This window comes from Novosphingobium sp. TCA1, assembly GCF_009811895.1.
GTDB lineage: Bacteria > Pseudomonadota > Alphaproteobacteria > Sphingomonadales > Sphingomonadaceae > Novosphingobium > Novosphingobium panipatense_A.
The window spans coordinates 173015-230685 of record NZ_BLJH01000004.1 but is presented as its reverse complement, the minus strand read 5'-3'; the positions used below and the strand labels follow the sequence as shown (position 1 = coordinate 230685).

Annotated in this window: 47 protein-coding genes (2 of these 47 running past the window's edge); 27 read left to right on the top strand and 20 right to left on the bottom strand. The window is 64.8% G+C overall.

The window, feature by feature from the left end:
- The 4 genes from NTCA1_RS07565 to NTCA1_RS07550 all read left to right on the top strand — a co-directional run.
- On the top strand, positions 1–743 hold the 3' end of the coding sequence (locus NTCA1_RS07565) for a TonB-dependent receptor (protein ID WP_159829772.1). Its footprint begins 2374 nt before the window's first position; 743 of the gene's 3117 nt are visible here — the last part of the coding sequence; its start codon lies off the left edge, out of view; its stop codon occupies positions 741–743.
- Positions 744–841: 98 nt separating this feature from the next.
- Positions 842–2386, top strand: a complete 1545-nt coding sequence (locus NTCA1_RS07560) for a tryptophan halogenase family protein (RefSeq protein ID WP_133084037.1) — start codon at positions 842–844, stop codon at positions 2384–2386.
- A gap of 7 nt (positions 2387–2393) precedes the next feature.
- A complete protein-coding gene (locus NTCA1_RS07555; protein ID WP_159829770.1) occupies positions 2394–4832 on the top strand; it encodes a glycoside hydrolase family 3 protein in 2439 nt (812 codons plus the stop codon).
- A 23-nt stretch (positions 4833–4855) separates the two neighbouring features.
- The gene (locus tag NTCA1_RS07550; protein WP_133084039.1) at positions 4856–6082 is read left to right on the top strand and encodes a glycoside hydrolase family 27 protein; all 1227 of its coding nucleotides are present in this window, start codon (positions 4856–4858) and stop codon (positions 6080–6082) included.
- 10 nt (positions 6083–6092) lie between these two features.
- Here the strand turns inward: NTCA1_RS07550 and NTCA1_RS07545 are convergent, their stop codons facing one another.
- On the bottom strand, positions 6093–7694 hold the full coding sequence (locus NTCA1_RS07545) for a DUF1570 domain-containing protein (RefSeq protein WP_236549160.1): 1602 nt from the start codon (positions 7692–7694) through the stop codon (positions 6093–6095).
- An 85-nt stretch (positions 7695–7779) separates the two neighbouring features.
- Positions 7780–9465, bottom strand: coding sequence for a diguanylate cyclase (locus NTCA1_RS07540; protein ID WP_236549159.1), 1686 nt, complete (start codon positions 9463–9465; stop codon positions 7780–7782).
- A 313-nt stretch (positions 9466–9778) separates the two neighbouring features.
- On the opposite strand from NTCA1_RS07540, the gene NTCA1_RS07535 reads away from it, so the two are divergent.
- Complete coding sequence (locus NTCA1_RS07535) at positions 9779–11563, top strand: SLC13 family permease (protein ID WP_159829766.1); 1785 nt, start codon at positions 9779–9781, stop codon at positions 11561–11563.
- On the opposite strand, the gene NTCA1_RS07530 is transcribed toward NTCA1_RS07535, so the two are convergent.
- Together NTCA1_RS07530 and NTCA1_RS07525 are read right to left on the bottom strand one after the other, a co-directional pair.
- Complete coding sequence (locus NTCA1_RS07530) at positions 11560–12744, bottom strand: Xaa-Pro peptidase family protein (RefSeq protein WP_159829764.1); 1185 nt, start codon at positions 12742–12744, stop codon at positions 11560–11562. The genes NTCA1_RS07535 and NTCA1_RS07530 overlap by 4 nt on opposite strands.
- 12 nt (positions 12745–12756) lie before the next feature.
- The gene (locus tag NTCA1_RS07525; protein WP_159829762.1) at positions 12757–13977 is read right to left on the bottom strand and encodes an FAD-binding oxidoreductase; all 1221 of its coding nucleotides are present in this window, start codon (positions 13975–13977) and stop codon (positions 12757–12759) included.
- A gap of 263 nt (positions 13978–14240) precedes the next feature.
- Here NTCA1_RS07525 and NTCA1_RS07520 point away from each other — a divergent pair, with 263 nt between their 5' ends.
- The 12 genes from NTCA1_RS07520 (at position 14241) to NTCA1_RS07465 (ending at position 29305) form a co-directional block, all read left to right on the top strand.
- Positions 14241–14897 (top strand): GntR family transcriptional regulator, encoded by a 657-nt coding sequence (locus NTCA1_RS07520; RefSeq protein ID WP_086491097.1) that lies wholly within the window; start codon positions 14241–14243, stop codon positions 14895–14897.
- Between the two features lie 20 nt (positions 14898–14917).
- Positions 14918–16336 carry an amino acid permease gene (locus NTCA1_RS07515; protein ID WP_133084044.1) on the top strand — a complete coding sequence of 473 codons (1419 nt, stop codon included), beginning with the start codon at positions 14918–14920 and terminating at the stop codon, positions 16334–16336.
- 47 nt (positions 16337–16383) lie between these two features.
- Positions 16384–17898 (top strand): glycoside hydrolase family 27 protein, encoded by a 1515-nt coding sequence (locus tag NTCA1_RS07510; RefSeq protein ID WP_159829760.1) that lies wholly within the window; start codon positions 16384–16386, stop codon positions 17896–17898.
- Positions 17899–18214: 316 nt separating this feature from the next.
- Positions 18215–18889, top strand: a complete 675-nt coding sequence (locus NTCA1_RS07505; RefSeq protein WP_159829861.1) for a PepSY-associated TM helix domain-containing protein — start codon at positions 18215–18217, stop codon at positions 18887–18889.
- A gap of 15 nt (positions 18890–18904) precedes the next feature.
- Positions 18905–19408: a DUF2271 domain-containing protein gene (locus NTCA1_RS07500; protein WP_133084046.1), complete on the top strand. Its 504-nt coding sequence runs from the start codon at positions 18905–18907 to the stop codon at positions 19406–19408.
- A 58-nt stretch (positions 19409–19466) separates the two neighbouring features.
- The gene (locus NTCA1_RS07495) at positions 19467–20333 is read left to right on the top strand and encodes a DUF4198 domain-containing protein (protein ID WP_159829758.1); all 867 of its coding nucleotides are present in this window, start codon (positions 19467–19469) and stop codon (positions 20331–20333) included.
- Between the two features lie 119 nt (positions 20334–20452).
- Positions 20453–21331 (top strand): FAD:protein FMN transferase, encoded by an 879-nt coding sequence (locus NTCA1_RS07490; RefSeq protein ID WP_159829756.1) that lies wholly within the window; start codon positions 20453–20455, stop codon positions 21329–21331.
- Positions 21332–21491: 160 nt separating this feature from the next.
- Positions 21492–23906 (top strand): TonB-dependent siderophore receptor, encoded by a 2415-nt coding sequence (locus NTCA1_RS07485; protein WP_159829754.1) that lies wholly within the window; start codon positions 21492–21494, stop codon positions 23904–23906.
- Between the two features lie 111 nt (positions 23907–24017).
- A complete protein-coding gene (locus NTCA1_RS07480; protein WP_159829752.1) occupies positions 24018–24698 on the top strand; it encodes a Fe2+-dependent dioxygenase in 681 nt (226 codons plus the stop codon).
- Positions 24695–25816 carry an alpha-hydroxy acid oxidase gene (locus NTCA1_RS07475; RefSeq protein WP_236549158.1) on the top strand — a complete coding sequence of 374 codons (1122 nt, stop codon included), beginning with the start codon at positions 24695–24697 and terminating at the stop codon, positions 25814–25816. The genes NTCA1_RS07480 and NTCA1_RS07475 overlap by 4 nt, the downstream gene beginning before the upstream one ends.
- A gap of 184 nt (positions 25817–26000) precedes the next feature.
- Positions 26001–28769, top strand: a complete 2769-nt coding sequence (locus NTCA1_RS07470) for a TonB-dependent receptor (protein WP_159829748.1) — start codon at positions 26001–26003, stop codon at positions 28767–28769.
- 128 nt (positions 28770–28897) lie between these two features.
- On the top strand, positions 28898–29305 hold the full coding sequence (locus NTCA1_RS07465; RefSeq protein WP_159829746.1) for a hypothetical protein: 408 nt from the start codon (positions 28898–28900) through the stop codon (positions 29303–29305).
- A gap of 3 nt (positions 29306–29308) precedes the next feature.
- On the opposite strand, the gene NTCA1_RS07460 is transcribed toward NTCA1_RS07465, so the two are convergent.
- From NTCA1_RS07460 to NTCA1_RS07440, 5 genes are all read right to left on the bottom strand, one after another.
- A complete protein-coding gene (locus NTCA1_RS07460; protein WP_236549157.1) occupies positions 29309–30082 on the bottom strand; it encodes a ParA family protein in 774 nt (257 codons plus the stop codon).
- Positions 30083–30341: 259 nt separating this feature from the next.
- On the bottom strand, positions 30342–30686 hold the full coding sequence (gene rpoZ / locus NTCA1_RS07455) for a DNA-directed RNA polymerase subunit omega (protein ID WP_021234075.1): 345 nt from the start codon (positions 30684–30686) through the stop codon (positions 30342–30344).
- A gap of 78 nt (positions 30687–30764) precedes the next feature.
- Entirely contained in the window at positions 30765–31325 is a 561-nt protein-coding gene (locus NTCA1_RS07450; RefSeq protein ID WP_133084054.1) for a DNA-3-methyladenine glycosylase I, read from the bottom strand.
- Positions 31325–31966 carry a DNA oxidative demethylase AlkB gene (gene alkB, locus NTCA1_RS07445; RefSeq protein ID WP_159829744.1) on the bottom strand — a complete coding sequence of 214 codons (642 nt, stop codon included), beginning with the start codon at positions 31964–31966 and terminating at the stop codon, positions 31325–31327. The genes NTCA1_RS07450 and alkB overlap by 1 nt, the downstream gene beginning before the upstream one ends.
- Entirely contained in the window at positions 31956–32657 is a 702-nt protein-coding gene (locus NTCA1_RS07440; protein ID WP_159829742.1) for a 2OG-Fe(II) oxygenase, read from the bottom strand. The genes alkB and NTCA1_RS07440 overlap by 11 nt, the downstream gene beginning before the upstream one ends.
- A 177-nt stretch (positions 32658–32834) precedes the next feature.
- Here NTCA1_RS07440 and NTCA1_RS07435 point away from each other — a divergent pair, with 177 nt between their 5' ends.
- Entirely contained in the window at positions 32835–33638 is an 804-nt protein-coding gene (locus NTCA1_RS07435; protein ID WP_159829718.1) for a DUF4198 domain-containing protein, read from the top strand.
- An 11-nt stretch (positions 33639–33649) separates the two neighbouring features.
- The gene (locus tag NTCA1_RS07430) at positions 33650–34111 is read left to right on the top strand and encodes an EF-hand domain-containing protein (protein ID WP_159829716.1); all 462 of its coding nucleotides are present in this window, start codon (positions 33650–33652) and stop codon (positions 34109–34111) included.
- A gap of 207 nt (positions 34112–34318) precedes the next feature.
- On the opposite strand, the gene NTCA1_RS07425 is transcribed toward NTCA1_RS07430, so the two are convergent.
- Complete coding sequence (locus tag NTCA1_RS07425) at positions 34319–36616, bottom strand: DPP IV N-terminal domain-containing protein (protein ID WP_159829714.1); 2298 nt, start codon at positions 36614–36616, stop codon at positions 34319–34321.
- A gap of 262 nt (positions 36617–36878) precedes the next feature.
- Between NTCA1_RS07425 and fumC the strand changes: the two genes are divergently transcribed.
- Positions 36879–38258: a class II fumarate hydratase gene (gene fumC / locus NTCA1_RS07420; protein ID WP_086491112.1), complete on the top strand. Its 1380-nt coding sequence runs from the start codon at positions 36879–36881 to the stop codon at positions 38256–38258.
- A 92-nt stretch (positions 38259–38350) separates the two neighbouring features.
- Positions 38351–38488: a hypothetical protein gene (locus NTCA1_RS28460; protein ID WP_201282430.1), complete on the top strand. Its 138-nt coding sequence runs from the start codon at positions 38351–38353 to the stop codon at positions 38486–38488.
- A gap of 97 nt (positions 38489–38585) precedes the next feature.
- Here NTCA1_RS28460 and NTCA1_RS07415 read toward each other — a convergent pair whose 3' ends face one another.
- Entirely contained in the window at positions 38586–39920 is a 1335-nt protein-coding gene (locus NTCA1_RS07415) for an HWE histidine kinase domain-containing protein (RefSeq protein ID WP_236549156.1), read from the bottom strand.
- A 132-nt stretch (positions 39921–40052) separates the two neighbouring features.
- Positions 40053–40565, bottom strand: a complete 513-nt coding sequence (locus NTCA1_RS07410; RefSeq protein WP_159829858.1) for a TlpA family protein disulfide reductase — start codon at positions 40563–40565, stop codon at positions 40053–40055.
- 228 nt (positions 40566–40793) lie between these two features.
- Here NTCA1_RS07410 and NTCA1_RS07405 point away from each other — a divergent pair, with 228 nt between their 5' ends.
- From NTCA1_RS07405 to NTCA1_RS07395, 3 genes are read left to right on the top strand one after another with little or no spacing between them, the layout of a single operon-like run.
- The gene (locus tag NTCA1_RS07405; RefSeq protein ID WP_159829712.1) at positions 40794–43307 is read left to right on the top strand and encodes a TonB-dependent receptor; all 2514 of its coding nucleotides are present in this window, start codon (positions 40794–40796) and stop codon (positions 43305–43307) included.
- Positions 43307–44491 (top strand): YdcF family protein, encoded by a 1185-nt coding sequence (locus tag NTCA1_RS07400; protein ID WP_159829710.1) that lies wholly within the window; start codon positions 43307–43309, stop codon positions 44489–44491. The genes NTCA1_RS07405 and NTCA1_RS07400 overlap by 1 nt, the downstream gene beginning before the upstream one ends.
- A 30-nt stretch (positions 44492–44521) precedes the next feature.
- Positions 44522–45514, top strand: coding sequence for a nuclease (locus tag NTCA1_RS07395; protein WP_159829708.1), 993 nt, complete (start codon positions 44522–44524; stop codon positions 45512–45514).
- A 9-nt stretch (positions 45515–45523) separates the two neighbouring features.
- Here the strand turns inward: NTCA1_RS07395 and NTCA1_RS07390 are convergent, their stop codons facing one another.
- Positions 45524–47320, bottom strand: coding sequence for an ABC transporter ATP-binding protein (locus NTCA1_RS07390; protein ID WP_159829706.1), 1797 nt, complete (start codon positions 47318–47320; stop codon positions 45524–45526).
- A 294-nt stretch (positions 47321–47614) separates the two neighbouring features.
- On the opposite strand from NTCA1_RS07390, the gene NTCA1_RS07385 reads away from it, so the two are divergent.
- The 3 genes from NTCA1_RS07385 to NTCA1_RS07375 all read left to right on the top strand — a co-directional run bounded on the left by NTCA1_RS07385 (position 47615) and on the right by NTCA1_RS07375 (position 52099).
- Positions 47615–48814, top strand: coding sequence for a CynX/NimT family MFS transporter (locus NTCA1_RS07385; RefSeq protein WP_159829704.1), 1200 nt, complete (start codon positions 47615–47617; stop codon positions 48812–48814).
- A gap of 291 nt (positions 48815–49105) precedes the next feature.
- A complete protein-coding gene (locus tag NTCA1_RS07380; RefSeq protein ID WP_086491119.1) occupies positions 49106–50413 on the top strand; it encodes an MFS transporter in 1308 nt (435 codons plus the stop codon).
- 171 nt (positions 50414–50584) lie between these two features.
- Complete coding sequence (locus NTCA1_RS07375) at positions 50585–52099, top strand: alginate export family protein (RefSeq protein ID WP_159829702.1); 1515 nt, start codon at positions 50585–50587, stop codon at positions 52097–52099.
- Between the two features lie 42 nt (positions 52100–52141).
- Here the strand turns inward: NTCA1_RS07375 and NTCA1_RS07370 are convergent, their stop codons facing one another.
- The 7 genes from NTCA1_RS07370 to NTCA1_RS07340 all read right to left on the bottom strand — a co-directional run.
- Positions 52142–52807, bottom strand: a complete 666-nt coding sequence (locus NTCA1_RS07370; RefSeq protein ID WP_159829700.1) for a M24 family metallopeptidase — start codon at positions 52805–52807, stop codon at positions 52142–52144.
- Positions 52808–52842: 35 nt separating this feature from the next.
- Positions 52843–53739, bottom strand: coding sequence for a bestrophin family protein (locus NTCA1_RS07365; RefSeq protein WP_159829698.1), 897 nt, complete (start codon positions 53737–53739; stop codon positions 52843–52845).
- Positions 53736–54077 (bottom strand): gamma-glutamylcyclotransferase family protein, encoded by a 342-nt coding sequence (locus NTCA1_RS07360; RefSeq protein WP_159829696.1) that lies wholly within the window; start codon positions 54075–54077, stop codon positions 53736–53738. The genes NTCA1_RS07365 and NTCA1_RS07360 overlap by 4 nt, the downstream gene beginning before the upstream one ends.
- Before the next feature lie 81 nt (positions 54078–54158).
- Positions 54159–55562 carry an aldehyde dehydrogenase family protein gene (locus NTCA1_RS07355; RefSeq protein ID WP_159829694.1) on the bottom strand — a complete coding sequence of 468 codons (1404 nt, stop codon included), beginning with the start codon at positions 55560–55562 and terminating at the stop codon, positions 54159–54161.
- 96 nt (positions 55563–55658) lie between these two features.
- Positions 55659–56240 carry an outer membrane protein gene (locus tag NTCA1_RS07350; RefSeq protein ID WP_159829692.1) on the bottom strand — a complete coding sequence of 194 codons (582 nt, stop codon included), beginning with the start codon at positions 56238–56240 and terminating at the stop codon, positions 55659–55661.
- Positions 56241–56618: 378 nt separating this feature from the next.
- The gene (locus tag NTCA1_RS07345) at positions 56619–57317 is read right to left on the bottom strand and encodes a glutathione S-transferase (RefSeq protein WP_159829690.1); all 699 of its coding nucleotides are present in this window, start codon (positions 57315–57317) and stop codon (positions 56619–56621) included.
- A gap of 83 nt (positions 57318–57400) precedes the next feature.
- Positions 57401–57671, bottom strand: partial view of a transglycosylase domain-containing protein gene (locus tag NTCA1_RS07340; protein ID WP_133084073.1) — the end only. The gene runs 1823 nt beyond the window's last position; 271 of the gene's 2094 nt are visible here — the last part of the coding sequence; its start codon lies beyond the right edge, outside the window; its stop codon occupies positions 57401–57403.

Below are 57671 nucleotides of genomic sequence, written 5' to 3'. Positions count from 1 at the left end.
GCAATCCGGGCGCGCCGGTGTTCCGCGTCACCGGCGGCAGCCAGTCGGGCAATCCCGATCTCGACCCCTGGCGCGCCACCAATGTCGAAGGATCGCTGGAGTACTATCTCGGCCGGGGCAGTCTGCTCAGCATCGGCGCCTTCTATATCGACGTCGACAGCTTCATCCAGTCGGGCAACGTGAACCGTTCCGACCTGCCCGACAACGACGGCGTTGTGCGCGGCCGCACGGTCTCCATCAGTACGCCGATCCAGGGTTCGGGCGGCTCGCTGAAGGGCATCGAGGCAGGCGCGAAGATCTCGTTTACCGACCTCGGCTTCATGCCCGGCTTCCTCTCGAACTTCGGTATCGACACGAACTTCACCTTCTCTCCGTCCAATACCGGCGACCGGGATCTCGCCGGAAAGAAGATTCCGTTCCAGGACAACTCGAAGATCCAGACCAACGCGGCGCTGTTCTACCAGGACTCCCGCTTCCAGGCCCGCGTGGCATGGAACTATCGCTCGGAGCGCGCGGTCCAGTCGAATTTCGGCGGGATCTCCGGTCTCGAACTCTATCAGGCACCCACAAACTACGTGGATGCTTCCGTGAGCTACGACATCACGCCGAACATCACGATCTACGGCCAAGGCTCCAACCTGACGGGCGAGTACGAGAAGTACTATCTCACCTGGAAGGACCAGAAGGCCTACAACAACATCTTCGAACGCCGCTTCACCATGGGCGCGCGCGTCAAGTTCTGATCTCCCCGCCTTCTCCCCCGCCCACCTCCTCCGGGCGGGGGGGATCCCTTTCCCGATCTGCCCGAGCAGGGTAGACCCACGTTCGGGGAGTTCATGCGATGCAGGGCAGTCCGATCCGTTCCATCCTGATCGTCGGCGGCGGCACGGCCGGCTGGATGGCGGCCAACCTTCTGGCGACGCGCCTGCGCCGCCTTCCCATCGAGATCACCCTGGTCGAAAGCCCCGACATCCGCACCGTCGGCGTGGGCGAGGCGACCGTTCCGGCGATCCGCGACTACTTCAAGGCCATCGGCGTGACCGAAGCCGAAGTGATGCAGGCATCGCAGGGCACCGTGAAGCTGGGCATCGAATTCCGCGACTGGCGGGCACCGGGCACCCGCTTTTTCCATCCTTTCGGCCGCTACGGCGTCGACGCCTTCTCGGTGCCGTTCCACCAGTACTGGCTGAAGCGCCGCATGGCGGGCGACCAGACGCCGCTCTCCCAATATTGCCTGCCGACGCAGGCGGCGATGCGCAATCTGATGCTGCTGCCGCCCGAGCAACCGGTCAACGACCTCGGCGTGTTTGACTGGGCGATCCATTTCGACGCGGGCCTGTTTGCCCGGTTTCTTGCGCAGCGCGCGCGCGACTTGCTGGGCGTGCGCCACCTCGAAGGCACGATTTCCGGGGCCACTCGCGATGCCGAGAACGGCCGCATCGCCTCGGTCACGCTGACCGATGGACGCATGCTGGAGGCCGACCTCTTCGTCGATTGCTCCGGCTTCCGCAGCCTGCTGCTGGGTCAGACTCTGGAAGTGCCTTACGAGGACTGGACACACCTGCTGCCGTGCGACCGTGCGGTGGCGATGCCCTGTGCGCATGGTGATGCCCTCACGCCCTATACCCGCAGCACCGCGCTTGCCGCTGGCTGGCAGTGGCGCATTCCGCTGCAGCACCGCATCGGCAACGGTTATGTCTATTCCAGCCGCCACATCTCGGATGACGAAGCGACCGCGACGCTGATCGCCAGTCTTGAGGGCGAGGCGCTGGCCGAGCCCAATATGCTGCGTTTCCGCACCGGGCACCGGACGAACGTGTGGGAGAAGAACTGCGTTGCCCTCGGGCTGGCGGCAGGTTTCCTCGAACCGCTGGAATCGACCTCGATCGTGCTGATCCAGAGCGGCATCGAACGCCTGCTGGCGCACTTCCCGGACCGCGACTTCGATCCGTCGCTGGCGGACGAGTTCAACCGCATTACCGCGCTGGAATATGCGCGTATCCGCGACTTCCTTTTGCTGCACTACTGGGGCGGCCAGCGACCCGAAAAGATGTGGCAGGAATGCCGCGCGCTTGACCTGCCGGAAACGCTGGCCCGGCGCATCCGCGCCTACAAGGGCGCGGGCAAGCTGCCGCGTTTCGAGTGGGATTCGTTCCAGTCGCCCAGCTGGCTGTCGATGTTCGCCGGGTTCGAGATCTGGCCGTCGCGCTACGACCCGCTGGCCGATCAGTTCACCACCGAGGAACTGGGCGACACCTTCGAGCAGATGCGCGCTGCCGTGGCCCGCGCCGTCTCGCTCGCAGGCACTCATGAGCAATTCATCGCCGAGACTTGCGCAGCGCCTGCGCAAAATGCTGCACCCCAATTCACGCTAAACTCCGCTTAGGAAACCGATGCGACTGACGCTTTCCCTTCTCGCCCTCTCTTGCGCTGCCGTGCCGTTCGCTGCGGCCTTCGCCGATTCCACGCTACCCGCAGCGGCCACCGCACACCCGGATCTCTGGCCCAAGGCCAAGAGCCAGGGCCTCGTCGATCCCGAGACCGAGTCGAAGATCACCAAGATGATGGCTGAGATGTCGGTGCGCGAGAAAGTCGGGCAGATGATCCAGCCCAGCATCGCGGCGATGAAGCCGGAAGAACTGCGCGAATATCCGGTCGGCTCGATCCTGGGCGGCGGCAACGATCCGCCCCTGTCGGGCAACGATCGCGGCCCGGCCAGCGACTGGATCGCCACTGCTGAAGCCTTCCGCCAGATCTCGATCGAGAAGCGCCCTGGGCACGTGCCGATCCCGGTGATTTTCGGCATGGACTCCGTTCACGGCAACTCCAACGTCTTCGGCGCAACGATCTTCCCGCACAACATCGGCCTTGGCGCGATGCGCGATCCGGCCCTGATGGAGAAGATCGGTCAGGTCACCGCTGCTGAAAGCGCCGCCTCCGGCTTCGACTGGGCCTTCGGTCCCACCGTCACGGTGCCGCAGGACGATCGCTGGGGCCGCGCCTATGAAGGCTATTCGGAACGGCCCGAGATCACCCGCGAATATTCCGCCGCGATGGTGCGCGGGCTTCAGGGGGCGCCCGGCAAGAGCCGCATCCAGAACGGCAATGTCGCCGCCTCGATCAAGCATTTCCTGGCGGACGGCGGCACCCATGGCGGCATCGATCAGGGCGACGCGCAAGTCCCCGAAAAGGACCTGATCGAACTGCACGTGCCCGGCTACGTCAGCGGCATCGACGCCGGGGCGATGACGGTCATGGCCAGCTTCTCCTCATGGAACGGTGTGAAGAACCACGGCAACAAATCGCTGCTGACCGATGTGCTGAAAGGCCGCCTCGGCTTCGAGGGCTTCACCGTGGGCGACTGGAACGCGCATGGCCAGATCCCCGGCTGCACCAACGGCAATTGCGCGGCAACCTTCAACGCCGGCCTCGATATGGCGATGGTGCCGAACGACTGGAAGGATCTGTTCAACAATACGTTGAAGCAGGTGCAGGACGGCACGATCCCGATGGCGCGCGTCGACGATGCGGTGCGCCGCATCCTGCGCGTGAAGTTCAAGCTGGGCCTGTTCGAACCGGCGCGCCCCTATGAACAGCGCAACGAACTCGGCGCACCGGCGCATCGCGCCATCGCCCGCCAGGCGGTTTCGGAATCGCTGGTGCTGCTGAAGAACAACGGCGCGCTGCTGCCGATCAGGCCGGGCCAGAAGGTGCTCGTCACCGGCACCCATGCCGACGGTATCGGCATGCAGACCGGCGGCTGGACGATGTCGTGGCAGGGCACCGGCAACACCAATGCTGACTTCCCCGGCGCCACCTCGATCTGGGGCGGCCTCAAGACCGCGATCGAAGCTGCGGGCGGCACCGCCACTCTGAGCGCCGACGGCAAGGTGATGGGGCCGAAGCCGGACGTTGCCGTCGTCGTCTTCGGTGAAACACCTTATGCCGAAATGGTCGGCGATATCTCCACGCTGGAATTCCAGCCGGGTGACAAGCAGGCGCTGACACAGTTGAAGGCGCTAAAGGCGCAGGGCATTCCGGTCGTCTCGGTATTCATTTCCGGCCGTGCCCTCTGGGTGAACCCCGAGATCAACCAGTCCGACGCCTTCGTCGCCGCCTTCCTGCCGGGCTCCGAGGGCGGTGGCCTTGCCGACGTGTTGGTCGCCAAGAAGGACGGCGCGCCGAACCAGGACTTTCGCGGCAAGCTCAGCTATTCCTGGCCGAAGAACGCGGGCCAGTTCCTCAACAATGTCGGTCAGCCGGGCTACGATCCGCAGTTCGCCTATGGCTATGGCCTGACTTATAAGGACAGGACTTCGGTTCCGCAGCTGAGCGAAGTGGCCGGACTCGATGCCTCGCTGTCGAACGTCTCGGTCTACTACCTGCCGGGCAAGGTGCTGACGCCGTGGAAGCTTGCCACGGGCGGTGCGGTGGCGGTGAAGAACGTCGATGGCGGCGGCACGCAGGAAGGCGCCCGTCAGCTTGCTTTCACCGGTCCCGGCGAAGTGCGCATCGAAGGGCCCACCGTCGATCTCAATCGCCAGAGCAACGCGATGCTCAGCCTGCGCATCGATTACCGTGTCGATGCCAAGGGTTCCGTCGCGCCCAAGCTCGGCATGGGCGAAACCTTCCTCGACGGCGGGCAGGTTTTCACCGCCGCGCCGGGCCAATGGGCCAGCATCAAGGTCTCGCTCTCCTGCTTCGCCAAGGCCGGGGCCGACATGACCAGGATCGCCCGTCCTTTCGTGCTGCAAGGCAATGCGGGCCAGACGATCGCCATTTCCACCGTCAAGCTCGATGCCGATCCCACCGGCGCGATCTGCCCGAACTGAGCTTTAGAAAGAGAATGCCCACCATGTCGCGACTTGCGAAATTCGCCGCGCTCGCCCTGAGCCTTGCCCCTGTGTCCCTCACCAATCCGGCGCTGGCGGAGGAAGTGGACCAGAACCGCCTGCCGCCCTCGCAGGATCCGACCCGCGTGGCGAACGGCCTTGCCCAGACGCCGCCGATGGGCTGGAACAGCTGGAACAAGTTCGCCTGCAACATCTCGGAAAAGACCATCCGCGATACGGCGGATGCCTTGGTCGCCACCGGGATGAAGGATGCGGGCTACAACTATCTCGTGATCGACGATTGCTGGCATGGCGAGCGCGATACCAAGGGCTTCATCACCGCCAATGCCAAGGCCTTCCCCTCGGGGATCAAGGCGCTGGCAGACTACGTTCACTCGAAGGGCCTCAAGTTCGGCATCTATTCGGACGCCGGCACCAAGACCTGCGGCGGGCGCCCGGGCAGCCAGGGGCACGAGTATCAGGATGCGATCACCTATGCCTCCTGGGGTGTCGATTACCTGAAATACGACTGGTGCAGCACTGGCAGCCGCAATGCGGAAGAAGCCTATGCGCTGATGTCCGACGCGCTACGTTCCACGGGGCGCGATGTACTGCTCTCGCTTTGCGAGTGGGGTACCAATCGCCCATGGCTCTGGGCCTCGAAGATCGGCAATATGTGGCGTTCCACCGCCGATATCACGGACAAGTGGTCGGGCAAGCACGGCTATGCGCTGGGCATGCTCGACATCGTCGATCTCAACGAGCCGCTCTGGCCCTATGCCGCTCCGGGGCATTGGAACGATCCGGACATGCTCGAAGTCGGCAACGGCGGCATGACGACCACCGAATACCGCAGCCACTTCTCGCTTTGGGCGATGATGGCCTCGCCGCTGATCGCCGGTAACGATGTGGCGAACATGAGCGCCGATACCAAGGCGATCCTGCTCAACAAGGACGTGATCGCGGTCGATCAGGACAAGTTGGGCCGCCAAGGCCGCCGCGTGTCGAAGAACGGGAACGAGGAAGTCTGGGTCCGTACCCTGGCGGATGGCAAGCGCGCGGCGCTGCTGTTCAACCGGGGCGAAGCTCCCGTGAAACTCACTGTAAATTGGGGGCAACTCGACTATCCGGCGGGCCAGTCGCTCAAGCTGCGCGATCTTTGGGCACACCGCGACCTTGGCGCCATGAAAGGCAGCTATTCGGCCGAAGTCGAGCCCCACGGCGTCGTCATGGTGACCTTCACGCCCTGAGCCTTTGCCGTCAGGATCCCGCGGAACTCGCGGGATCTTTCGGTTCGTTCACGGCAGGTTTCGATCCGCCCGCCGCGACGTTGTCTTCCTTGACGTCGTCGAAGCCCGCGCTGACTTCAGCCCCTTTCCAGCTCGGGTCTTTCTCAAGCCGCGCGATCATCTCGGCGGCGCGTTCCGCCATCCCGCCGCCATGCGGATTGAAAGCCACCGGCGTCAGGATGATCCTGGCATCGCTGGCCCGGCCAAGCTGGATCAGCGCCGATCCCAGGGTCATGCGCAGCCCCAGATCGAATGGCGCCAGTTCGACCGCATGGATCAATCCGTCGATCGCCAGCTTGGGAGGTTGCTGCCCCTGCTCGACGAAACTGCGGTAATAGTAGATCAGCGGCAAGGGATGATCGTTTTCACGCTTGTTCAGTGCCACGAACGGTCCGCGCGCCAGGCGATAGGCAGCCGCCTTGTCTCCGTCGGTCTCCTCGGCCTGACGGAACAGCGCATAGCCTTTTTGGACATAGGCATTCACAGTGGACGGGTCGAGTGCCAGCGCCGCATCGGCTGCGGCAACGGCTTCCTTGTCGTTGCCCGCATCGTATTCGGCCTCGGCCAGCTCTGACAGAACCGCTGCATCGCCCTGGTACTGGGCTGCCACGGAACGAGCATCGGCCAGCACGCTCTTCGCGCTTTCCTCATCCACGCCCCGTTTGGTCCTGATGCGGGCAGGCATGATCGCAGCCTCTCCCGCCGACAGCCTGCGGATCGCGATATTGCCGATCACCAGCTTGGCGCCTTCGATGGTAAGGCCACTCAGCCGCCTGCGTTTCAGATAGGCTTCGACATCCTTTTCGAGCTGATCAAGGTCGCCAAAGGCCTCTGCCCCCGATTCCGCCTGTCCCTTGCCCTGATCGAGAAGCTGGAGATAGCGGGCGAACTGACCTTTGCGGGTCTCCTCGAAAGTCAGGTAATGGTAGAGCAGCCAGCTCTTGCCGTAGAACGCATCGTAACTGCGATGCGAGCGCTTGTCGTAGGCGGCCGGATCGAGAAGATCCGAAACCTTCACGTCTTGCGCAAAGTACAGTTCCATGGCGCGATGGACGGCGGGGCGCCCCAGGATCATGCCTCCATCCGCCGAAAAGCTGGTGGAGGAAAAGAACTCCGCAGCGCCTTCGGTAAACCAGCGCGGCCTTTCCATGCTGTTGGTCGAAATCATGAAATGATGGGCATATTCATGAAGAAGCGTGATCATCGAATCGTCGTTGGTGCCTCGCGCGGCATCGACGCGGGGGATGATCGCCAGCGAACCGCCCGCCCGAGGAAGATAGAATCCACCGACATACTTGCTGTTGGCGCCGTATATCTTGCGCACTTCCTGCTCGCTGCTCACCACATAGACGGCAACGCGGTTCGACGGGCTCGGTACGGGAGCCTTGTAGTTGAACAGGAGCGAAAGCGCGGTGTGGTAGCGTTCGAGCTGCTCCGAAAACTTGCGCAGATCACGCTCGTTGTCATTGGCGTAAATCACGAAATGGTCGCTCGACGCCTCGAGCCATTCCGCGCGCGCGATGGACGGGCGCAGAAGAATGGCCAGAAGACAGGCCATAACAATCGATCGCATCTTGTTGAATCGTCCCCAATATTCCCCACCGGCTATTTACCGCGCTTCTTGGGGCATGCAAGAAGCGTTAGGTCCGGTTCGAATATTATCGGTGCTCGCTTCCGTGCAGGATCTGGCCGGGATCGTCCGTCGATGCCCTATCCTCGAGCAGTCGAATGGCGACCTGATCGCGGCCAAGCCGCTTGGCTTCATAAAGGGCTTCGTCGGCCAGCCTGTAAAGCGAACGGAATTCGGCTGCTGTCGAGGCTTCGGCGATGCCGATGCTGACCGTGACCTTGCGATGCCCGATAACCTCGCCGTGCCGGCATTCACCGATCTCCTGCCGAAGCCTGTCGGCAAACCGCACCAGCTCGAAACCTTCGAGCCCCGAGACCATCACCGCGAACTCCTCGCCGCCTAAGCGGGCGACGGGGCAATTCTCGCCTTCATGCAGTGCGATCTGGCGGGCTATGGCGATCAGGACGATGTCACCCGCGTCGTGACCGTAGATGTCGTTGATCGACTTGAACCAGTCGACATCGATGAGCAGCAGCGCGGTGGTTTCGCCGCGACCTTGCGACCTTTCGAGGACTGTGCCCACTTTCTCGATGAAGCCGCGACGGTTCGGCAAGCCGGTCAGTGCATCGCGGCGCGCAAGTTCCTGGGCCTGCGCCTCGGCACGGCGCGCGGTGTCCCGCTCGATCCGCAACCGTGCATGGGATCGGGAGGCCGCGATCGACAGCCAGAGCGTCTGCCATGCCGCGGCGAACAGAACCAGGATCTGCGATCCGCCGCCCCAGAACATCCGGTCCGTATCGATGAACTCGGTCGAGGCGAGGACCAGCATAGGCACCGACCATGCGCCCGCGAAGCTGCGCGCCTCGGGGCTTCCCCGCCGCCACGCCTGCCCGATACAGAAGGCCACCGCGACGAGGTTGGCGAGAACCAGGATACCCAGCACGGCGCCAAGCGCCTCGATCGGCCCGGAACGCATCAGGGACAGCGGCACGCCGAGCAGGGCGACGCCTGCGGTCAGCCAGAGCGCCGTCCGGCGCAGCCAGGGACTGACGCTGCCGCCTTCGAGCGCGGTCACGGCACTCAGCGTCGCGAGGGAAATGGCAAGGCAGGAGAGGCCCGTGCAGATCTGGGCCGATATGGCGCCCGCCAGGCCGGGAAAGAAGAACAGGTGAAGCTGCGACCAGAAACCGCCCCAGAGGATCATGCAAGTGGCCCAGGCCGCCTGCCAGGCCGAAAACTGCCGCCGCACCGCAATCGCCATCGAGCCGTTGTAGATGGCACCCGCCAGAAGGAGCACCAGCGCCGCGCCGATGGAAGTCGCCAGCCCCGTCGTCTGGGTGCTTTCCTCTCCGCGCCCTACCAGGCGCATGCGCAGAAGACCGGCGCTGGCCACCTTGTCGAAGCGCATGGTCACGCCGACCGGGGCAACATCGCGATGCGGCGCCCGGAAAGCAAGTTGTCCACCCGCCCGCCAATGCGTTCCGAAATCGCCGCTCCGCACATGTTGCCGCTCGACCGCGCCGTCCGCGTAAGAGAAGGTGACGACGAGCCGGTCGAACCGCGAACTGTGAACGATGAGCGAAAGGTCGTCCCCCTCATCGGTCGCAGGCGGTAGAGGCGTCTGCAGCCAGAGCGTGCCCTTCTGATAGTTCTCGGGCGCGCCGGAACAGACGAAGTGCGACGGTATCGCTTCCCCAGGCGATACCGAACGGCTGACCGAATGGCAGAGCGGCCTGCCGATCCGCAACACTTCGGCCCCGGCACTATCCGCCAACCCCAGCCACGCTATTGCGGCGAGGAGGAGCCCAAGCGCAGGCAGAGCTTTCGCAAGGAAGCCCGAATGCGGCGATTCGCAAACCATTGCGCCGCGACCTATGGCACAAGACTTACTTCAACAAGGTTACCCGATTAACCAAGATAAGTTGACGTCACTTCCTATCGCCCCGCCCGGACTTCCATCGCTTCCAAGGCACTACGTCGCTGTAGGACCAGCTTGGTCACGCGATGCAACCCGCGAAGGCACAATGGGCCCTTTCAAGCATTAAGCCTTTTGTACCGGACAACCGGCCAGGCCAAAGCGAGATAGAATGACCCTGAACCAGTGGCTTTCCGTCGCCACCCTGTGCGGCATGATGCTTCTCTTCATATGGGGTCGCTTCCGCTACGATATCACCGCCATAATCGCCCTGCTGGCGGCACTCGCGCTGGGTCTGGTTCCCCCCGAGAAGGCCTTCACCGGGTTCGCGGACGATATCGTCATCATCATCGGTTCCGCGCTGGTTCTCTCGGCCGCGGTGCAGCGAACCGGCCTTGTCGAGCGCGCGGTCAATCTGGTCAGCCAGTGGGTGCGCAGGCCCGGATCGCAGCTTCTGATCCTGACCGGCTCCGTTGGCGTCGCATCCGGCCTCATCAAGAACATCGGCGCATTGGCGATGATGATGCCGGCCGCTTCCCAGCTTGCGCGGCGCAGCGGCACCAACCCCTCGCGCTTCCTGATGCCGATGGCCTTTGCCTCCCTGCTCGGCGGGCTGACGACGATGATCGGCACTTCCCCCAACATCATCGTCAGCCGTGTGCGGGAGGAAATGACCGGCCAGCCTTTCCGCATGTTCGACTATCTGCCCACCGGCCTCGGCATGCTGGTGATGGGCCTGGTGTTCCTGCGCGTCGCCTATCGGCTTGTCCCTGCCGACCGCCGCGCCGCCGCGACGATGGGCGAGGCGCTCAATATCTCGGACTATACGACCGAGGCCACGGTATCGGCCGGTTCGGACGCCATCGGGAATACCATCGAGGAATTCGTCGCCGGACACGACAACGAGATCGAGGTTACCGCCGTGCTGCGTGCGGGCCTTCGCGGCGAGGTCCATCCCGCCACCCATATCGCCGAGGGAGACGTCCTGATCCTGTCCGGCGATCCCGACGCACTGGAACGCGCCATCGCCCGCTCGCAGCTCAGCCTCGACGATGACGGGGAGGACGACGAGCACGCAGGGGAAAACAAGCGCGCGCGCGATGACATCGGCGTGATCGAAGGGGTCGTCACGGCGGAATCCGCTTTCGTGGGCAGCACCGCCGGAAGGCTCATGTTGAAGGACCGCCTGGGCCTGAGGCTCGTGGCGATCTCGCGTCAGGGCGAAAGCCTGCGCAACAAACCCGGCAACGTCGTCATGGCGGCAGGGGATGTCGTGGTGCTGCAGGGCGTATTGGGAGAAATGCCGGGAAGGCTGCGGCAACTCGGCGTCCTGCCGCTTGCCCAGCGCCAGATCCGGCTCGGCATGAACCGCAGCAGCTGGTGGGCTCTGGCGATCCTTGCCCTGGCCATGATATCGACCGCGACCGGGCTGGTGCCGGTAGCCGTGGCATTTTTCGCCGCGGCGGGCGCGGTGATCATCACCGGCGCGCTGCCGGTCAACGACGCCTATGAGGCCGTGGAGTGGCCGATCCTGATCATGCTGGGCGCGCTAATCCCGGTCAGCGAGACACTGCAGACCACGGGCGCCTCCGATATCCTGGCGACGCAGCTTTCGCATATCGCGCGGGACATGCCGCCATGGGGCGCCGTTGCCATGGTGCTCGCCGCGTCCATGGCGGTGACACCGTTTCTCAACAATGCGGCGACGGTGCTGGTCGTGGCGCCGATCGCGGCGGTTTTCGCCACCGATCTCGGCTACCGGCCGGATGCCTTCCTCATGGCGACCGCGATCGGCGCGGGCTGCGATTTCCTCACACCGATCGGGCACCAGTGCAATACGCTGGTGATGGGGCCGGGCGGCTATCGCTTCGGCGACTACGCCCGGCTCGGCGCCCCCCTGTCCCTGCTGGTGCTGGCCCTTGGGACGCCGCTCATCATGTACTGCTGGCCGCTTTAGAAGGGCCGATCGATGGAGACCTGTGGCGTGGTGAACCACTGGGCGCCTGTCTTGGTCACGAACATGTGGTCCTCCAGACGGACGCCGAACTTCTGCGGAACGACGATCATCGGCTCGTTCGAGAAGCACATTCCCGGTTCCAGCGGAGTCCTGTCGCCGCGCACGAGATAGGCCGGTTCGTGGATCGAAAGGCCGATGCCGTGGCCGGTGCGATGCGGCAGGCCCGGCAGATTGTAGTCCGGTCCCAGACCCGCCTTCTCAAGCACGGCGCGCGCGGCGTAATCCACCGCCTCGCAGGGCTCGCCCGGACGGCAGGCGTCGAAGGCGGCCTGCTGCGCTTCCTTCTCGATGTCCCAGATACGGCGGATCTCGTCCGACACCTGCCCAAAGGCGTAAGTCCGGGTGATGTCCGAGTGATAGCCCTCGATCGTGCAACCCGTATCGACCAGAACCAACTGGCCTTCCTGAAGCTCTCGGTCACCCGGAAGGCCATGGGGATAGGCAGTCGCCTCCCCGAACTGGACGATGCAGAAGCTCGATCCCCTGGCGCCCAGCTTGCGGTGCGCGGCGTCGATGAAGTGGACCACCTCGCTCTGGCGGATGCCAGGGCGCAGGATGCGCGCGGCGGCCTGATGGACCAGCAAGGTCATGTTCTTGGCCTGCTGCATCAGCGCCAGTTCGGCGGCGGACTTCACCATGCGGCACTGCTTGATCACCGGCATGGCGTCCACGAGCAGGGCCGATCCGCCCTGCCGCACGCGCTCGGCGAAGTGGAACGGCAGTTCGGGATCGATCGCGACCGTCTTCGCGCCCAGTTCCGCCAGGACCTGTACTACAAGCGCTACCGGATCCTCGTCTTCCTGCCAGGAGCGGATCTCCACCGGGATTGCGAGATCGGCTTGGAGCGTGCCGATCTCGAAATGCGGGCAGATCATCACGGGCGTGCGGCCCGGCACGAGCAGCATGGCAACGAGGCGCTCAGTCTGTCCCCAGGGCAGGCCCGAGAAATAGCGCAGCGAGGCACCGGCGTTGACGAGCAGCGCGTCGGCACCAAGCCTTTCGGTGAGTTCGCGGGCGCGCTCCATGCGCGTTTCGCGCTCGGCCACGGCAATGGCCGGGGCGACATCGGCCCAGGGCTGGAGGCCAGCCAGTTCGATCTCTGCGGTCGATCCGCCAATCATGTCATCTATTCCTTATGCGAAACGCTGGATGTCGAAAGGTGCAAGCGGCAACGCAGGCTGCTCCCCCGCGACCATCGACGCGACCAGTCGCGCCGTGATCGGTCCCAGAGTGAGCCCGAGGTGCTGATGCCCGAAGGCATAGTAGAGATTGGACGCCTTCGTCGAGCGTCCGATCGCGGGAAGATAGTCCGGCAGGGTCGGACGGCAGCCCATCCAGCGGCGGAACGGCCCGGCGATCGGCAGGCCCAGTTCCGCGACGTGGCGCTCCAGACGCTCCCATTTGCGCGGATCGGCAGGCGCGTCGGCCTTGCCGAGTTCAACGAAGCTCGCGGCCTGGACCTCGCTGCGGTAGCGGGTGACGATCATCGCGCGCTCCTCGAAGACCACCGGCGGCAGGTCGGCAGGCCAGCCTTCCGCATCGGCGCGGACATGATAGCCCCGCTCCGCGATCATCGGCACCTTGTGGCCTGTATATTCCATCAGTTCGCGCGAACGCACGCCAGCGCAGACGAGCACCTGTTCGGCATCGACACCGCCGATCTCCACGCGGCTTCCCGTCAGCCGCAATTCCCCGCGCTGCGCGACAAGCGCGCCGCCGCGCTCCAAGAAAGCCTTGCGAAGAGCCAGCCGCAGTTCGCCGAGATCCGCGATCTGGCCGCTGCCCGAGAACCGGACGGCACCCGCCACGGGAGACTTGCACAAGGCGGAGAGCATCTCGCTTTCCGCCTGCGTCGCATCATGCACGCGCGCCGTTCCGGTTTCCGAGGCCAGCCATGAGGCCCGGCCTTCGCGCGCCGCGCGCTCCCCGTGCCAGAGCACGAAGTGACCGTCCTGCCGGACGAGTTCGGACGCACCGATGCGATCCACCAGGGAAGTCCAGGCGGGCATCGAGCCCGCCAGCAGGGGCGCCAGGGCCTTGCAGCCGTTTCGGAACTGCCCCGGACGCGCCGCAGCCAGCAGGCGCAGGCCGAAAGGCACCCATTCACCGATCGCGGAAGGCGGAAAGCCGAGCGGGCCGCCGCGCATGAACAGGCGCTGCGGCAGGCTGCGCACCATGCTCATGGAGGCAAGCGGCTCCACCTGCTCCACCGCGATATGCCCGGCATTGCCCCATGAGGCCGCCCCGCCTTCGGCATCGTCATCGACGATCGCGACCTGATGCCCCGCCTCGAGCAATTCGATGCCCGCGCAAAGGCCGACCACCCCGCCACCGACAATTCCAATGGACCCCACAAAAACTCCGTTGCATAAGTCAGACTATATCGTATACCATATATCAATCACCGCCCGTTCGCACAAGGCTTTGCACCGCGCATGAACGTCTCGATCCACCGTTTTGACTGCGTCCCGGCAAGTCCGGGCTGCGGAGGACCGCGATTAACAAGATGCAAGGGCGCGTCGAAAAAGGTCGGATTGCAGCACCATTCGGCATCATCTACCGTATACGTTAAATCGATGGCGTTTCGCGCCGTCGAGACCTGTATGGAGATTCACTGGTGACAATCGTCGTCCGCACTCTTGCCGAACGCATTTTCGACGTGATCCGCGAAAGGATCGTCGAAGGAAAGCTCCCCGTCATGGAGCCGGTGCGGCAGGATGCCCTGGCTGCCGAACTCGGCGTCAGCAAGATCCCGCTGCGCGAGGCTCTGGCCCGGCTGGAACATGAAGGCCTGCTGACCAGCCAGGCCAACCGGGGCTGGTTCGTGCGCCCGATGTCCAGCGACCAGGCCGAGGAAATCTACCTTCTCCGCCTGGCCATCGAGCCCGCCGCCGCCGCTTATGCCTGCGCCGTCGCCGACGACGAAGATCGCAAGGCCGCCGTGAAGGCCTTCGAGGTTCTGGACGCCGCCGCCAAGGACAATCTCAGTGACGTGGCCGTGCGCAACCGTGAATATCACGTCTCGCTGGTGCGTCCCGGCAAGCGCCTGCTGACCACGCAGCTGGTAGAGCGCCTCGAAGTGCTCGCCGAACGTTATGTGATCGCCCACCTGCAACCGGCAGGCCGCGGCGACCGCGCCCATACCGAACACCGTGAACTGCTCGACACCTGGCTGGCCGGAGACGCCGCCAAGGTACAGAGCCTGCTCACCCGGCATATCGCCAGCACGCTCGACGACTTGCGCGCTCATTTTACCGCCAGCCAGACAGGCTGAGACAATAACCAGGGGGATCCATGCTCGGACCGCGTAAATCCATAGATAAACTCTCACAACGCGAATCCGGGCACTCCCTGGCCAAGACCCTGAGCTGGCCGCACCTGATTGCTCTGGGCGTCGGTGCCATCGTCGGCACCGGCATCTACACCCTTACCGGCGTCGGCGCCGAGCGCGCCGGTCCCGCCGTGATCCTGGCCTTCGCCATTGCCGGTGCCGTCTGCGCCTGTGCCGCGCTTGCCTATGCCGAAATGGCCACGCTGATCCCCGCCGCGGGCAGCGCCTATACTTTCTCCTATGCAGCCATGGGCGAAACCATCGCCTGGATCGTCGGCTGGAGCCTCATTCTCGAATATTCGCTGGCCTGTTCCACCGTGGCGGTCGGCTGGTCGGGCTATCTGGTCGGCTGGATCCAGTCGGCGGGCATACACCTGCCGCATATGCTGCTGGTCGGCCCCCACGGCGGCGGCCTGATCAACCTGCCTGCCGTCTTCGTGGCGTTGGCGGTGATGGGCATGCTGATCGCCGGTACGCGTGAAAGCGCGACGCTGAACATCGTGCTGGTGATCATCAAGCTCGTCGCCCTGTCGATCTTCGTCGCCATGGCCCTCCCCGCCTTCAACGGCGGCAACCTCGAACCCTTCATGCCCTACGGTTTTGCCAGCACCGAGATCGAAGGCCAGAAGCGCGGGGTCATGGCCGCAGCCGCCATCGTGTTCTTCGCCTTCTACGGCTTCGACGCCGTTGCCACCTCCGCCGAGGAAGCCAAGAATCCGGGGCGCGACCTGACCATCGGTATCATCGGCTCGATGGTCGTCTGCACGGCGATCTACATGGCCGTCGCCATCGCCGCGATCGGCGCCCTGCCCTTCCAGCAGCTTGCCAACTCGCCCGAGCCGCTCGCGCTTGTGCTGCGCCAACTCGGCCAACCCGTCGCCGCGCACCTGATTGCCTTTGCCGCCGTGCTGGCCCTGCCTTCGGTCATCCTCGTGATGATGTACGGCCAGAGCCGCGTGTTCTTCGTCATGGCACGCGACGGCCTGCTACCGCGCAGCCTCGCCAAGATCAGCCCGCGCACCGGCGCCCCCACCCGCATCACGCTGATGACGGGCGTGTCGATCGCCGTCGTCGCCGGTATCTTCCGCCTCGACGAGATCGCCGAACTGGCCAATGCGGGAACGCTGATCGCCTTCATCTCGGTCGGCGCCTGCCTGATGATCCTGCGCCGCCGCGCGCCGGAACTGCCCCGTCTCTTCAAGTGCCCCAAGCCATTCGTCGTCGGCACGCTGACGATCCTGGGCTGCGCCTACCTGCTGTTCAGCCTGCCCGAAAGCACGCTGGTCCGCTTCGGCGCCTGGAACGTGATCGGCCTGCTGGTCTACTTCCTCTACGGCCGTACCCGCAGCGAAGCGGCGCGCGAGGCCATGGCTTCGGCCTGACCTCGAGCCGCTCCCAACTATAGCTCTCAAGATACAAGGATATCGCGATGAAACGCGCCCTCGTTCTGGCTGCCGCCCTGCTCGGCAGCGCCCTTTCGCCTGCCACGCCCGCCCTTGCCAAGACCGCTTACGACGGCGTCTGGCTCTTCGACGACACCCCGCCCACGCCCGGCGTGACGATGATGGAAGTCACCTCGAAGGGCGGCAAGATCTCCGGCACCGTCACCACCAAGTGGTACGGCCCGGTCGAGATGATCAATCCTCGTGTCGAGAACGGGGAACTGAAGTTCGAAGCCCGCAACATCAACGATAAGGAGCACCTGACCCGGCCTTGGAGCGTCGCGCTGGAAGACGGAAAGGCGCATCTCAAGGGCAGGATCTGGGAATCCGAAGTCGACAGCAAGGGCTACAAGGGCAAGGCCGCCGACGCCAAGGCGCGCGCCTTCCAGTTCTCGACGCTGGCGCCGCTGGGGGCACCGATCCCCAACCGCATCGCCGCCACGCCGCCGATGGGCTGGAGCAGCTGGAACAAGTTCGCCGAACACATCGACGACAAGACCATCCGCGCCCAGGCCGATGCCATGGTCTCCACGGGCCTGCGCGACGCCGGATATCTCTATATCAACATCGATGACGGCTGGCAGGGCAAGCGCGACGCGAACGGCGTGCTCCAGCCCAACGAGAAGTTCCCGGACATGAAGGCGCTGACCGACTACGTCCACGCCCGGGGCCTCAAGATCGGCATCTATTCCTCGCAGGGGCCGCGCACTTGCGCCGGCTACGAGGGCAGCTACGGTCATGTCGCGCAAGATGCGAAGACTTACGCGGAATGGGGCTTCGATTACCTGAAGTACGACCTCTGCTCGGGCGAATGGTTCTATGCCGACGCCGATACCGTGAAGCGCAGCTACTACGAGATGGGCGCGGCGCTCCAGGCCACCGGCCGCGCGTTCATCTTCTCGCTTTGCGAATATGGCCGCTTCGATGTGGGCAGCTGGGGCCGGGACGTCGGCGGACAGCTCTGGCGCACTACCGGCGACATCACCGACGACTATCCGACGATGGCCAAGATCGGCTTCGACAAGAACGGCAATCCCGACTGGGCCGGTCCTCACGGCTGGAACGACCCGGACATGCTGGAAGTCGGCAACGGCGGCATGACATCGGATGAATATCGCACCCACATGACGCTCTGGGCCATGTCCGCAGCGCCCCTGATGATGGGCCACGACTTGCGCAAAACCAGCGCGGAAACGCTCGCCATGCTTACCAACAAGCGTGTGATCGCCGTCGATCAGGATGCCAAGGGCGTGCAGGGCAAGGCGGTGCGCAAGGCGGGCTCCATGGAAATCTGGGCCAAGCCCCTGGCCGATGGCCGCGTGGCCCTGGCGCTGTTCAACCGCGGCGATGCTGCCGCCTCGCTGGCCATGACCCCGGCGGATGCGGGTCTTGCCGCCATCTCGCAGGTCGAGGACCTGTGGAGCGGCGCGAAGTCCGCCAAGCTGTCCGCCAGCTACACGGTTCCGGCACGCGGCGTGGTCATGCTTGTCGTCGGAAGCTGATTAACCGGATCTCGAAGTCCCAACCGTTGGTGCGCGCGAATCCCATCCTGGCGCGCATCGACGGACCTGCCGGCGGGTGCCGTTCATTCGGCGCCCGTCGGCATTCTTCGCTAGCACGATTCTAATAGCGCATATTCACCTTTGTTATTGCGAGGCATTCGCACTTACAGTAAGGGCTCGGCTTCAAGGGGGCCGGGACTCGATCCGCATCGCTGCGCGCGCTTCCCGTTTGCCAAGGGAAATGTACAAGTTGAGCGGTAACGGCGAAACCATCGATGTGCTGGACGGCGCGGAACGCGCGCCTGCTGCCGCACGGATGAACCAGCCCGTCCGCAAGACGGCGCCGGACGCACCGCGCAAGACCGCTGCCAAAAAGAAGAACAAGAAGGCCCGCGCCTTCTGGCTGAAGCAGCTGCACACCTGGCACTGGGTCAGTGCCGCCGTGTCTCTGGCGGGCATGTTCCTTTTTGCGATCACCGGCATAACGCTCAACCACGCCGCCTCGATCGGCGCAGAGCCGAAAGTCGTGCAGAGCCAGGGGCGGATCGCGCCCGGCCTGCTGCGCACACTACCTGCCGCAGGAGACAGCACCGCGCCGCTTCCGGCCGAAGTGGCCAAGGCGGTTGCGGCGGCAGTGCCGCTCGACCCTTCCGGCTTCGCGGCCGACTGGTCGGCCGACGACGAAGTCTATGTGGCCATGCCCGGGCCGGGCCGTGACGCCTGGGTCAGCATCGATCGCTCGAACGGCGCCGTCTCGGCTGAAGTGACCAACCGGGGCACAATTTCCTACCTCAACGACCTCCACAAGGGCCGCAACACCGGGTCCGCGTGGTTCTGGTTCATAGACGCTTTCGCGGCGGCCTGCATCCTGTTCACCGTGACCGGCCTGTTCCTGCTCCAGCTTCACGCCAAGCACCGGCCCTCCACCTGGCCGCTGGTGGGCCTGAGCCTGCTGATTCCGGTCGCGATCGCCCTTATATTCATCCACTGATACAAGAAGGCACCGATGACGACATCGAAGGTACTGCCCGCCCTTCCGCTCCTGGCGCCGCTGGTGGCCGCCGGAACCATCGCCAGCCCGGCTGCTGCAGCGACCGTGAGCGTGACGATCCCGCGCATCAATGTCGCGGAATATCATCGCCCCTATGTCGTCGGCTGGCTCGAACCCATTGCCGGTGGCCCTGCCCGCACCGTCTTCGTGTGGTACGACGTCAAGAAGGCCGGTCGCGAGCCCGGCACCAAGTGGCTGGCAGACCTGCGCACCTGGTGGCGCAAGGGCGGCCGATCGATGCAGCTTCCCGCAGACGGTGTCAGCGGCGCCACGCGCGCGCCGGGCACTTATCAGGTAGCCCTGCCGTCGAACCTCCCCGCCGGGCAATATGTCTTCAAGGTCGAGGCGGCGCGCGAAACCGGCGGGCGGGAACTGGTTTCCGTGCCGGTCACGGTTCCGGTGAAGAAGGGCGGATCCGCTTCGGGCAGCGCCGAACTGGGCGCCGTGACCATCCGCTGATCTATCGGGTTTATCTTGCGTTTACAGTTCACTGTAGCGCAAACTTCAAGGACATGACATGCGCTACAGCCATATCCTGATTGCTTCGGCAGCCCTGGCCGCCGCTCTCGCCTCGCCTGCCTCCGCCCATCGCCAGTGGCTGCTGCCCTCGACGACGACGCTGGCCGGAACCAGCGAATACGTCACCGTAGACGCGGCGGTATCGAACGACCTGTTCTATCCCGACCACTTTCCGATGAGCCCGGAACAAGTCACCGTCTGGATGCCGGACGGCGCCACGGGCAAGCTCGAAAACCCCGCCACCGGCCGCTATCGCTCGACTTTCGACGTCAAGATCGACAAGCCGGGAACCTGGAAGATCGGTACCCAGCGTTCCGCCGTCATGGGCAGCTTCAAGGTGGACGGCCAGGAATGGCGCCTCGGCGGCCGCGGCCGCCCGATGGGCGCTGGCGGTCCGGGCGCACCGGGCGGCGCTCCCCCGCGCGCAGTTGCCTCGGTAGCCGAAATTCCCGCGAATGCGACTGACGTGAAACTCACCGAAGTCCAGTCGGGCAACTACATCTACGTTACGGCCGACGCGCCGACGAAAACGGTCTTCACCGCGACCGGCAAGGGCCTCGAACTCGATCCGATCACGCACCCCGACGAACTGGTCTCGAACGAGGAAGGCCAGTTCCGCTTCCTGATCGACGGCAAACCCGCCGCCGGCCTCAAGGTCACCGTCGTCCCCGGCAGCAAGAAGTTTCGCGAGACCGAGGAAGCACAGGAACTGACCACCGGCACAGACGGCGTGCTCCATGTCAAATGGCCGGTCGCCGGAATGTACTGGATCAACGCCAGCGCCACCGACAACAAGCCGAGCGAGAAGCGCGCGACCGAACGCCGCATGAGCTACACCGCGACCGTGGAAGTGGTGGCGCCCTGAGCCACGAACCGCCAGCGCTGAAAGCCAAGCCCAGACTGGCGGTCCCGCGAGAGATCGATCCGGGCGTCCTTGCCGATTGGCGGCAGGACGCCCGGGTCATCGATCTCGGCGGAGAAACGATGGGAACAAGCTGGCATATCAGACTGTCTGAACCCGAAAATTTCGATCGCTACACATTGCTCGATGCGATCGAGCAGCGCCTGGAAGACATTCTCGCGCAGATGAGCCACTGGCGCGCGGATTCCGTGCTGGGCCAGTTCAATAGTGCCGAACCCGGCGAATGGACGGCGCTCCCCGATGATTTCGCAGGGGTGATGAGCGCCGCGTTCGCAGTGGCCGAGGCGACAGGCGGAGCCTTCGATCCCGCCATCGGCGCCCTCGTCGATATCTGGGGCCACGGCCCCATGCCGGTCAACGCCCCTCCCAGCAAAGCAGCCGTGGCCGAGGCGCTGGACCGCTCCGGTTGGCAACGGCTGAAGTTCGATCACGAAACGCCAAGCCTCCAGCAACCGGGCGGCTTGCGGCTGGATCTTTCCGGCATTGCCAAAGGCTACGCAGTGGACGCGCTGGCCACGCTGCTGCGCAAGCATGGCTGCAACCACTTCCTCGTCGAGATCGGCGGCGAACTGGCAGGCTCCGGCATGAAGCCCGACGGCGATCCCTGGTGGGTGGATCTGGAAACCCCGGTCGAGACCATCGCCCCGCTGCGGCTCGCCCTCCACCAGTTGGCGGTCGCCACGTCCGGCGACTATGTGCGCGGCCGCCATACCATCGATCCGCGTTCAGGCTATCCGGTCGAACATGCCATGTCCGTCAGCGTCGTCCATCGCTCTGCCATGCTGGCCGATGCCTGGGCCACCGCTATCTGCGTCGAATCACATGATGCGGCGGTCGAACTGGCGACCCGTCGCGGTCTCGCGGCGAGAACGCTCTTCCGCACCGGCGATGAAATCTTGGAATGGATCAGCCCGGCGCTCGCAGAGCTGATGACAGAATAACATTATAACCACCTTAAATTCATAAGAATTTTTTTCCGCGCCAAACGACAGCGACATAGTGCCGATACATTTCGCAACATATGTAACAAATGTATATTGCGAATGCGAATGACTCTCATTATCGACGCGGCAACGGAATTATCCGGTCATGAGGGAAATCATGTCGTTCAAGAGTTCGTCCGCGGCCGCGCGCCGTTCGTTCCTCGCGCTCTCCTGTATCGCTCCGGCGCTCGCCACCACGCTTCCTTCCGGCGCGCATGCCCAGGAAGCCGATGGCCAGCGCGTGCTGGGCGGCGTCACCGTCAGCGATACGGCGATCGATGAACAGCCGGGTCGCAAGCTCGAATCGCCCAAGCGCACCCGTCCGGTTCTCGACACGCCCCAGACGATCACCGTCCTCAGCAATGAAGTGATCGAGCAGCAGAATCTGCTGACCTTGCGCGACGTTCTCTCGACGGTGCCGGGCATCACGTTCGGCGCGGGCGAAGGCGGCACCGGCCCCGGCGACAACATCACCTTCCGCGGCTACAGCGCCAGCAACGACATCACGGTAGACGGCGTGCGCGACAGCGCGCAGATCACCCGCACGGACTCGTACAATCTCGAGCAGATCGAAGTCACCAACGGTGCGAACTCGGTGATCTCCGGCGCCGGTTCGGTGGGCGGCAACATCAACATCGTCACCAAGCGTCCCAAGGCCGACGATGCCTACCTCGCCACGGCGGGCATCGGCACCGACAACTACTACCGCGCGACCGTCGATCTCAACAAGCGCGTCAACGATCTGGTGGCCTTCCGGCTCAACGCGATGTGGCACCGCAACGACGTGCCCGGCCGCGATGTCGAGGACTACAAGCGCTGGGGCGTGGCGCCTTCCGTCACCATCGGCATCGACAGCCCTACCAGCCTGACGCTTCAGTACAATCACCAGGAAGACAACAACATCCCGCAGTACGGCGTACCATACTATGCCGGCAACAAGCTTCCCGGCGTCCACCGCAGCGACTACTTCGGCTACCGCAACGTCGACAAGCAGCGCATCAACGTCGACCAGCTCACCGCCATCTTCGAGCACGAGATCAGCGACACGGTCTCGATCCGCAACCTCGCCCGCTGGCAGGATTCGCGCCAGCTCACGCAGGTCAATCCGCCGCAGGGCACCTGGTGCCTTACCACCGGCCTGACCCCGACCGGCGCCGCCTGCACGGTGACGGGCATCTCCACCCCGGTGCCTGCAGGCTTCTACTATCCGACAGGTCCGCGCGGCACGACCCGCGACACCCGCAACCAGCTGATGTTCGACCAGTTCGACTTCAAGGCCGTGTTCAATACCGGCGCGATCGAGCACACCATCGACATCGGCGGCGCGGCCACCTGGGAAAAGTACGATCTCTATAACGGCAACGTGCTGCGCAACGCCGATGGTACGGCGGCCTTCACGCGCCTGCCGCTGATGAACATCGACAATCCCAACGAGATCGTGACCGGCCCCGCGACGTCGAACTTCACGTATGGCAGCAACATCTACACCGGCCCGGTCAACTTCATCCGCACCGGCCACACGGTAGGCGAGCAGACCAACGTCGCCGGCTACCTGTTCGACACCATGAAGCTCGGCAAGTTCGAACTCAGCGCCGGGGCACGGCTTGAGCGCAACGTCGGCACCACCCGCGCCGATACGATCGCCCCGACAACCACCGCCACGGTTACCCAGGGCCAGATCACGCCCGGCATCAAGACCCGTAATGCAGACACGCTATTCTCCTATCGCGTCGGCCTGAACTACAAGCCGATCGAGCAGGTCAGCATCTATGCCGCCTACGGCAATTCGCGCACGCCCTCGAAGAACTCGGTCAACGGTGCCTGCACGGCCGAAGCGCCGGGCGTCACCAACGCCACCTGCAACATCAACCCGGAATCGGCCAAGAACTACGAGATCGGCGTGAAGGGCGAACTGTTCGATGGCGGCCTGCTGCTCACCGCCTCGGCGTTCCGCAACGAGCGTGACAAGTATGCCGTCGTCTCCGGTGATCCCACCGTTCCGAACCAGCAGCTCGACGGCAAGTCGCGCGTGGACGGCATCGCCCTCGGCGCGTCGGGTGCGATCACCAAGGCCTGGTCGATCACGGCGAACTACACCTACCTGAAGGCCAAGCTGCTCCAGTCGGTTTCGGACTACTGCCTTGCCAACCCCGGCGTCGGCACTTGCACGAATACCCCGGCCAACCCCAACCCGGGCGGCGACCAGTACCTTCCCCAGACCCCCAAGCACTCGGGAAGCCTGTTCACCACCTACCGTCTGCCGTTCGGCCTGACGATCGGCTACGGCCTGACCTACCAGGACGGTTTCCTGCTGACGGCCGCCACGCCGACCGCCGGTGCCATCAAGTCGGACGATTTCCTGATCCACCAGGCTTATCTGGCCTACGACTTCTCGCCCAACTTCTCGGCGCAGATCAACGTCAAGAACATCGGCGACAAGCTCTACTACACCCGCATTCGCGGCAATAGCGTGGGCTGGGCGACTCCGGGCGATGCCCGCTCGGCCGTCCTGACCCTGACTGCCAAGATGTAACGAGGTCCCAACGGCCCGGCGGATGCAGATCCTGCATCCGCCGGGTTTCACTTTGAAGAGCACTTGATCGCGGTCATTGTCAGCACCCGATAATTGGGCAAGAGAAGCCGCATGGTCATCGAAATTCCCGAGCTTTTCTCCGCTCCCGAAGTGCGCGAATTCCGTAAGGCGCTGGAAAGTGCCGACTGGACGGACGGCCGCGTCACTGCCGGTTACCGCGCCGCGCAGGTCAAGGAGAACGAACAGCTTCCCCTCGATCATCCGCTGGCCAAGGAACTCGCCGCCCGCGTGACCGCGCGCCTGATGCAGACGCCGCTGTTCATCGCCGCCGCCCTGCCGAGCCGCGTGCTCCAGCCCCGCTTCAGCCGCTATGACGGACGCGGGCATTATGGCAATCACGTCGACAACGCGATCTTCCCGATCCCCGGCACCGGCGAACACTTGCGCAGCGACATATCGAGCACGCTGTTCCTCAGCGACCCGGATGAATACGACGGCGGGGAACTGGCGATCGAGGACATGTTCGGCACCCACACCGTCAAGCTCCCGGCCGGGCATCTGATCGTCTATCCCGGCAGCAGCCTGCACCGCGTCGCGCCGGTGACGCGCGGTACGCGGTTCGTCTCGTTCTTCTGGACACAGAGCTTCGTGGCGGCACCCGAACGGCGGCGGCTGCTGCTGGAACTCGACGGGGCGATCCAGTCGGTAGCGACCGATCATCCCGAACATGGCTCCGTCGATACCCTGACGCAGGTCTATCACAACTTGCTGCGCCAGTGGTCCGCAACGTGACCGACACGCCGCTTCCGCCGCTCACACAGATCCCGGCGGACCTGCGCAGCCTGGCCGATTACGAGCGGCGGGCCCCTGCCCATCTTGCGCCGGAAGTCTGGCAGCACATCCAGGAAGGCTCAGGCACCGAGCAGACCCTGCGCGCCAATCGGGAGGTCTTCCCGCGCCTTGCCTTTCGTCCGCGCGCCATGGCCGAGCTTCGCGGCGGCCATTCCGTGATCGAACTTTTCGGCCGCCGCCACGCCGCTCCCCTGATGCTCGCGCCGCTGGCCTATCAGCGCCTGGCCCATCCCGATGGCGAACTGGCGGCAGTCCGCGCCGCCGCCGCGCTCGATACCGGCATGATCGTCAGCACGCTGTCGAGCGTCAGGCTGGAGGAGATTGCCGCCGCCGCCCATGCCTTTGCCCGCGAACTGGGCAAGCAGGCGCCGCCGCTCTGGTTCCAGCTCTACCTCCAACCGGAGCGCGAGCACAGCCTGGCCCTGCTGCACCGGGCGGAAGCGGCCGGATACGAGGCCATCGTGCTGACCATAGACGCGGCGATCAAGCCCTCGGGAATGGCATTGCCGCCCGGTGTCGTCGCGGCCAACCTTGCCGGCATGCCGCAAGCCCGCCAGACCGCGACACCGGGCGGACGCATCCTGCTCGGCACGCCGCTTGCGGACCGGGCGCCGCGCTGGGAAGACCTCGCCTGGCTTCGGCAAGAGACGCGCCTGCCGATCCTCGTAAAAGGCATGGTCCTGGGCGAGGACGCCGCGCGCGCCGTGGACATGGGCGCAGACGGCCTGATCGTCTCCAACCACGGCGGGCGGGTGCTGGACGGATTGCCCAGCGCGCTCGACGTGATCGAAGAGCTTGCCGAGACGACCGAAGGGCGGGTGCCGCTGCTGATCGATGGCGGTTTTCGCTCCGGCACCGATATCGTCAAGGCATTGGCGCTCGGAGCATCATCGGTGCTGATCGGGCGCCCACAGATGCATGCGCTGGCCGTCGCGGGAATGCCGGGCATGGCCCACGCCCTTCATCTCCTGCGCGCCGAACTGGAAGCGGCCATGGCGCAGCTTGGATGCGCGACCGTGGCCGACATAACGCGCGAAAAGCTCATCGACCGGCGATAGCGCCGTCCGAAAGGCACGCCCGCTCATCTTGTGTAAATCCCACCCGGCGCATTCGCGTCCTTGTTGCCCATGAAAGCGGGTAACAAGCGGAGCCTGACTGTCACCAATTAATACAAATTGCGACGCCCCAAGAAGCGCGAATTTTGTCATGACAGCAACAAAACAACATGAGGGAATTACGAAGGTGGTGCGATTTCGTTTCGGCCTGTTGGCGTCGGCGGCGCTGACGGCATGGCCTCTCGTCTCTGCGCATGCCCAGTCGAACCCTGGTTCGGCCCCAAGCCCGATCTCCAGTTCAGTCTCCAGTTCGTCATCCGATAGCGCGCCTGCTCCGGCACACACGGCAGAAGAAGGCGGAGAGGAATTCGAAATCGTCGTCGCCGGCCAGAAGCCGCGCGGCTCGGTCATCGGAGATATCGCCCCGGAAGTGACGTTCAACTCGGGAGACGTGCGCGCGCTCGGCGTGTCCAGCGTCACCGAACTGCTGGAGGAACTGGCGCCGCAGACCGAAAGCGCGGGCGGCGGAGCGCCGGTCGTGCTGCTGGAAGGGCGCCGCATCGCCAGCTTCCGCGAAGTCGGCACTATTCCCACCGAAGCGATCCAGCGCGTCGAGATCCTGCCGGAGGAAGTCGCGCTCAAGTACGGCTATTCCGCCACGCAGAAAGTCGTCAACATCGTGCTGCGCCAGCGCTTCCGCGCCTTCGCGGTCGAAGGCAGCGGCAAGCTCGGGACGCAGGGCGACGGTCTCGGCGTCAACACCAAGGGCGATTTCCTGGCGATCCGGCGCGGCGAGCGCGTGAACATCGACGCCAATTATTCCCATGCCAATCCGATCACCGAGGCGCAGCGCGGCCTGGCGACGAGCGGCGGAGACGGCAACAACCGCACCCTTCGCCCGGAATCCGAAGCCTTCACCCTGACGGGAACCTGGGCGAAGCCGCTTTCCAGCGTCTGGCTCGCGACGATCAACGGCGAGGCGACGACGACCGAGACCAGCGCCCTGCGCGGCAGCGCCGTGCCCTACGTTACCATTCCGGGCGGCAGCCCTTATGCCGGCGGCCCCGATGATCAGACATTCCTGCCGACGGTCGACGGGCTGTCTCCCTTGCGCAATAGCAACAGCACCCAGACCGGGCACCTCGGCCTGACCCTCAACGGCAACACGCCGAAATGGCAGTGGACCGTTACCGGGAACTACGACCACAGCGACACCCGCTCGATCCAGCAGCGCCCGCTCAATCTGGCGGACTATGCCGCGGCCGTGGCTGCGGGCGATCCCCTGGCCGATCCCTCGCTGCCGGTGGCGGGCGCGTTCCTGGATTTCCAGCCCGTCAACCAGACCCGCAATTCCACCGACAGCGCCGAAGTCAATTTCGTTGCCACCACGTCGCCGCTGGACCTCCCGGCAGGCGCGATGAACACGACTTTCAAGGTCAGTGGCAATCTCGATCGCTCGAACAGCGCCGTCACGCGGCAGGGGCTGACGCAGGACACCAGCGTCGATCGCGATCAGGGCGAAGCCTCGGTCAATATCGACATTCCGATAAGCAGCCGCGCGGTGCCTCTGTTTCCGGGCGCCGGGCGCATCTCGCTCAACGCCAATGCGGCGGTGCGCCAGATCGGTGACTTCGGGACGCTGCGCACGCTGGGCGGCGGCATGACCTGGAACCCGACCAGCCAGTTCAGCCTGATCGCCAGCTACCGCGACGATCAGAACGCACCCACCGCCGCGCAGCTTGGCGGGGCCGTGATCACGACGGCCAATGTCGATATCTTCGACTACACCCGCGGCGAATCCGTTCGCGTGACGGCAGTGACCGGGGGCAATCCCGACCTCAAGGCCGCCAGCAAGCGCAATTTCCGCCTGGGCGGAACTTTCAGGCTCTCCGATCCGAACATCACGCTCAACCTGGACTACAACCGCACCTGGCAGCGCAACCAAGTCACCGCCCTCCCCGGCGCGACCCCCGCCGTGGTTGCGGCTTTCCCGGAACGCTTCGCCCGCGATGCCGACGGCGAACTCGTCGCCGTGGACTTGCGCCCGATCAATATCGCCAGCGAAGACAAGTCGCAGCTGCGCATGGGCATTACCTTCACGAAATCGCTCAAGACGCCGCAATCACAGATCGACGCCATGCGCGAGAGCTTCCGTAAACGGTTCCCCGGCGGCTTTCCCGGCCGCCCGGACGAGGAAGGTGGACCACCGCCGCCGCCCCCGGGAGAGGGCGACAATGCCGCAGCATCCCGCGACAGCGCGGGCGGTAACAGCACGGGAGACGCCTCCGCCCAGCCTTCTCGCAGTGCCGAAACCGGCGGCAACAGCGGCGTTGGCGGCGGTGAAGGCCCCGGCGGCCGAGGTCCCGGCGGTGGTGGTCGCGGCTTCGGAGGCGGCGGCTTCGGCGGAGGAGGCGCGCGTGGCGGCCGCCTGACGTTTTCGCTCTATCACACCTGGGTCTTCTCCGATCGGGTCGTGCTGCGCGACGGTCAGCCGACTATCGACTTGCTCGACGGCGGCACCATCGGTGCCAGCAGCGGCGGCACGCCGCGCCACAAGCTGGAACTCCAGACCGGCTATTCCCAAAGCGGCCTCGGCATGCGGCTGACCGGAAGCTGGCAGAGCGGCACGACCGTGGACGGCGTGGAAGGCTATCCCACCACTCAGCTGCGCTTCGAGGATTTCGCGAAGTTCGATCTCAGGCTTTTCGCCGATCTTGGCCAGCAGCCGAAACTGGTGGACAAAGTGCCGTTCCTGCGCGGCTCTCGCCTGACGTTCTCCGTTTCGAACCTGTTCGACGCCCGCCAGAAAGTGCGCGACGGCAACGGCAATACGCCGCTCGCCTATTCGCCCTACTATCTCGATCCGGTCGGGCGCGCGTTCCAGATCACCTTCCGCAAGCTGTTCTTCACGGCGCCGGCGGGCGGCTCGGAGCGACAGCGCGGTAATCGTTTCTGATCCTCGAAAACGGTGGCGGCTTTCATGCTGCCACCATCGAGCTGCGGCGGAGATCCGCGACGAAACTTCAGGCTAGTATTTGAGAATGATTTGCAATAGCATTGCATGGCGACCTGGAGAGCCCTGCGATGACCTTTCATTTTCCCACGCCGTCCGGCCCGCCCGCCACCCTGCCGCCCAGCCTTTTAGTGGATATCGCGCGCTGCTGGCACTTTGCCCGGCGCGACGGCATTCCCCCGCAGCCGAGCCTGGCCCTTCGCCTCGACACATTCGACTGCGCCGTCCTCGCCCCGGTGATGGACAGCTTCTGCCTGCTCTTCGAATCGGCGCTGGGCAGACCGCTGCGGACGGGCAGGTCGCATAGCCTCTCGCAGGACGAACGCCTCATGGTGGCCCTGCTCGAAGGTCCTGAACTCCGCCGGGACGTGCTTCCTTGCGAGGAACCGCGCGGAACCTTGCTGGGCCTTGCCATCCGCTCGACACGCGTGATGGTTGCCCTGACGCTTCGGCAGACGCGGCGCGTGCGGGAACGCTGACCTTTAACGTCGCCGATCGGCCAGTTTCGCCTCGATCGCGCGCCAGAGCCGCGCGAAATGCTGGGCAGCGGGGCTCTGCGGCGAATGCGCGCCTACCGGCTGCTGCTGCACGGCACATTGCTCCACCGCGCTGGCATAAGGAATCGTCGGCCAGTTCGGATTCGCCTCGCGCGCCTGCTTGTGCAGGCCGCGCCGCAAGTCGAGCATCGACAGCACGGGCAGGATGGGAGGATGACGGCGGGTGTTTCCGGCGATCTCCCGCACCACCAGATCGAACGCCCTCGCCGACAGCGGCGACGGCGGCAGCGGCACGATCACCAGATCGGCGGCCCTGACCACTTGCGCGGAAAGCTCGTTCATGACCGGCGGGCAATCGAGGACGATCCGGGCGTAGTTTCCGGCCAGTTCCTCGGTCAGCTTGGCCAATCGCCTGCGCTTGCCGATGCGGACGAGCTGGGCATCGAGCGCGCGGATACTTTCGTCGGCGGGAAGGACGTCCACTTTGTCCCAGGCGGTACGCTGGATCAGGCGCGCGGGCGACCTGTCGCGAGAGAACACGTCTTCGGCCAGCCTCGAACCACTGGATTCCAGGCCGTAGAGAAAGCCCGACCCGCCTGCGGCGTCGAGGTCCCAGAGCAAAGTGGAATGCCCGTCCTGCGCCGAGCACCAGGTGAGGTTCGCGGCGAAAGTGGTTTTCCCCACCCCGCCCTTTACGCTGTAGATGGCGATCGTCGCGCTATCGGATGCGGGGCTGCCGGAACCATCCGCGTCGTCCACTGCGGAGAGCCTCGCCGGTTCCCGCGAAAGACCGGCTATCCGGGGTAACTTGTTCTTCTTTCCAGCCACGCCCGGATCGTTGCCGGACAGCCGCGATCCGTCAACAGCGAACCTTCACGGGCCGGGAAAATCCTGCCGCGCGGCCCAAAAGGGCTCGGCCCGCGCTTCCGCTGGCCGACCGGATAACCGGTACGGTCGAGGAGAAGCGCGGGCCGATGCCGCAAGACTGAAGATCGAGCGCGGATTTCTCCGCTATCGATCAGCCGTCGTAGTCGCCGCCCAGCGAAGTATTGCGGGTGGGCGCAGAGGCCGTGATACGCAGGGCTTCGGCCGACTGGCTGAGCGAGCCGATCTCGTCCATCTCGTCGTCGTCGTCCGGCAGGACGCGCTGCATCGAGGTGACGAGCGTTTCCTTGAGGTTGGCCGGGGTGACGGTCTGCTCGGCGATTTCGCGCAGGGCGACGACCGGGTTCTTGTCGCGGTCACGCTCGAGCGTGAGCTCGGCGCCGCCCGAAATCTCGCGCGCACGCTGTGCGGCCAGAAGGACCAGATCGAAGCGGTTGGGGATCTTGTCGACGCAATCTTCGACGGTAACGCGCGCCATGGGCACTCCGTATGAAATCTGGTGGATCGGTAAACTCCGCCCGATAAGCGCGGGTCGGAGGAAAGTCAAGAAATCCGCTTAGAGGGAAACGGCTTCACGCCGAAAGCACTCGGTTTCGTGATCGTTGATGACGCCGACCGCCTGCAACCAGGCATGGACGACCACCGGCCCGACGAAGCTGAAACCCCGCTTCTTGAGCGCCGCCGAAAGGGCGTCGCCCGCCGAGGACCGGGCCGCGCTGCCGGTGCCGTCGCCCATGCAGGGCTCTCCGTCCACGAAGGACCACACGAAATCGGAGAAATCCTCGCCCTTCTCCGCCATGGCCAGAAAGCCGCGCGCATTGCGGATCGTCGCCTCGATCTTGGCGCGGGCACGGACGATACCGGCATCCGCCATCAGGCGCTCTATCTCGGCAGGCCCATATCCGGCAATGCGCCGGGGATCGAAGTCTTCGAACGCGGCCCGAAAGGCATCGCGCTTATGAAGGATCGTCCGCCAGGACAGACCCGCCTGGAAAGTATCCAGCACCAGCTTCTCCCAGAGTGCGCGCGAATCGCGAACGGGCACGCCCCATTCCTCGTCGTGATAGGCCTGCATACGGGCATCGCTTCCCGCCCAGCGACAGCGGTGCATCGTCATTATCGTGCCTTTCGGAAGGTGAGGTTGTAGCGCCAGGCGCCGGCAAGGGAATGACGTCCACGCTCCACGCCGTCCAGGCCGTGGAACATCATGCGCGAAGGTCCACCCCATACCACGACATCGCCGTGATGCACCCTGTGGCGTACCGCCCGGTCGCGGCGAGAAGGACCGCCCCACAGGAACGAGGCCGAAAGTCCCAGCGATACGGAAACGATAGGCGCATAGTGGTCGCGCTCGTCCATGTCCTGGTGAAGCGACAGGCGGGTATCCGCCTCGTAGCGGTTGACGAGGCAGGCGTCGGGCACGAAGTGCGCATAGCCCGCCCGTTCGGCAGCCCGCGCGGCAAGAGAGCGGAAAATGTCCGGGATCGCGGGCCACGGCTTTCCAGTCTCGGGATCGAGCGCCTGATAGCGATAGCCCCTGCGGTCGCTGACCCATCCGGTCTCTCCGCAATTGAACATGGCCACGGCAAGGCGGCCTCCGCTGCGCGCAGTCATGTGGCGGAACGGCGAGATCGCTTCCAGCCTCGGGATCTCATCCAGCAGTGCGCCCCCTTCGGCCGATGCAAAGCCGCCCAGAAGCACGGCGCCGGGCGCAAGTGGCACCGCGGTGCGGCTATCGGAAAACAGGTCAGGCTGCATCGTGGAAGATGATCCCCAGCGTATGGCGCCTGCCCGAATGAAGCTTCGAAACCCCGTGCCGCATCGTCACCCGGTAGTCCCCGCGCGAACCGCGCTGGGGACGTTGGTTCACCGCGAAGACCACGCCGTCTCCCTGCCTCAGCGGCACGACGATCGGCCGCGACTGCATGCGCGGACGCTGCTCGGTCAGCACGAACTCGCCGCCCGTGAAGTGCTCGCCGGGCTGCGAGAGCAGGACGGCCACCTGCAAGGGAAAGACATGCTCGCCGTACAGGTCCTGATGCAGGCAATTGTAATCGCCCGGACCATATTCCAGCAGGAGCGGCGTCGGTCGCCTTTGACCCGCCGCATGGCATCGTTCGAGAAAGGCCGCATGGTCTGCGGGGAAGCGGACGGCCATGTCCATGCGCTCATGCCAGCGATTGGCCACTGGTGCGAGATGGGGATAGAGCGCTGCGCGAAGAGCCTGGACCCGGTCCGGCAAGGGATAGGAGAAGTAGCGATACTCCCCCTGCCCGAAGCCATGGCGTGCCATATGGACTTGACTGCGGAACGCCCCATCCTCGCCATAGAGCCCGGCCACGGCCGCGCATTCCGGCTCGCTCATCAGGCCCGGAAGCACGGCCCAGCCTTCCCGGTCGAGATCGGCTGATACCCTCTGCCAATCCACCTCGTTCATGTCTTGCGTCATCGGGCGGCTTCTAGCGTCATGTCCTGCGCGATAGCGCTCCGATCCTTGCGGTCAAAGCGGTTTGCATCGCGCTTTTTCGCGGCCCGGCGATCTTCGCAGATTGTTACAATTATCGCTATTGATTCGCATTAGTTTATGTGGCCAAGGGCGCATATGCTCACCATCGAGAAAGACGCGATGACTTCCACCCACCGCCCCATCCGCCAACTGAGCCTGCCCGCCTTGCTCGGCGCTGCCGCAAGCCTTGCCGCCGCGCCCGCCCTGGCCCACTCGCCCTACCTGCTCCCGAACGGCTTCGCGCTGGAGAAGGAAGACCATGTGACGGTCGAAGCCTCCTTCAGCGAGCACGTCTTCGTGCCGACCGTCGCCATGCAGTCTGACGACTTCCACCTCGTCGGCCCCGACGGCAAGGCCGTACCCCTCAAGCCGGTGGCACTGCGCGATCTCTCGATCATGGAGGCTTCGCTGCCCGCAGAGGGAACCTATCGCCTGACCAGCGGCGAACGGCAAGGGCGCGTCGCCAAGGCCGCGTTGATCGACGGCGTCTGGGAATTCGTCGACCCGCGCCGCCCCATGCCTGCGGGTGTCGTTCCCGTCGACATGCAGAGCATCACCAAGGCTGAGGTCTACGTCACGCGCGGCAAGCCGAGCGAGACGGCGCTCGCACCGGTCGGCAAGGGTATCGAATATCGCGCGATCACGCATCCTTCGGCGATCCGCGCCGGTCAGCCCGCCGAGTTCGAAGTGCTGTTCGACGGCAAGCCGCTCGCCAATGCCGAAGTGGAAGTGGAAGCCGCCCGCGCCGGAGAGGTGGAAAACGCCCGCCTTCCGATCATCACCAGCGATGCGAAGGGCCGCTTCACCGTTACCGCGCCGGAGCCCGGCCTCTATTTCGCCATGACCCGCCACCGCGTGGGCGCCGCCGGTGCTGTGCCCGCGCGCAGCTACACTTACGCCCTGACTTATTCCGTCACCAAATGAGGAACACGACCATGAAGACGGCCATCTGCGCGATGACCCTGCTCGCCGCGATCGGCACCGGTGCCACGGCGGCCCACGCCGCCTCCCACGATCTGGCGACTTTCATCAAGGAGCAGGACCTCGACGGCGACGGCAAGGTCAGCAAGGACGAATACCAGCGCGGCCGCGATGCGGAGTTCGCCCGCATGGACCGCAATCGCGACGGCGTTCTCTCGCACGACGAATATGTCGGCGACTACAGCGAACGCCTGGAACGCGAACTGGCGCAGCGCCCTGAAAGCGAGCGCGCCGAGGAGCGCACCCGCCAGATGCGCCAGGCGGACGTCCGCTTCGGCGTGCTGGACAGCGACAAGAGCGGCGGCATCACCCAGGCCGAATTCGCCGCGACGGGCTGGGGCATGTTCCTGCGCCACGACACCAATCACGACGGCTTCGTTTCGGCCCAGGACGTTCCGGCGAAGGACGACGCGTAAAACACGAGCGGGGCGGCGGATCGGTGCGTTTGTCGACTTACCGTCCCCGCTTTACCATCGTCATCCTGAACTCGTTTAAGGATCCATTGCCGGCCATCAACGGCAGATCGTTCGGCAAGATGGATCCTGAACCAAGTTCAGGATGACGGCGCGCTATGGCTTTGACGTTCGATCCAAGGCAAGGGCAGGCGCTTCCCTCTTTCGCCATCACTGAAGACTGCGGACGAAGAATTCCGACAGCCTGCGCGTCACATAGTCGATCGGCCCGCTAGAACGCCCGACGCTGTGCTCGCCGCCGGGCACGACCAGCAGGTCGAAGTCCTTTTCAGCCTTGATCAGCGCATCGGCGACCTGCATCGTCGAGGCGGGATCGACGTTACTGTCCTGCTCGCCCACGATCATGAACAGCTTGCCCTGAAGCCGCGCGGCATTGTCCACGCCGGAGGCATCGGCATAGCTCTTGTCGACCGGCCAACCTAGCCACTGCTCGTTCCAGCTGATCTTGTCCATGCGGTTGTCGTAGCAGCCCGCCATGGCGACGCCTGCCTTGTAGAAATCCCCGTGGAACAGCAAAGCATTGAGTGTGCTCTGCCCGCCCGCCGAGGCGCCGTAGATGCCGACGCGGCCGATATCGTAAGCCGGGTCCCTGGCGGCGAGCGTCTTGTGCCAGAGGATGCGGTCGGGGAAACCGGAATCCTGGAGGTTCTTCCATGCCACATCCTGGAAGGCCTTGGAGCGATTGGCGGTGCCCATACCATCGATCTGGACGACGATGAAGCCGAGATCGGCCAGGGCCTGCATGCCGATCACCTTGTCCCCGCCCGAGTGATAGCCGAAGGGCCAGAAGCTTTTCGGCACGAAGCTGTCGTGCGGCCCGGCGTAGATGTTCTCGATCACCGGATACTTCTTCGCGGGATCGTAATCGCGCGGACGGACCACCAGCCCCCAGATATCGGTCTTGCCGTCGCGCGCCTTGGCGGTGAAGACTTCCGGTGCGCGGAAACCGGCTGCGGTCAGGCGGCTGATATCGCCCTTGGCGATCGTCTGGACCAGGGCGCCGTCGCTCGTGCGGTGAAGTTCGCTGACATTGGGCAGGTCCACGCGCGAATAGGTATCGACGTAGAACGCCATGTCGGGGGAGAAGCTGACGCTGTGGTCGGCACGCTCCGGGGTCAGCGGCGTGAGGTTGCGGCCGTCGAAATCGATGCGGTAGTAATGGCGGAAATAGGGATCCTCGCCGGGGTTCATGCCGCTGGCGGCGAACCAGATCTGACGCTTCCGGTCGTCTACCTTCACCACCTCGCGCACGACCCATTCGCCGCTGGTGATGCGCTTCTTCACCTTTCCGGTGCGGCCGTCGATCAGGTAGAGGTGGTTCCAGCCATCGCGCTCGGAGGCCCAGACGATCTCGTTGCCAAGCCCGTCAACGTCATGCGAAAAACGGCGGTCGGCATAGACGAAAGTCTTCGCGTCCTCGGTAACGGCGGCATGGGCTGCGCCGCTCGCGGCATCGACCGAAACGATCCGCGCCTGCCCGAAACCGCGCCGCACATAGTCGAACTCGACGCTCCTGCCGTCCGCACGCCAGCGGGGGGCGGAGAGTTCATAGGCATTGGGAAAAAGGGCGGCGTCCACGATAGTCTGCCGCTTTTCGGCCACATCGAACAGAACCGGCTGCTCCTGATCGATGGCATCGCCGGGCTTGGGATAGAGCTGGGTGCGCAGGCCCGGCTGCCCCTTGCCTTCCGGTGCCGCCTCGACGCGAAGCACCTTGCGGGCATAGCCGGGGCGAACGCGGTAGATCATCAGGTGGCGGCTGTCGGGCGACCAGGCAATGGTTTCGGGATCGTAGAAATTGCCCGACGATCCGTCCGTGCTGAGGCGCATGGCCTGCGTGCTTATGGGCCTGCTTCCGGGCGTGCTTCCGGCGGGGCGCACGATCAGGTTGTCGTCCTCTACAAGCGCTTCCCACTTGCCGTCGGGCGAGAGGCGCGGGTGATTGTCGGCCGGAACCGAGAGATCGCGCACGACCCCGAAACCGCGCGGACGGCGCGGGTCTTCCTGCTTCGCGCAAACGTAGTCGGTCAGCGTGCAGCGCCAGCCGTCCTCACCCATCCAGAACTGGATGGTCTGGCGGTCTCCGGCATAGTCGAACGCCTCGAACGGCAGGCGCAGCGGCGCGACCGGGCGCCCCAGCGCCTCGGTCAGCACGGAGGCCAGACGCTGCTGGTCGAATGCCGGACTATGCGCCAGTGTCCCGGCATCCACGGTCTCGAACGCGAAACCGCCTTCCACCGTCTTGCGATAGGAAAAGGCCTTGCCGTCCGGCGTCCAGTGCGCGGGCCAGGCCACGTCGCGGGTGAGATATTGCCAGCTTTCGCGCAAGGCGAGCGAGCGCGCGATATCCTCCCGTGTCGGTGTTGCCCCGACTGCGGCCGAAATCAGCGCCGCGCCGCCCGCCATCAACAGTCCGCAGATACGAGCACGGCGAGCAGAACGAGACATGGGACGCGACCTTATTCGATGAGATGGATGAAAATCGTATACGGTATTAGCTGCAAGACGCAACTTTCGCTTTCCTGTCATGCGAAAACCGACGCTCCGGGATGCATTAATTGCTAATGCGTCGCATATGCTTTTCTTCTTTCGCGGTTCATAGAAGCCGGGCGGCGCGATGATTCGCCGCCATTGAACCCCTCGGGGGGAGATCCTAGTTTCAACTTCGGGCCAGATACCGTGGTCCGGCAACGAGGAGACGGTCACGGCCATGGATATTCGTCGCGAATCCGACAGCATCGGTGAAATCGAAGTTCCCGCAGCCGCCTATTGGGGCGCCCAGACCCAGCGCAGCATCGAGAATTTCCCCTTTGCCGCCAGCGAACGCATGCCGCTGCCGATCGTCCGCGCCCTTGCCCGCGTCAAGCTGGCGGCATCCCGCGCCAACCGTGCCGACGGTCTCGAGGCCGGACTGGCCGACGCCATCGAGGCCGCCGCCGCCGAAGTGATCGAGGGCAAGCTGGATGACCAGTTCCCGCTCGTGATCTGGCAGACCGGCAGCGGCACCCAGAGCAACATGAACGTCAACGAGGTCATCGCCGGCCGCGCCAACGAAATCCTCTCCGGGCAGCGCGGCGGCAAGAGCCCGGTTCACCCCAACGATCACGTCAATCGCGGCCAGTCCTCCAACGACAGCTTCCCGACCGCGCTCCATGTCGCGGCAGTCGTCTCGATCGAGGAAGTGCTGGTTCCCGCGCTCGACCGGCTGACCGCGTCGCTCGACGCCAAGGCCAGGGCCTGGACGGATATCGTCAAGATCGGCCGCACCCACCTTCAGGACGCGACGCCGTTGACGCTTGGCCAGGAATTCTCCGGCTATGTCCAGCAGTTGCGCGATGCCTACGAGCGTGTCCGCGATGCCGAAAAGGGCGTGCTCCGCCTCGCCCAGGGCGGCACGGCGGTAGGCACCGGCCTCAACGCGCCCGAGGGCTTCGGCGAAGCGATCGCCGCCGATCTGGCCGAGCAGACCGGCAAGGCCTTCGTCAAGGCGCCCAACGCTTTCGAAGCCCTGGCCAGCAACGATGCGCTCGTGCAGCTTTCCGGCACGCTCTCGACGCTCGCCGTCGCACTCACCAAGATCGCCAACGATATACGCCTGCTCGGTTCCGGTCCCCGCTCGGGCCTTGGCGAGCTGGATCTGCCGGCCAACGAGCCGGGCAGCTCGATCATGCCCGGCAAGGTCAACCCCACACAGTGCGAGATGCTGACGATGGTGGCCGCGCAAGTGATCGGCAATCATCAGGCCGTCACGGTAGGCGGCCTGCAAGGCGCTTTCGAGCTGAATGTCTTCAAGCCGATGATCGGCGCGGCGGTTATCCGCTCCATGGAACTGCTCGCGACCGGCATGACCAGCTTCGCCGAGCGCTGCGTCGACGGTATCGAACCGAACCGCACCCGCATCACCGAACTGCTTGAGCGCTCGCTGATGCTGGTCACCGCGCTCGCGCCGGAAATCGGCTACGACAATGCCGCGAAGATTGCCAAGCATGCCCATGCCAAGGGCCAGACCTTGCGCGAGGCGGCGCTGGAACTCGGCCTGGTGGACGAACCCACGTTCGACCGGCTGGTGCGCCCCGAAACCATGGTCTGATCGGGGGGCCGATCCGGTCGTAGGCCCGAACAAGGAACCGGCCTCAGGCGGCGACGTTGCTCAGGAAGCAGCGTCGCCGCAGGAGTATCGAGATGACCGAGCCGGAAAAGCGCCCGAAGAACCGGGAAGTGGAAGATGAGATGGTTCGCCCGCCCAAAAAGGAAGGCGAACCGCCCCGCCCGGCCACCGAACCGGCGCGCGGGAAGGATGCCGACGCCAGGAAACGCTAGGACGCCTTGGGAAGAATGAAGGAGATGCGGCAGTACAGGCCTTCGGGCCGGTAATCGAGCGCCGCATCGCCCTTTTCCCCCATGAAGCTGCGCTCGATCAGGCGCGTGCCGAAGCCGCGGCGGCTGGGCGGCGAGACCCTTGGCCCACCGCTTTCCCGCCATTCCAGCACCAGTCGCCTGCGACCCTCTTCCTCCTGAAGATTCCATTGCGCATCGATCTGCCATAAGCATGCGACAGCGCGCCGTATTTCACGGCATTGGTGGCCAGTTCGTGCATGGCGAGCGCCATTGACACGGAAGTATGCGGCGCAAGCAATACCTTGGGGCCGGAAATCCGTACCCGGTCCATCGCCGCGCCCACGGCCGCCGCCACCGTGCCGCGCAAGGTCGCGGCCAGTTCGGCAGGCTGCCAGCTTCGCTCGGTCAGGAGATCGTGCGCCAGCGCCAGCGCGCGCAACCGGGCGTCGAAGACCTGCCTGGCCTGACCGAAGGCGTCTATTTCCCGGAAGGATTGGGTGGCAAGGCTCTGGACGATGGCCAGCGTGTTCTTCACCCGGTGATTGAGTTCGTCGATCAGCAACTGCTGCCGCTCCAGCGCCGCGACTTCCTCGGTGACGTCCTGCCCCTGCACGAAGATCTGCCGCACCACGCCGCCATCGTCGAAAATCGGCTGGTAGATGAAGTCGAGGAAACGGTCTTCCAGTTCCCCGGTCTCCTCGCTGACGAGCGCAACCCGTTCGCCCCGGCCGATATAGGGTTCCCCGGTGCGATAGACTTCATTGAGCAGCCTGACGAAGCCCTGCTCGACCACTTCGGGCAAGCCTTCCGCCACGGACCTGCCGATGATCTCCCGTTCGCCGATCAGCCGGCGATAGGCATGGTTGGCGAGCGTGAAGACATGGTCGGGCCCTTCGACTATGGCGATGAAGCCCGGCGCCTGATCGAACATGGTCCTGATCCGCTGGCTCTCTTCCGAAAGATCGCGATTGCGCGCCTGGACCGCCCTGGCCCGTTCGACGACATGCATTTCGTCGCGAAGCTGCCGCAATTCGTGAAGCTCGGTAACGTCCACCGTGTGTTGCAGGACGAAGGCCACCTCACCGTCCGCTCCCATCAGGGGTGTATGCGTCGCGCTCCAGTACCGACAGGACATCTCGCCGTCCTCGCCGCGAATGTCGTAGCGGATGAAGGCGAGTTCGTCCCTTTCCCCCTTTTCCAGCACATGCGCGAAGGAAGCCTGCATCATCCGATGGCTTTCGGAATCGGGATCGCTGGGGAAAGCATCGAAGATACCCTGCCCGAGCAGTTCATCCCGCTCTCGCATGGTGGCCTTGAGATAGGCCTCGTTCATCCCGACGATCCTGAGCGCGCGATCGACCACGATGTAGGGATTGGGCGAAAGGGAAAACAGCGCTTCGAAATCGATGGACAAACAAGGCTCCATGCCGAGGGCGGCCCTGAGGTAGGCACCTAGAGGGAGTGACGGGAAACCGCCGCGCCTGTCAATCGACGATAGGGCAAGCCTTGTCGTCGATTGATGCAAGCGTCATTTATTCGGCATCAATTATTTCGGCGCCGGTTCCCGTAGCAGCGGCACGAGCAGGGCATTGAGGCTGCCAAGCTCCAGCGCGCCGCCCTTGGCATAACGAAGCTTGCCCGCGCGATCGATGATGAAGTTTGTCGGCACGCCTTCCAGCGGTCCATAGGGTCCCTTGATCCGCTTGGCCGAGGGAATGGCCATGGCCGCGAACAGAGCTTTGAGGCGGTAGAGCGGGATCGAGCCCTCCGTCGTGATCGCGAAGACCTTCAGCCCGGTCTGCCGCTGGGCGGCGTAGTAGGCGTCCAGCGTCGGCAGTTCCTTGCGGCAGGGAACGCACCAGGTTGCCCAGAAATTCAGTACGACCACCTGCCCCTTGAGGTCGGCCAGCGATACCTTGCTGCCGTCGATCAAGGTCAGTTCGAAGTCCGGCGCCGTCTGACCGACGACGGGCCTTGACGAAGCCGCAAATGCCGGTGCAGGCCATGCACCGCACAAAACAAGCGCCGCCAGCGCGATCCGCAGAAATCCCGTCACCATATCGAAAAGCCCCCGAGTTGTCGGTGCCGCATAGCCGCGCCGTTCGAGGAAGCCAGTCAAATATCCTTCATCGGAACGGGCACCGCCGAATATCGCGAATTGGCGGCAGTCTTTGAACTGTAACATTCAATTATTTCAGCAATATTCATTAAAAGTGTCATCTTCGCCCGCCAAGGGGCACCCGGTCGCCTTCCAAGGCCGACATGCAACGACATGAGGGTCCCCCCAATGCCCAAGAGCATTCTCGCTTCCGGTACCGCGCCTGCTGCCTTGTGCGCCGCATTCTGCATCGCCTTTGCCGCACCTGCCGCCGCCCAGACAAGTTCCGCATCCCCCGCACCTGCCTCTGAAGAAGCAGCGGACCGGGATTCGCAGCCGGGCGATATCATCGTCACCGGCTCGACCCGCGCGCAGCGCCGCTTCGACGTTTCCTATGCGATCAACACCGTGTCGCAGGAAGACATGCAGAAGATCGCCCCGGTCAACTTTGCGGACCTGATCGGCCAGCTTCCCGGCTTCCAGACCGAGATCACCGGCGGCGAAGTGCAGAACATCTACCGCATCCGCGGCCTGCCCAACGACGGCGGCTTCGTGAGCTTCCAGCAGGACGGCCTGCCGCTGTTCCACGAGAACGACGGCGTGTTCTTCCGCGGTGACGCGATCCTCAAGCCCGACCTCATGACCGAGCGCGTCGAAGTGGTGCGCGGCGGTCCGGCGCCGGTCTATGCCAGCTACTCCGGCGCTATCATCAATGCCATCACGGTCGAAGGCCGCGAAGAAGCGCGCGGCAAGGCGCAAGTGACGCTGGGCGACACCGGCCTCTACCGCCTTGACGCCTTCCAGGCAGGCAAGCTTGCCAAGAACACCTATTACGCCGTGGGCGGCTTCATCCGCCACCACGACGGCTACCGCGACAACGGCTTCCCCAACGACAAGGGCGGCCAGATCCGCGCCAACATCAAGCATGAGATGGACAACGGGTTCATCAAGCTGAACCTCAATTACGTCAACGATCACAACGTCTTCTACCTGCCGATCCCGACCAACGATCCGCGCGATCCCAGCAAGTCGCTGAACCAGTATATCGACTACTTCACCGGCACGATGAACTCGCCCGCTTTCCGCCACGTCAACCTGAAGTACCGTGACGGCAACGGCGTGATCCAGAGCCGCAACAGCGACCTGTCCGACGGCCGCCACATGCGGATGTTGAACTTCGGCGCCCATTACGAAGGCGATTTCGACGGCTGGCTCGTCACCGCCGCAGCCGGTTACACGCAGGGCAAGAACGACTTCACGGCGTTCTATTCCACCACCAACCCGGTGGACGGCAACGCTTTCGCCAACGGCTATCTCAACCGCACCGGCGGCGCCCCGTTCGGCGCGACCCGCTTCGGCTATGTGCTGGCCGGCACCAACACCGTCTACGATCCCTATGCCGCCTCGGGCCTGGTGATGCAGGGCCAGTACCGCGACATCCACTCGAAGTTCTATTCGGGGCAGGCCAACCTCTCGGTGGCCAGGCAGTTCGCGACCGGCATCGGCACCCACGACATCAAGGTCGGCCTCTACGGCAGCCTCTACGGCGAGGACAGCCGTACCCTCTATCAGAACTACCTGATCGAAGTGGCGGGTGAACCGCGCACGCTGGACCTCGTGGGATACGACGCCGCCGGAGCGGTAGTCGGCCGCGTCACCGACAACGGCGTGCTCAACTATGCGGCGACGCTCAACCAGGGCGATTCCGATGCGAAGATGTTCGCGATCTACGCCAACGACACCTGGGAGATCGTGCCGGGCCTCAGGATCGACGGCGGCATCCGTCACGAACGCTACAGCTACAAGGGCTGGGCCGCGCTGACCACGCAGGCCAACCTCGGCGACGCCACCACCCTGGCCGACGACACCACCCGCGCCTTCACCGGCGTGATCCTGAACCAGAAGCTCAAGCCCAACGTCACCAACTGGACGGTCGGCGCGAACTACGACTTCTCCAGCCATGTCGGCATCTACGGCCGCGCCTCGCACCTCGAGACGCCGCCCAACGTGCAGACGGTGATGAGCATCAACCCCACGATCATCAAGACCGTGGCGGACCAGTACGAAGTCGGCCTCAAGCTCGCTTCGGGCCGCTCGTACCTTTACGTCACCGGCTTCTACACCAACTTCGATCCCCTCAACGCCTCGTTCCTGGCGTTCGACCCGACCACGGGCCGCAACGACGTGAACGTGCCCTTCATCGGCGAGGCGCAGGTCAAGGGCGTGGAGTTCGACGGTGCCTGGTCGGTCACGCCGTGGTTCACGCTGAACGGCGCGCTCACGGTCAGCGATCCGAAGTACAAGAACTTCGAAAGCGCAACCGGTGCCGATCCCGAGCAGGCGGAAGGCAACCAGATCGTCCGCCAGCCGAAGATCTACGGCAACATCCGTCCGAGCTTCAACTTCTCTTCGGGCGACACCGACGTCTCGGTCTATGGCCGCTACACCTACATGGGGAAGCGCTACGTTGACCTCTACAACAACACCGCCCTTCCGGCCTACGGCACGATCGGCGCGGGCTTCACGGTCTCGCACGGCACCTGGCAGCTCCAGGTGGTGGGCGACAACCTGTTCAATGCCCATGGGTTGACCGAAGGCAATACCCGCACGGACTCGCTGGCCGGACAGGGCAGTTCGGAAGCGATCTACGGCCGCCCGATCTTCGGCCGCAACTTCCGCCTCGTCGTGAGCAAGGCCTGGTGATGCGCCGCAAGGCGTATCGGCTGGCGGCGCCGGTGCTTGCCGCCGCCATGCTCTCGCTGGCTTCCGTCCCGGCTTCGGCCGGGGCGGTTCGCGACGTTCAGACGGAGGCTCTCTCCGCACGGCTTTTCCCGCTGTTCGATGCCCTGGGGCGCGATACGCGCACGATGGAGTCCGTCAGGGCCAGGCCGGAACTCGCAGCGATGCTGCGCACGCGGCAGCAGCGCCGGGAGGCCTGCGCAGCCGATATCGGCTGTCTTGCACAGGCCATGATCTGGACCGCGCAGGAAAGCGCTCTCATGGCCGGCGCCGCGGTGCAGCCTTCCGGTACGTCCTCTGGCACTAGCGATGACGGCGCTGCCGCACAGGCCGCGCGCGAGATCGAAGGCGTCAATGCGGTCGTGCGGACTTACGGCCTCGGCCAGGTACCGCGCTACCCGCAGATCGACGGCACAGGCATGATCGACCCGCTGGAAACACGCTCCCGCCTTCAGGCCGCCGCATGGCTCGCCGATACGCCGCGCGCGGCTTCCGCGCAGGCACTCGATCCCAGCTTCGACTTTGCGCTGGCCCTGCTCGATGCCAGCGACCGCAACGACGCGATCGGCTTCGAACCGCTGGCCGGCGGCCTCAACGCGCCCGCCATGAAACGGGCCAGAACGATCGACTGGAAGCGGTTCCGCTATACGGCGATGATCGTCACCGGGGTCGGCCCGGAAGTGGACGACATGTCCCTCAGCCCCTTCGGCAAGTACCACTTGCGCCTTGCCGCCAGCCGGTTTGCGCAAGGCGACGTGCCCTTCATCATCGTCAGCGGCGGCAGGGCCCATCCGCGCGCCACGCGCTTCACCGAGGCGGAGCAGATGCGCAAGGCCCTGATCGAGCGCTACGGCGTGCCTGCCGATGCCATCGTGATCGAGCCTTACGCCCGCCACACCACCACCAACATGCGCAATGCCACGCGCCTGCTGATGGCCATGGGCGCGCCGCTCGACAAGGACACCGTCATCGTTTGCAACCCCGGCCAGAGCGCCGCGATCGAAAGCCCGGCCTTCGTCCAGCGCAACATGGCCGAACTGGGCTACGAGCCGGGCAAGGTCGGTCGCCGGATCTCTCCCACCGAGCTGGAATTCCGCCCCTCGCCGCAATCCGCCCGCGTGGATCCGCGCGATCCGCTGGATCCCTGACCTTCCCTGACAAATTTGACGGAGCCTGCCATGCGCCCGCTCATTCTCGCGGTTCTGGCCGCCGCTGCCCTTCCCGCCCCGGCGTTTGCCTGGGGCGGGACCGCCCTTGCCGTTATCGACCGCGCCGCAATCGAGGCGATCCCGGATGACGGCCCCACGTTCCTGCGCCGCCATGCCGATTACATCGCCGGTTCGGCCTCCCTCCCCGACGGCTGGCGCGCGGATAGCGAGCCGTTCTCGAAGATCGAGGAAGACCCCAACCACGGCTGGTTCAAGGAACAGTTCGCCTTCCTCAAGCCGATCCCGCGATCCCGCTATGCTTTCGTCCTCGCGCTCCACAAGCATTACGAGGAAATCAGGGACAAGGACCCGGAAGCCGCGCAGCGCACCAATGTCCGGTGGACCGGCACCCTGCCTTACGCCGCCATGGAAGCCTACGAGCGCCTGATCGCCTGCATGCGCCAGATCCGCGCGCTTCGCTCCGAAGGCAAGGACACCGCCTTTGCCGAACAGCACTGCGCCTTCCAGGTCATCAGGCTCGGCCACTATATCGGCGACGGCGCGCAGCCGCTTCACGATTCCGTCAACAGCGACGGCTGGCGGGGCGACAACCCCAAGGGCTACACCACCGACCGCACCGTACACGGCCGTTTCGAGAGCCGGTTCGTTGACGGCATGGGCCTTGCCGTCAGCGATATCGCGCCCCGGATCGGCGCTCCGGGCCATCGTGACGGCGACATGTTCGACGCGATCCTGGCGTTCCTCGACGATGCGGCGGGCCGGATGGAACAGGTCTATGTGCTGGAGAAGCGCGACCGCTTCGAAAATTTCCAGGACCGCGACGTGCGCGAGATGGTCTATTCGCAGACCGCCAAGGGCGCGGCCATGCTGCGCGACATGATATGCCGAGCCTGGAGCGAAAGCGCGAAGACCTCCCGGCCGCTCACGCCTTCGCCGCTCGATCCCGCAAACCCCGCTTACGATCCCGAGACCGGCTCGGCGCCGCCGCTTTCGGGGCTCTGAGCGGCGCCGTCAAAGGTCCTGAATTTCGGGAATGGCCGTGCCCGCCTGCCGCTCGAACAGGCGCCGATACTGGTCATTCTCCGATTTCAGGAGAGCTTCGTGGTTGCCGTCCTCGACGACGCGCCCGCGCTGGAACACCAGGATGCGGTCGAGCGCGCGCACGGTCGAGAGGCGATGGGCGATGACGATGGCGGTACGCCCGACCATCAGCCGCTCCATCGCGTCCTGAATGGCCGCCTCGGATTCGGAATCGAGGCTGGAGGTCGCTTCGTCGAGGATGAGGATCGGCGCATCGGCAAGGAACGCCCGCGCGATCGCGATGCGCTGGCGTTCGCCGCCGGATAGCTTGACCCCGCGTTCGCCCACCAGGGTGCGATAGCCCTTGGGCAGGCGCGCGATGAAATCGTGCGCATTGGCCAGCCGCGCTGCGCGTTCGATCTCCTCGATCGTCGCTTCGGGACGGCTGTAGCCGATATTCTCCGCCAGCGTGCGGTGGAACAGAACCGGCTCCTGCGGCACGATGGCGACCTGGCGCCGCAGGGAACTCTGCGTCGCATGGGAAACGTCCTGCCCGTCTATCGAAACGCGGCCGCTTTCCACGTCGTAGAGTCGCTGGATCAGCTTCACGAAGCTGGTCTTGCCCGAACCGGAAGGCCCGACCAGCCCCACGCGCTGCCCGCTCGGGATCGTCACGTCCAGGTCCTCGAACAGCGGCTTGTCCTGCCCGGCATAGTGGAAAGTCACGTCTTCGAAGCGGATCGCGCCGCTGGTGATGCGGATCGGCTGCGCATCGGCGCGGTCGGCCACGCCCAGCGGTTCGTCATGAAGCTGGACCAGCTCCTCCATCTCGTTGACCGAGCGCTGAAGCATATGGACGTGCTGGCCGATGTCGCGCAGATAACCGTTGAGCACGAGATAGCTGGTGATCACATAGGCCACGTCGCCCGCGCTGGCTTCGCCGTTCATCCAGAGCCAGAGCGCGGCCGCCGTCACCGTCGCCCGCACCAGCCAGAGCAGGGCCGTCTGCCCGCTACCCGCCCAGGTGAACGCCATCCAGGTCCGCCGCGTGCGCCGCCGCCATTTCGCGACGGTGCGGCCGAACAGTTCCTCCTCGCGCAGTTCGCCACCGAAGGCCTTGACGACGGCATTGGTGCCGATGGCATCGGCCAGAATGCCGCCGATTTTCGTGTCCCACTGGTTCGAAAGCCGCGCGATGGGCGCCAGGACCCGCATCGCCAGGCCCACGGTCAGCGTGATATAGGCCAGCGCTCCTAGCGCCATGACCAGCCCGAGCACGGGCCAATGCATCGCCAGCAGGATCACCGTGGCCGCCAGCACCGTCAGGGAAGGCAGCAGCGAAAGCAGCAGGACGTCGTTCAGCGTGTCGAGCGCCCACATGCCGCGGGTGATCCGCCGCACGGTCGAGCCGGAAAAGGCATTGGCATGCCAGTCGGTCGAAAGGCGCTGGACGCGGGCGAAGGCTTCCTGCGTGACGTCGCGCATCATGTTGAGGGTCAGCGGCGTGATCGCCCACCAGCCGAGGAAGCGAAACACCACGAGGCCAAGCCCCAGCACGGTGATCGCGGCGAAGGCACGCCAGGCCTCGTCCGCACCGCCGCCGCCCACCGCGTCGATCATCCGGCCCGCATAGACGGGCACGAAGACTTCCGTGACCGTCGCCACCATCATCGCTGCGCCGCAGGCTGCCGCCAGCAGAGGCGCGCGGCCCCAGTGCCTGAAGGTAAAGGACAATACCTTGCGCAGGACCGCCGCGCGCGGAAAGAGGTCTTCGTCTTGATCGGTCATGCCGAGATTTCCCGCGCCCGATTGCGCGGTCCCTATCTGAACTGGTTTGAGGCTGGGAGCGGCAACGCTGCCAGAAGAAGGCGAGAACGAAGCGGCTTTCGAAAAAAGCGGCTCGCTTCAGGAAATCATGACCAATGCTAGGCCAGGATCATTGCCCCCAAGGGCATATACGGATGGTTCATCGTCGCCCTCTCTACTGGTTGCCTGAGCCTGCCCCTTAGCAGACGGCGTTCCGCAAAGCCAGCAAGGACGAGAGGCATTGCCAATCGGGTCTTCGGCTTGCATCGATCCGTCATGACCGCATCGCCCCATGCCAGCCCCACCCCTGCACACTCTACCCCGCAAGTCTGGCTGCCGCTGCTGGCCCTGGTGCTGCTCGGCTGCAATTTGCGCAGCCCGCTTACGGCGGTCCAGCCCGTGCTGGGCCAGATCCGGGAAAGCCTCGACCTGGGAACGGTGGGCGCTGGATTGCTGACGAGCATTCCCGTGCTCTGCTTCGGGCTGCTTCCGCCAATCGTCTCGCCGCTGATCGCCCGCCTCGGCATCGACAGGTCGATCCAGTCGATCCTCCTGATCGTGACCTTCGCGGTGATTTTCCGGCCTTTCGCAGGCGTTGCGGGCCTGTTTGCGGGAACCCTGCTGATCGGCCTGTGCCTCGCTGTCGGCAATATCGTCTCGCTCATGCTGATCGCGCGGGACTTTGCAAGCAGGACCAACCTCGTCACCGGAGTCTACACGATCTCGCTCAACCTCGGCGCGATGCTCACCCTGGGCCTCACCGCACCGATGGCCGATCGCTTCGGCTGGCGCGTCGCCCTTGCGGCCTGGGCTGGCCTTGCGCTGGCCGCCATGGCGCTGCGCTGGGCGGCGAGCGCCGGGACGCCGGAAACCGGGGTTTCTGTTAATCGTGAACTATCGCACCCTTCCGAGACGATGCCGAGCACACCGGCCCCGGTTCTCATCATGGCGCTGGCCTTCTCCGTCCATATCTTCGCCTATTACAGCCTGACGGCGTGGCTTCCGACTTATCTTGCCGGTGCAGGCGGAATGAGCGTTACCGAAGCAGGCATGGTCGCGTCGTCCTTCCAGATCCTGTCGCTGACCGGTTCGCTGGGCGTGCCGCTGCTCGCGCGGCATATCTCGCTGGGCAAGCTGCTGATCGCGATGGGACTGATCTGGACGATCACGCCGATCTGGATCCTGCTCGCGCCCGGACAATGGCTGCTCTGGTCGCCGATCGGCAGCATCGCGCACGGCGGCACTTTCGTGCTGGTCTTCATGATGATCATGAAGTTCACGCGCTCCGTCGACGAGAACCGCCGCGCTTCCACGAAAGTCCAGAGCATCGGCTATTGCTTTGCCGCGCTCGGGCCGATTCTGACGGGCTGGCTTCAGGGCGCCGGATGGTGGGCCGCCTTCGGCATGATCGCGGCGGTGACAACACTGCTGGTGCCGCTCGGCCTGCTACTGACCCGATACGAAAACAGACTCTAAGCACCTGCTGCCGCCTAAGCCATTCACCGAAGTAGCTGGCAACAGGGATCTTATTCACCTCTCACGTCATGAAACGCCGCGGCTAACCGCCGTTCAGGGTGTCTTCGGCAGATATCCAATCTGGCTATTTGTGCCTCAAAAGCGCAATGCTCCACTTGAGGACTCCATGAAGAGCGGCGACGAGCAGCCATCCATTCGGTGGCGGATCGAACCAGGCCGCCGCGACGAGTGTCGCCAATAATGCCCGCCCCCCGCAAAGACGGTCAACGGGGTGGGCCAGAGGAGAAGTGCATGGAAGACCCCCGCGCCCTTATTGCGCGCGAACCGATGCATTACCGGCAGGTCATCGCCGTCGGTATCGCCACCGCGCTCAACGCTCTCGACGGCTTCGACGTCCTGTCGATCAGCTTCGCCGCCCCCGGCATCGCCAAGGACTGGGGCATCGACCGTGCGGCATTGGGCCTTGTCCTCTCCATGGAACTGTTCGGCATGGGCGTGGGCGCTTTCGTGCTGGGGACCCTGGCCGACAAGGTCGGCCGCCGACCGATGTTGCTGGCCTGCCTGGTGATCATGGGGATCGGCATGGGCCTGGCCTCGACCGCCACCAGCGTTCCGATCCTTTCGGCCTATCGCCTGTTCACCGGCCTCGGCATCGGCGGAATGCTGGCGGCCACGAATGCGGTCGTCGCGGAATGCTCGAACGCCCGGCGTCGCAACCTCACCGTGGCGATCATGGCGGGCGGATATCCGATGGGCGCCATCGTCGGAGGTTCGGCCGCGTCCTGGCTGCTCGCCGCGACCGGACGTTGGGAATCCGTCTTCGAATTCGGCGCAGTGATCACGCTCTGCTTCATTCCGCTGGTGCTCTGGCTGGTGCCCGAGACGATGGCGTTCCTCCTGCTGAAACGCCCGGCCGGCGCTCTGGAAAAGATCAACCGCACGCTCGTGCTGCAGGGCCGCAAGGCGCTTGACGAAATGCCCCCTGCCGATCCGGTGCAGCAGAAGACCAGCGTTGCCGCCCTGTTCGCGCCGGGCATGGCCAATGTCACGATCATGCTGACGGCCACCTACTTCTTCCACATGATGACGTTCTACTTCCTCGTGAAGTGGATCCCGAAGATCGTCGTGGACCTCGGCTTCCCGCCTGCGCTGGCGGGCGGCGTGCTGGTCTGGGGCAATGTCGGCGGTGCGATCGGCTCGATCGCCGTCAGCCTGCTGAGCCAGAAGATCGGCATCCGTCCGGTCGTGGTCGGCGCGATGTTCGCCGGTGCCGTCGCCGTGACCGTGTTCGGCCAGGGCGCGGTTTCGCTCGGCGGCCTCTCCGTGATCGCCGCAATCGCCTGCTTCTTCGCCAATGGTGCCACGGCCGGCCTCTACGCCGTCATCGCACAGTCCTATCCCGCCGCGCTTCGCGCCGGAGGAACCGGCCTGGTGATCGGTATCGGCCGTGCGGGTGCCGCGCTCGGGCCGATCCTGGCCGGTCTGCTCTTCAGCACCGGCTGGAGCCTCGCATCCGTTGCCATCGCCATGGCATGCGGCACGCTGGTGGGCGGCATCGCCCTTTCGCTGACGCGCTACCGGGAAAGCGCGATCGCGTGATTTTCGGGAGACGGCCGCCTGTGAACGGCCGTCTCCTATCTAAAGCATTTTCTAATCAGGTGGGATCACCTGATGACTCGGAAAATGCGGAAAAACAAAAACTAGAGCGGCCGATGCAATCGGATCGGCCGCTCTAGAATATGAAAACGATTTCTGAGAGGAATATTCGCCATGCGCCCCCGCGCATTGTCCCTGCTTGCCCGTAGCACCACACTCACCGCCGGCTTCGCCGCATCGATCGCCGCGCTCCCCGCCCTTGCCCAGTCCGTTCCGCCGGAATCGAAGGAGGCCGGTGAAGGCACCCTTTCGACCCAGGCGCCTCCCGGCGTGCGCCCGGCCAAGTCCCAGGCCCGCCCCGCCGAAGCCGTGCCGGGCGGTCGCCCCGGTCCCTATGGCCTGCCGCAGAACATCCGCTGGACCGAGGACTGGTCGAAGCCGTCAGCGCCCGACGATCCGCTGCTCGTCAAGATCAAGCACATTTCCATCGCTGATGACGTCTACCTCACGCTCGGCGGCGAGGCGCGCCTCTACTACACCGACTGGCACCACTCCTCGCTGGGGCTCAAGGCGAACGACAACAACGATCCCCTCCAGTCGCGGCTGCGCGTGCTTGCGGACCTTCATGTCGGCCCGAACCTGCGCGCCTATCTCGAACTGGGGGACAACCGCGAATTCGGCGAGCAGTTCGCCACGCCGCCCAATCGCGACAAGCTGGACATTTACCAGGCCTTCGTCGACGTGACCGTGCCGCTGGGCAAGGCGGGCAAGATAACCTTCCGCCCCGGCCGCTTCGAAATGCCGCTGGGCAACGGCAAGCTGGCCGGAATACGCGAAGGGCTGAACATGCGCTTCACCTATCAGGGGGTGCGCGCCACCTACATCCTGCCGGGCAAGCTCTCGGTAGACCTCTTCGCGGTGAAGCCGGTGCAGATCGATCCCGGCACTTTCGACGACGGCCCGAACCATGCCCAGGATTTCCACGGCATCTACATCAGCGCGCCGTCGCGCATCGCCGGTTTCGGCACCGATCTCTACTGGTACGAGATGAACCGCGACCGCGCCACGCTGGCGGCGGGCGTGGGCAAGGACGATCGCAACAACTGGGGCGCACGCCTGTGGAAGCGCGGCCCGCACTGGGACGTCGATCTGGAGACCACCTACCAGAGCGGTACTTTCATCGACAAGGACATCGAGGCCTATGGCGCGATGTTCGAGGGCGGCTATACCTTCGACGCCCCGATGAAACCGCGCCTCGGCCTGCGAGCCAACTACTTCAGCGGAGACAAGGATCTGGCGGACGGCAAGATGGGCACTTTCGTTCCCGCCGCCGCCCGCCTGCCGCTCATCAGCGAGGCGGCGTTCTTCAGCTTCTCCAACCTGATGGACCTCTATCCATCGGTCACGATCAAACCGACCCCCGCCATCACCGTCATGGCCGGGCCGGACTTCCTCTGGCGCGCGCGCAAGGGGGACGGGGTCTATATCGGCCCCTCGGGCACCAGCTTCGCGCCTTACGGTTCGAGCCGTTCGATCGGTACGGATTTCAATCTGGAAGCCTCCTGGCAGGCCACCGACCGGCTGGCCTTCCGCCTATGGGAAACCTACTTCGCGGCCAGCGACTCTTTCCAGGCAAACGGCGGCAAGAACGGCAACTACCTCGGCCTCATGGCCAACTACCGTTTCTGACATGCGATCGGCGTCCCCTGCATGGCGGGGGACGTTGATACGTCAGGCCAGCAGGTCCTCGTAGAACGCGCCGAAAGGACGCGTGGGATGGCGGATCTGCATTTCCAGAATCCACAGACCGCCGCCCGGCACGGCATCGAAATCGCCCAGATTTCCGCCCTTGTGAACCGAATGCGGATAGTCGCTGACGCGGTGGCCGCGAATGTCGAGATTGAGCACCCAGCCCATCGCACGGGCCTCCTGCTCGGCGCGGGCATAGAGCGCAGTCCCGCTCACTTCGCCCTTGTTCCAGATCGCCTGCACCCGGTCGAACAGGACTTTCACGTCCCGTGCGCAGGCCTCCATCTCGGGATCGCCGCCCACCGCGAAAGTGGCACCGACGTCGCCTTCATGGCCCAGGAATACCGGGCCCATATCGATGAAATAGATGTCGTTCTCACCGAGCACGGCATCGCCTTCGGAGCGATCGCTGAAGATCTTCAGCGTGTTCTCCCCGAAACGCACGAGCACGGGATGCCAGGCCAGTTCCATGCCCATCTCAGCCAGCACGACATGCCCGATCTCCCGCGCCTCGCTTTCCCGCATGCCGGGGCGGATCCGGGCTGCCATATGCTCCAGTGCGCGCCAGGACAGCGACTGCGCCTCACGCAAGGCGTCGAGGGCGTAATGCGGACCCACCGCTTCGCGCGGCGAGGAAGATAGGGACATGGTGTCTCCGATGGATTGCGGGCATTGGCCGGTGGTCATTGCAGTACCCTTGCAACAGGCTCGATCGGCGGCGGCAAGGGGCCGTCGCCCAGGGCCGAGAGCATCTCGCGCTCGATGGTGCGGGTCATGGCCGCGAGTGGGAGATCGTTCGGTTCGAGCCCGAAGGGATCCTCCAGTTGGTCGCCCAGGGCATCGAGGCCGAAGAAAGTGTAGCTCACCAGCAGAACCGGCAGCAATGTCCACCAGCCCAGCGTCCCCGCCAGCGCAAACGGCAGGGCCAGGCAGAAGATATAGGCGGTGCGGTGAAGCAGCAGCGAATAGCTGAACGGCACCGGCGTAAGGGCGATCCGCTCGCACCCCGCCTGGACTTGCGCCAGAAGGTGGAACTGTTCTTCCAGCAGCGAATGATGGATCGGGCCGATACGCCCTGCCTCCATCAGGCCCAGACCCCAGGCGCCGATACGCGATAGCAAGGCGTCGGTGGGATTGACCGCCCCGCGCCATGGCCCCTGCCCGCAATGCGCCTCGATCGCGGATACCTCGTCACCGCCGCGAAGCCTTGCCACCAGACCCGCCGTGAAACCGCAGAGGCCGCGCAGGACGAAATCACGATCGCCGGGCTCCAGCGTGGATACGCGCCGCGCGATGGAACGGCAGGCGATGACCAGCGATCCCCAGAGCTTGCGCCCCTCCCACCAGCGATCGTAGCAGGCATTGTTGCGGAAGCTGATGAAGATCGAAAGCGCGATGCCGATCAGCGTGAAGGGAATGGTGCTGATCTGGACGAAGAGACCGGGATGCCCGCGCGCGGCAAGGATCGCCGCCACGCTGATGGCCGCAATCGTCAGCAATCGCCCGGCGATGCGCGGCAGGATCGACCCGCTTACCGCAAACAGGATCTCCTTCAGGCCGGGCTTGGGGCGGACGATCATCCCTCGGGATCGCCATAGACCCAGGCGGTCAGGTCCGAACGCAGTCGCACTTCGCGGCGTACGTAATCGACTTCATAGGCATCGGCACTGGCCAGATCCGCTTGGGAAATGCGGAAGACCATCCCCTCCACCGAATCGTCGTCGCTCTCGCTTGGCTCGACCATCGGATGCCAGCGTGTGCCGCTCTTGGCGATGACCTCGGCGTCGGTGATCTCTATCATGCGGCTGCGCCAGCCGATCATCGCATCGGCCGTTCCTTCGACCATCCTGCCGAACAGAGCGATCTGCACATCCGGCTGCCGCAAGGTGCCGTAGGAGAAAAGAAGAACGTCCTGCATGCCCAGCTCTCTTTGTTCCGACGCGGGATATCGCGATATCTGGGCGAATACAGCGCGGCCGGAACTATGCAAGGCGCCCCGTCAACCCAGCGCCGCGTTGACGATGCGGGCCTGGGTGAACTCTTCCATTCCTGCCAGCCCCTGGTGCCTGCCGATCCCCGAATGCTTGGCCCCGCCGATAGGGACCTCGAACGGCAGGCTGAAGACACGGTTGACCCAGACCAGCCCGCTCTCGATCCGCGAGGCCAGCGCCACGGCGCGCCCGGCGTCCGCGCTCCAGATCGAGGCGCCGAGCCCGTATTCGCTGTCGTTTGCCCGCATAACCGCCTCGTCCAGCGTGTCGTAGCCGAGGACCGGAATGACCGGGCCGAACTGTTCCTCACGCACCAGGCGGGCATGGTCCGGCAGATCGCGCACGATGGTCGGCGGGACGAACCAGCCCTCCCGCTCCAGCGGCGATCCACCCGCGACGATCCGACCGAGCGCCCGGCTTTCGTCCAGGAGTTCCGCCAGACGGACATGTTGCGCCGCATTCTGGACCGGGCCCAGCGTCGTGGCCGGATCCAGCCCGCTGCCCGGCACGGATGACCCGGCCAGATCGGCAAGGGCATCGCACAAGGCATCGATCTTGCCGTGCGGGGCATAGATCCGCTTGATTCCGAGACACACCTGCCCGGCATTCGACATGGCCCCTTCGAACAGCAGCGGCGCGACAGCCGCGATATCCGCATCGTCCAGCACCAGCGCCGCGTCGTTCCCGCCCAGCTCCAGCGTGAAGCGCTTCAGCGTGCTCGCGGCGGAAGCGAAAACCTTGCGGCCCGTCGCCGTCGATCCGGTGAAACTGACGTGGGCGATGCCGGGATGCGCGGTGAGGAAAGGACCGAGAGTGCCGTCGTCGCCCAGCGTCTGGAACACGCCCGGCGGCAGCAGGTCCGCCGCCAGCTCTCCCAGCATAAGCGCGGTGAAGGGCGTGGTCGGTGCGGGCTTGGCGATCACGCAGTTGCCTGCCGCCAGCGCGGGGGCAAGCTTGAGCACGAGCAGCAGCAACGGAAAGTTCCAGGGCACGATCGCCGCCACCACACCCAGGGGATAGCGCTGTTCCACGATCCTCTCGTCCGGTCCATCGACCAGCACCCGCTCCTCAAGCCGAAGCCCCGCGTGATAGCGCAGCGCCGCGATCGAGGCGCCGACTTCGCCGCGCGCTTCCGCCAGCGTCTTGCCCTGCTCCTGCGTCAGCAGCCGCGCGAAGGCTTCCGAGCGACCTTCCATCGCGTCTGCCAGCGCATCGAGAGCGCCGCCGCGATCGTCCGGCGTCAGGCTTTTCCAGGACGGAAAGGCGCAGCCTGCCGCTGCAATCGCCCTTTCGGCCATCCCCGCGTCCGCACACCAGCTCGGCGCGAGCACGTGGCCGGTGGAAGGGTCGAGAATGTCGATGGTGGATGCGCCATCGCAAAGGCGGCCGTCGATGAGCATTCGAAACTGCATGGGCGGGCTTCTAGGCGCAAGGGCCTGCAAGGTACACACGTAATGCCAGACGGGCCGAGGTCGCCCCCGGCCCGTCTCCGTCTCTAGGGCGCTTCTTCAGAAGTGGTAGGCTACACCCACGAGCGCCTGGTGGCGGTCGAAATCGTGGCCGTTGCTGCCGAGGTCCGAATAGCGATATTCGATACGGGCCGAAACCTTGTCGACGATTTCGCGTTCGATACCGCCACCCACGCTCCAGCCGTCGAAAGTGTCATGGCCGCTTACGACGCCGTCCGACACGCGGGCGCGCATGTTCTCGTAGCCGCCGCGTACATAGAGCAGCGTCTTCGGATTTACGAGGTAACCGGCCCGGGCCGAAAGGTCGAAGGCATAGCTGGGATCGATCACCGCGCCGCCGCTGCGCAGGGCATCGTCCGCGGCAATGTCGAAGCTACCCTCGGCACCGATGACCACGTTCGGCGTGATCTTGTAATTATATCCGGCGAAGGCGCCGCCGACGAAGGCATCACGGGTATCGCGAATGGCGAGGTCGCCGATGTCGGTATCGGCACCGCGTGCCTTGTCCTGGTTCCATCCGGCCTGCACGCCGACGTAAGGCCCCTGGAAGGTATCGGCAAAAGCAGGCGAAACCGCCATGATCGATGCTGCGGCCAGAATCCCTGCGACAATCTTCTTCATCGTTCTTTCCTTGTTCGATGCCCTTATCGGACAAGGTGCATATGAGACCTCGGACACTCCGACATAATTGGGAAATAAAGCAACAAACCGTTTCCCGCTGGGCGACAATCCAACCGGGATATCCAGACATCGCGAAGGCCCCGGATTCTCGCCGCATCTGCACCGTCCGACCGGGTGCGGGAACATTCTGCCGCCTTTGCAGTTGATTAGATGCGGGACTTTACCGGCAGCAACGCAAGGAGCAGCCCGTCATGACAAGAACAGTACCCTGTTTGGGAGAACAGCGCAGGCTCGACATCGTCACCATCGCCTGGCTTACGGCGATGCTCTGGGCGGCCATAATCGGCATGACTATGATCGTTCTGTGATACCCCGATCTCAGCCCGCGACCTTGCGCAAGGACTTCCCGATTTCGCCGCCGCAATAGGCATCGCCGTAGGTATCGGCGGCTTCTCGGGCAAGCTTCGCAAGTTCCGGGATATCCGAGATCCTGCCTGCCAGGGCGGAGACGCAAGGCGCTTGGCGGTTGAGCATGGCAGCGATCGCGGGAAGACGCTCGGCCATGGTGGACCACAGCACGGCGGTGACGATATCCGCCAGTCCGGCTTCCTCGGTGCCCAGAAAGGTGCCGCTTTCTTCGGTCAGCCCATGGGCCGTCCCAGTCGCCTCCCAAATCGCCATCCAACGTTCGAGACGCGGCACGAATTCGCGCCATTTATCCGCGGTCCACATTTCCCGCCCGCCATCCAGCGTGATTTCGTCGATCACATCGTTAGCGTCGTTCACCACTTTCATCGCCAGCGCCCGGCCCTGCGCCGAGGCGGGAAGCAGGTTAAGCGTCTCGCCAAGATAGAGCGCGATCGCAGGCATTTCGGCGATCGCAAAGTCTTCGGCCCGGTCGATCAGCATGGGAGGCCCCATGAAGGGAACGGGCTGATCGGCGGGCACCCGGCCCATGAGTTCGCCGATCCGGGCGCTATCATGCTCGCGCCAGCTCTTTCCGGCAAAGGCGAGTATCGCGCGGATGAACTGGCCGCGAAACGGAACCGGCCAGTAATAGAGATCGTAGTCGGTCATGCGCGCGCTCCCGGTCACAAGTCCTGAGGGGAAAGCGCGGGGACGTCAGCCGTTCCCGGCAAGGTTCGTCAGGCTTGCGTTCGTCAGGGCTGCGGGGGAGGCGGCTCGCTCGGTCTTGCGGTGGGAGATGGCACGATCTGTTCGATCACCTTGCGCCCGTCGATCTGGAGGCCGTTCTGGTCGAGCTTCACGTCAACCGGCGCACCGTTGATCTGGGTTGAAAGAACCGCCTTGCCCTGATCGATGCGCAGGTCGGTATTGCCGACGGGAATGTCGCCGAGTTCCGGCACGTCGAGAGGCTGTACCGGGCCGTCCGGGTCGGGGCTCTCGGTCGCGCGCGGACGGGGCGCGGCG

Excerpts from the sequence above, each read along its gene's own strand:
- NTCA1_RS07560 (WP_133084037.1), top strand. The coding sequence starts at position 842 with ATGCAGGGCAGTCCGATCCGTTCCATCCTGATCGTCGGCGGCGGCACG.
- NTCA1_RS07555 (WP_159829770.1), top strand. The coding sequence starts at position 2,394 with ATGCGACTGACGCTTTCCCTTCTCGCCCTCTCTTGCGCTGCCGTGCCG.
- NTCA1_RS07550 (WP_133084039.1), top strand. The coding sequence starts at position 4,856 with ATGTCGCGACTTGCGAAATTCGCCGCGCTCGCCCTGAGCCTTGCCCCT.
- NTCA1_RS07545 (WP_236549160.1), bottom strand. The coding sequence starts at position 7,694 with ATGCGATCGATTGTTATGGCCTGTCTTCTGGCCATTCTTCTGCGCCCG.
- NTCA1_RS07535 (WP_159829766.1), top strand. The coding sequence starts at position 9,779 with ATGACCCTGAACCAGTGGCTTTCCGTCGCCACCCTGTGCGGCATGATG.
- NTCA1_RS07530 (WP_159829764.1), bottom strand. The coding sequence starts at position 12,744 with ATGATTGGCGGATCGACCGCAGAGATCGAACTGGCTGGCCTCCAGCCC.
- NTCA1_RS07515 (WP_133084044.1), top strand. The coding sequence starts at position 14,918 with ATGCTCGGACCGCGTAAATCCATAGATAAACTCTCACAACGCGAATCC.
- NTCA1_RS07510 (WP_159829760.1), top strand. The coding sequence starts at position 16,384 with ATGAAACGCGCCCTCGTTCTGGCTGCCGCCCTGCTCGGCAGCGCCCTT.
- NTCA1_RS07505 (WP_159829861.1), top strand. The coding sequence starts at position 18,215 with ATGAACCAGCCCGTCCGCAAGACGGCGCCGGACGCACCGCGCAAGACC.
- NTCA1_RS07500 (WP_133084046.1), top strand. The coding sequence starts at position 18,905 with ATGACGACATCGAAGGTACTGCCCGCCCTTCCGCTCCTGGCGCCGCTG.
- NTCA1_RS07495 (WP_159829758.1), top strand. The coding sequence starts at position 19,467 with ATGCGCTACAGCCATATCCTGATTGCTTCGGCAGCCCTGGCCGCCGCT.
- NTCA1_RS07490 (WP_159829756.1), top strand. The coding sequence starts at position 20,453 with ATGGGAACAAGCTGGCATATCAGACTGTCTGAACCCGAAAATTTCGAT.
- NTCA1_RS07485 (WP_159829754.1), top strand. The coding sequence starts at position 21,492 with ATGTCGTTCAAGAGTTCGTCCGCGGCCGCGCGCCGTTCGTTCCTCGCG.
- NTCA1_RS07480 (WP_159829752.1), top strand. The coding sequence starts at position 24,018 with ATGGTCATCGAAATTCCCGAGCTTTTCTCCGCTCCCGAAGTGCGCGAA.
- NTCA1_RS07465 (WP_159829746.1), top strand. The coding sequence starts at position 28,898 with ATGACCTTTCATTTTCCCACGCCGTCCGGCCCGCCCGCCACCCTGCCG.
- rpoZ (WP_021234075.1), bottom strand. The coding sequence starts at position 30,686 with ATGGCGCGCGTTACCGTCGAAGATTGCGTCGACAAGATCCCCAACCGC.
- NTCA1_RS07450 (WP_133084054.1), bottom strand. The coding sequence starts at position 31,325 with ATGACGATGCACCGCTGTCGCTGGGCGGGAAGCGATGCCCGTATGCAG.
- alkB (WP_159829744.1), bottom strand. The coding sequence starts at position 31,966 with ATGCAGCCTGACCTGTTTTCCGATAGCCGCACCGCGGTGCCACTTGCG.
- NTCA1_RS07440 (WP_159829742.1), bottom strand. The coding sequence starts at position 32,657 with ATGACGCAAGACATGAACGAGGTGGATTGGCAGAGGGTATCAGCCGAT.
- NTCA1_RS07435 (WP_159829718.1), top strand. The coding sequence starts at position 32,835 with ATGACTTCCACCCACCGCCCCATCCGCCAACTGAGCCTGCCCGCCTTG.
- NTCA1_RS07430 (WP_159829716.1), top strand. The coding sequence starts at position 33,650 with ATGAAGACGGCCATCTGCGCGATGACCCTGCTCGCCGCGATCGGCACC.
- NTCA1_RS07425 (WP_159829714.1), bottom strand. The coding sequence starts at position 36,616 with ATGTCTCGTTCTGCTCGCCGTGCTCGTATCTGCGGACTGTTGATGGCG.
- fumC (WP_086491112.1), top strand. The coding sequence starts at position 36,879 with ATGGATATTCGTCGCGAATCCGACAGCATCGGTGAAATCGAAGTTCCC.
- NTCA1_RS28460 (WP_201282430.1), top strand. The coding sequence starts at position 38,351 with ATGACCGAGCCGGAAAAGCGCCCGAAGAACCGGGAAGTGGAAGATGAG.
- NTCA1_RS07410 (WP_159829858.1), bottom strand. The coding sequence starts at position 40,565 with ATGGTGACGGGATTTCTGCGGATCGCGCTGGCGGCGCTTGTTTTGTGC.
- NTCA1_RS07405 (WP_159829712.1), top strand. The coding sequence starts at position 40,794 with ATGCCCAAGAGCATTCTCGCTTCCGGTACCGCGCCTGCTGCCTTGTGC.
- NTCA1_RS07400 (WP_159829710.1), top strand. The coding sequence starts at position 43,307 with ATGCGCCGCAAGGCGTATCGGCTGGCGGCGCCGGTGCTTGCCGCCGCC.
- NTCA1_RS07395 (WP_159829708.1), top strand. The coding sequence starts at position 44,522 with ATGCGCCCGCTCATTCTCGCGGTTCTGGCCGCCGCTGCCCTTCCCGCC.
- NTCA1_RS07390 (WP_159829706.1), bottom strand. The coding sequence starts at position 47,320 with ATGACCGATCAAGACGAAGACCTCTTTCCGCGCGCGGCGGTCCTGCGC.
- NTCA1_RS07385 (WP_159829704.1), top strand. The coding sequence starts at position 47,615 with ATGACCGCATCGCCCCATGCCAGCCCCACCCCTGCACACTCTACCCCG.
- NTCA1_RS07380 (WP_086491119.1), top strand. The coding sequence starts at position 49,106 with ATGGAAGACCCCCGCGCCCTTATTGCGCGCGAACCGATGCATTACCGG.
- NTCA1_RS07375 (WP_159829702.1), top strand. The coding sequence starts at position 50,585 with ATGCGCCCCCGCGCATTGTCCCTGCTTGCCCGTAGCACCACACTCACC.
- NTCA1_RS07370 (WP_159829700.1), bottom strand. The coding sequence starts at position 52,807 with ATGTCCCTATCTTCCTCGCCGCGCGAAGCGGTGGGTCCGCATTACGCC.
- NTCA1_RS07365 (WP_159829698.1), bottom strand. The coding sequence starts at position 53,739 with ATGATCGTCCGCCCCAAGCCCGGCCTGAAGGAGATCCTGTTTGCGGTA.
- NTCA1_RS07360 (WP_159829696.1), bottom strand. The coding sequence starts at position 54,077 with ATGCAGGACGTTCTTCTTTTCTCCTACGGCACCTTGCGGCAGCCGGAT.
- NTCA1_RS07355 (WP_159829694.1), bottom strand. The coding sequence starts at position 55,562 with ATGCAGTTTCGAATGCTCATCGACGGCCGCCTTTGCGATGGCGCATCC.
- NTCA1_RS07350 (WP_159829692.1), bottom strand. The coding sequence starts at position 56,240 with ATGAAGAAGATTGTCGCAGGGATTCTGGCCGCAGCATCGATCATGGCG.
- NTCA1_RS07345 (WP_159829690.1), bottom strand. The coding sequence starts at position 57,317 with ATGACCGACTACGATCTCTATTACTGGCCGGTTCCGTTTCGCGGCCAG.